This is a genomic window from Streptomyces sp. NPDC002779 (assembly GCF_042888685.1).
Taxonomy (GTDB): Bacteria; Actinomycetota; Actinomycetes; order Streptomycetales; family Streptomycetaceae; genus Streptomyces.
The window spans coordinates 138,136-193,945 of record NZ_JBIAQC010000005.1 but is presented as its reverse complement, the minus strand read 5'-3'; the positions used below and the strand labels follow the sequence as shown (position 1 = coordinate 193,945).

Annotated in this window: 53 protein-coding genes and 3 pseudogenes (2 of these 56 running past the window's edge); 33 read left to right on the top strand and 23 right to left on the bottom strand. The window is 72.3% G+C overall.

Annotated elements, in window-relative coordinates:
- The 4 genes from ACFYW5_RS16400 to ACFYW5_RS16385 all read left to right on the top strand — a co-directional run.
- A protein-coding gene (locus ACFYW5_RS16400; protein WP_389417661.1) for a class I SAM-dependent methyltransferase crosses the window boundary here: on the top strand, positions 1-319 show its 3' portion. The gene continues 281 nt to the left of window position 1, outside the view; 319 of the gene's 600 nt are visible here — the last part of the coding sequence; its start codon lies off the left edge, out of view; its stop codon occupies positions 317-319.
- Positions 320-488: 169 nt separating this feature from the next.
- Entirely contained in the window at positions 489-785 is a 297-nt protein-coding gene (locus ACFYW5_RS16395) for a hypothetical protein (protein WP_389417660.1), read from the top strand.
- Between the two features lie 137 nt (positions 786-922).
- On the top strand, positions 923-1,828 hold the full coding sequence (locus ACFYW5_RS16390; protein WP_389417659.1) for a hypothetical protein: 906 nt from the start codon (positions 923-925) through the stop codon (positions 1,826-1,828).
- Between the two features lie 313 nt (positions 1,829-2,141).
- The gene (locus tag ACFYW5_RS16385; RefSeq protein ID WP_389417975.1) at positions 2,142-3,527 is read left to right on the top strand and encodes a tannase/feruloyl esterase family alpha/beta hydrolase; all 1,386 of its coding nucleotides are present in this window, start codon (positions 2,142-2,144) and stop codon (positions 3,525-3,527) included.
- Between the two features lie 45 nt (positions 3,528-3,572).
- On the opposite strand, the gene ACFYW5_RS16380 is transcribed toward ACFYW5_RS16385, so the two are convergent.
- Complete coding sequence (locus tag ACFYW5_RS16380; protein WP_389417658.1) at positions 3,573-3,755, bottom strand: hypothetical protein; 183 nt, start codon at positions 3,753-3,755, stop codon at positions 3,573-3,575.
- A gap of 136 nt (positions 3,756-3,891) precedes the next feature.
- Here ACFYW5_RS16380 and ACFYW5_RS16375 point away from each other — a divergent pair, with 136 nt between their 5' ends.
- Together ACFYW5_RS16375 and ACFYW5_RS16370 are read left to right on the top strand one after the other, a co-directional pair.
- Positions 3,892-6,849, top strand: a complete 2,958-nt coding sequence (locus ACFYW5_RS16375; protein WP_389417657.1) for an SNF2-related protein — start codon at positions 3,892-3,894, stop codon at positions 6,847-6,849.
- Positions 6,846-8,114, top strand: coding sequence for an SWF or SNF family helicase (locus ACFYW5_RS16370; RefSeq protein ID WP_389417656.1), 1,269 nt, complete (start codon positions 6,846-6,848; stop codon positions 8,112-8,114). The genes ACFYW5_RS16375 and ACFYW5_RS16370 overlap by 4 nt, the downstream gene beginning before the upstream one ends.
- Positions 8,115-8,200: 86 nt before the next feature.
- On the opposite strand, the gene ACFYW5_RS16365 is transcribed toward ACFYW5_RS16370, so the two are convergent.
- Together ACFYW5_RS16365 and xylA are read right to left on the bottom strand one after the other, a co-directional pair.
- Positions 8,201-8,635 carry a hypothetical protein gene (locus ACFYW5_RS16365; RefSeq protein WP_389417655.1) on the bottom strand — a complete coding sequence of 145 codons (435 nt, stop codon included), beginning with the start codon at positions 8,633-8,635 and terminating at the stop codon, positions 8,201-8,203.
- Positions 8,636-8,844: 209 nt separating this feature from the next.
- Positions 8,845-10,011, bottom strand: a complete 1,167-nt coding sequence (gene xylA, locus ACFYW5_RS16360; RefSeq protein ID WP_389417654.1) for a xylose isomerase — start codon at positions 10,009-10,011, stop codon at positions 8,845-8,847.
- 183 nt (positions 10,012-10,194) lie between these two features.
- Here xylA and xylB point away from each other — a divergent pair, with 183 nt between their 5' ends.
- The 7 genes and pseudogenes from xylB (at position 10,195) to ACFYW5_RS16325 (ending at position 20,042) form a co-directional block, all read left to right on the top strand.
- Positions 10,195-11,640 (top strand): xylulokinase, encoded by a 1,446-nt coding sequence (xylB, locus tag ACFYW5_RS16355; RefSeq protein WP_389417653.1) that lies wholly within the window; start codon positions 10,195-10,197, stop codon positions 11,638-11,640.
- 33 nt (positions 11,641-11,673) lie between these two features.
- The gene (locus ACFYW5_RS16350; RefSeq protein ID WP_389417652.1) at positions 11,674-12,861 is read left to right on the top strand and encodes an ROK family protein; all 1,188 of its coding nucleotides are present in this window, start codon (positions 11,674-11,676) and stop codon (positions 12,859-12,861) included.
- Positions 12,862-13,034: 173 nt separating this feature from the next.
- On the top strand, positions 13,035-14,048 hold the full coding sequence (locus ACFYW5_RS16345; RefSeq protein WP_389417651.1) for an acetamidase/formamidase family protein: 1,014 nt from the start codon (positions 13,035-13,037) through the stop codon (positions 14,046-14,048).
- Positions 14,049-14,174: 126 nt separating this feature from the next.
- Positions 14,175-14,773: pseudogene (locus ACFYW5_RS16340) on the top strand (N-acetylmuramoyl-L-alanine amidase).
- A gap of 123 nt (positions 14,774-14,896) precedes the next feature.
- The gene (locus tag ACFYW5_RS16335; protein WP_389417650.1) at positions 14,897-16,201 is read left to right on the top strand and encodes a GAF domain-containing protein; all 1,305 of its coding nucleotides are present in this window, start codon (positions 14,897-14,899) and stop codon (positions 16,199-16,201) included.
- A gap of 280 nt (positions 16,202-16,481) precedes the next feature.
- Entirely contained in the window at positions 16,482-18,005 is a 1,524-nt protein-coding gene (gene adh / locus ACFYW5_RS16330; protein WP_389417649.1) for an aldehyde dehydrogenase, read from the top strand.
- Positions 18,006-18,137: 132 nt separating this feature from the next.
- Positions 18,138-20,042, top strand: coding sequence for a protein-arginine deiminase domain-containing protein (locus ACFYW5_RS16325; RefSeq protein WP_389417648.1), 1,905 nt, complete (start codon positions 18,138-18,140; stop codon positions 20,040-20,042).
- A 49-nt stretch (positions 20,043-20,091) separates the two neighbouring features.
- Here ACFYW5_RS16325 and ACFYW5_RS16320 read toward each other — a convergent pair whose 3' ends face one another.
- The 8 genes and pseudogenes from ACFYW5_RS16320 to ACFYW5_RS16285 all read right to left on the bottom strand — a co-directional run bounded on the left by ACFYW5_RS16320 (position 20,092) and on the right by ACFYW5_RS16285 (position 26,403).
- Positions 20,092-21,393 (bottom strand): phytase, encoded by a 1,302-nt coding sequence (locus tag ACFYW5_RS16320; RefSeq protein WP_389417647.1) that lies wholly within the window; start codon positions 21,391-21,393, stop codon positions 20,092-20,094.
- A 104-nt stretch (positions 21,394-21,497) separates the two neighbouring features.
- Positions 21,498-21,626 carry a hypothetical protein gene (locus ACFYW5_RS16315; RefSeq protein WP_389417646.1) on the bottom strand — a complete coding sequence of 43 codons (129 nt, stop codon included), beginning with the start codon at positions 21,624-21,626 and terminating at the stop codon, positions 21,498-21,500.
- Positions 21,627-21,681: 55 nt separating this feature from the next.
- Positions 21,682-22,250, bottom strand: a pseudogene (locus tag ACFYW5_RS16310) (dioxygenase).
- A gap of 5 nt (positions 22,251-22,255) precedes the next feature.
- Positions 22,256-22,399 (bottom strand): hypothetical protein, encoded by a 144-nt coding sequence (locus tag ACFYW5_RS16305; RefSeq protein ID WP_389417645.1) that lies wholly within the window; start codon positions 22,397-22,399, stop codon positions 22,256-22,258.
- A 23-nt stretch (positions 22,400-22,422) separates the two neighbouring features.
- Positions 22,423-22,857, bottom strand: a complete 435-nt coding sequence (locus ACFYW5_RS16300; RefSeq protein WP_389417644.1) for a VOC family protein — start codon at positions 22,855-22,857, stop codon at positions 22,423-22,425.
- A gap of 82 nt (positions 22,858-22,939) precedes the next feature.
- Complete coding sequence (locus ACFYW5_RS16295) at positions 22,940-23,836, bottom strand: ion transporter (protein WP_389417643.1); 897 nt, start codon at positions 23,834-23,836, stop codon at positions 22,940-22,942.
- A 404-nt stretch (positions 23,837-24,240) separates the two neighbouring features.
- Positions 24,241-25,815 (bottom strand): MFS transporter, encoded by a 1,575-nt coding sequence (locus ACFYW5_RS16290; RefSeq protein ID WP_389417642.1) that lies wholly within the window; start codon positions 25,813-25,815, stop codon positions 24,241-24,243.
- A 114-nt stretch (positions 25,816-25,929) separates the two neighbouring features.
- The gene (locus ACFYW5_RS16285; protein ID WP_389417641.1) at positions 25,930-26,403 is read right to left on the bottom strand and encodes a MarR family winged helix-turn-helix transcriptional regulator; all 474 of its coding nucleotides are present in this window, start codon (positions 26,401-26,403) and stop codon (positions 25,930-25,932) included.
- 116 nt (positions 26,404-26,519) lie between these two features.
- Between ACFYW5_RS16285 and ACFYW5_RS16280 the strand changes: the two are divergent.
- From ACFYW5_RS16280 to ACFYW5_RS16270, 3 genes and pseudogenes are all read left to right on the top strand, one after another.
- A pseudogene (locus tag ACFYW5_RS16280) lies at positions 26,520-26,996 on the top strand (NUDIX hydrolase); the annotation flags it as partial.
- A gap of 91 nt (positions 26,997-27,087) precedes the next feature.
- The gene (locus tag ACFYW5_RS16275; RefSeq protein WP_389417640.1) at positions 27,088-27,447 is read left to right on the top strand and encodes a DUF779 domain-containing protein; all 360 of its coding nucleotides are present in this window, start codon (positions 27,088-27,090) and stop codon (positions 27,445-27,447) included.
- Positions 27,448-27,521: 74 nt separating this feature from the next.
- Positions 27,522-28,757: a phosphodiester glycosidase family protein gene (locus ACFYW5_RS16270; protein ID WP_389417639.1), complete on the top strand. Its 1,236-nt coding sequence runs from the start codon at positions 27,522-27,524 to the stop codon at positions 28,755-28,757.
- A gap of 19 nt (positions 28,758-28,776) precedes the next feature.
- Here ACFYW5_RS16270 and ACFYW5_RS16265 read toward each other — a convergent pair whose 3' ends face one another.
- The 6 genes from ACFYW5_RS16265 to ACFYW5_RS16240 form a co-directional block, all read right to left on the bottom strand.
- The gene (locus ACFYW5_RS16265; protein WP_389417638.1) at positions 28,777-28,971 is read right to left on the bottom strand and encodes a hypothetical protein; all 195 of its coding nucleotides are present in this window, start codon (positions 28,969-28,971) and stop codon (positions 28,777-28,779) included.
- 110 nt (positions 28,972-29,081) lie between these two features.
- On the bottom strand, positions 29,082-29,945 hold the full coding sequence (locus ACFYW5_RS16260; RefSeq protein ID WP_389417637.1) for a phosphatidylinositol-specific phospholipase C/glycerophosphodiester phosphodiesterase family protein: 864 nt from the start codon (positions 29,943-29,945) through the stop codon (positions 29,082-29,084).
- Positions 29,946-30,124: 179 nt separating this feature from the next.
- Positions 30,125-31,207 (bottom strand): acyl-CoA dehydrogenase family protein, encoded by a 1,083-nt coding sequence (locus ACFYW5_RS16255; RefSeq protein ID WP_389417636.1) that lies wholly within the window; start codon positions 31,205-31,207, stop codon positions 30,125-30,127.
- Positions 31,204-32,376 carry an acyl-CoA dehydrogenase family protein gene (locus tag ACFYW5_RS16250; RefSeq protein ID WP_389417635.1) on the bottom strand — a complete coding sequence of 391 codons (1,173 nt, stop codon included), beginning with the start codon at positions 32,374-32,376 and terminating at the stop codon, positions 31,204-31,206. The genes ACFYW5_RS16255 and ACFYW5_RS16250 overlap by 4 nt, the downstream gene beginning before the upstream one ends.
- A complete protein-coding gene (locus ACFYW5_RS16245; protein ID WP_389417634.1) occupies positions 32,373-33,338 on the bottom strand; it encodes an NADPH:quinone oxidoreductase family protein in 966 nt (321 codons plus the stop codon). Before ACFYW5_RS16245 ends, ACFYW5_RS16250 begins: the two co-directional genes overlap by 4 nt.
- A gap of 86 nt (positions 33,339-33,424) precedes the next feature.
- The gene (locus tag ACFYW5_RS16240) at positions 33,425-33,997 is read right to left on the bottom strand and encodes a helix-turn-helix domain-containing protein (protein ID WP_389417633.1); all 573 of its coding nucleotides are present in this window, start codon (positions 33,995-33,997) and stop codon (positions 33,425-33,427) included.
- 82 nt (positions 33,998-34,079) lie between these two features.
- Here ACFYW5_RS16240 and ACFYW5_RS16235 point away from each other — a divergent pair, with 82 nt between their 5' ends.
- The 8 genes from ACFYW5_RS16235 (at position 34,080) to ACFYW5_RS16200 (ending at position 41,725) form a co-directional block, all read left to right on the top strand.
- The gene (locus tag ACFYW5_RS16235; RefSeq protein ID WP_389417974.1) at positions 34,080-35,003 is read left to right on the top strand and encodes an NAD(P)/FAD-dependent oxidoreductase; all 924 of its coding nucleotides are present in this window, start codon (positions 34,080-34,082) and stop codon (positions 35,001-35,003) included.
- A 71-nt stretch (positions 35,004-35,074) separates the two neighbouring features.
- On the top strand, positions 35,075-36,613 hold the full coding sequence (locus ACFYW5_RS16230; RefSeq protein WP_389417632.1) for an ATP-dependent DNA ligase: 1,539 nt from the start codon (positions 35,075-35,077) through the stop codon (positions 36,611-36,613).
- Positions 36,610-37,071, top strand: coding sequence for an NUDIX domain-containing protein (locus ACFYW5_RS16225; RefSeq protein ID WP_389417631.1), 462 nt, complete (start codon positions 36,610-36,612; stop codon positions 37,069-37,071). The genes ACFYW5_RS16230 and ACFYW5_RS16225 overlap by 4 nt, the downstream gene beginning before the upstream one ends.
- Before the next feature lie 69 nt (positions 37,072-37,140).
- Positions 37,141-38,535: an NADP-dependent succinic semialdehyde dehydrogenase gene (locus tag ACFYW5_RS16220; RefSeq protein ID WP_389417630.1), complete on the top strand. Its 1,395-nt coding sequence runs from the start codon at positions 37,141-37,143 to the stop codon at positions 38,533-38,535.
- A 25-nt stretch (positions 38,536-38,560) separates the two neighbouring features.
- A complete protein-coding gene (locus ACFYW5_RS16215) occupies positions 38,561-38,794 on the top strand; it encodes a DUF6213 family protein (RefSeq protein ID WP_389417629.1) in 234 nt (77 codons plus the stop codon).
- Positions 38,795-38,899: 105 nt separating this feature from the next.
- Positions 38,900-39,985 carry a type III polyketide synthase gene (locus ACFYW5_RS16210; protein ID WP_389417973.1) on the top strand — a complete coding sequence of 362 codons (1,086 nt, stop codon included), beginning with the start codon at positions 38,900-38,902 and terminating at the stop codon, positions 39,983-39,985.
- Positions 39,982-41,196 (top strand): cytochrome P450, encoded by a 1,215-nt coding sequence (locus tag ACFYW5_RS16205; RefSeq protein WP_389417628.1) that lies wholly within the window; start codon positions 39,982-39,984, stop codon positions 41,194-41,196. Before ACFYW5_RS16210 ends, ACFYW5_RS16205 begins: the two co-directional genes overlap by 4 nt.
- A gap of 7 nt (positions 41,197-41,203) precedes the next feature.
- Entirely contained in the window at positions 41,204-41,725 is a 522-nt protein-coding gene (locus ACFYW5_RS16200) for a cupin domain-containing protein (protein ID WP_389417627.1), read from the top strand.
- Between the two features lie 16 nt (positions 41,726-41,741).
- Here ACFYW5_RS16200 and ACFYW5_RS16195 read toward each other — a convergent pair whose 3' ends face one another.
- A complete protein-coding gene (locus tag ACFYW5_RS16195; protein ID WP_389417626.1) occupies positions 41,742-42,968 on the bottom strand; it encodes an acyl-CoA dehydrogenase family protein in 1,227 nt (408 codons plus the stop codon).
- A 172-nt stretch (positions 42,969-43,140) separates the two neighbouring features.
- Here ACFYW5_RS16195 and ACFYW5_RS16190 point away from each other — a divergent pair, with 172 nt between their 5' ends.
- A complete protein-coding gene (locus tag ACFYW5_RS16190; protein WP_389417625.1) occupies positions 43,141-43,785 on the top strand; it encodes a TetR family transcriptional regulator in 645 nt (214 codons plus the stop codon).
- Position 43,786: 1 nt separating this feature from the next.
- On the opposite strand, the gene def is transcribed toward ACFYW5_RS16190, so the two are convergent.
- On the bottom strand, positions 43,787-44,326 hold the full coding sequence (gene def, locus ACFYW5_RS16185; protein WP_389417624.1) for a peptide deformylase: 540 nt from the start codon (positions 44,324-44,326) through the stop codon (positions 43,787-43,789).
- An 83-nt stretch (positions 44,327-44,409) separates the two neighbouring features.
- On the opposite strand from def, the gene ACFYW5_RS16180 reads away from it, so the two are divergent.
- The 5 genes from ACFYW5_RS16180 (at position 44,410) to ACFYW5_RS16160 (ending at position 48,988) form a co-directional block, all read left to right on the top strand.
- On the top strand, positions 44,410-45,648 hold the full coding sequence (locus ACFYW5_RS16180; protein WP_389417623.1) for a MurT ligase domain-containing protein: 1,239 nt from the start codon (positions 44,410-44,412) through the stop codon (positions 45,646-45,648).
- 24 nt (positions 45,649-45,672) lie between these two features.
- On the top strand, positions 45,673-46,401 hold the full coding sequence (locus ACFYW5_RS16175; RefSeq protein ID WP_389417622.1) for a type 1 glutamine amidotransferase: 729 nt from the start codon (positions 45,673-45,675) through the stop codon (positions 46,399-46,401).
- A 213-nt stretch (positions 46,402-46,614) separates the two neighbouring features.
- Positions 46,615-47,640 (top strand): 6-phosphofructokinase, encoded by a 1,026-nt coding sequence (locus tag ACFYW5_RS16170; RefSeq protein WP_389417621.1) that lies wholly within the window; start codon positions 46,615-46,617, stop codon positions 47,638-47,640.
- Positions 47,641-47,745: 105 nt separating this feature from the next.
- Positions 47,746-48,696: a cytochrome c oxidase assembly protein gene (locus ACFYW5_RS16165; RefSeq protein ID WP_389417620.1), complete on the top strand. Its 951-nt coding sequence runs from the start codon at positions 47,746-47,748 to the stop codon at positions 48,694-48,696.
- Between the two features lie 121 nt (positions 48,697-48,817).
- Entirely contained in the window at positions 48,818-48,988 is a 171-nt protein-coding gene (locus ACFYW5_RS16160) for a hypothetical protein (RefSeq protein WP_389417619.1), read from the top strand.
- 3 nt (positions 48,989-48,991) lie between these two features.
- Here the strand turns inward: ACFYW5_RS16160 and ACFYW5_RS16155 are convergent, their stop codons facing one another.
- The 4 genes from ACFYW5_RS16155 to ACFYW5_RS16140 form a co-directional block, all read right to left on the bottom strand.
- The gene (locus ACFYW5_RS16155; RefSeq protein ID WP_389417618.1) at positions 48,992-50,197 is read right to left on the bottom strand and encodes a sensor histidine kinase; all 1,206 of its coding nucleotides are present in this window, start codon (positions 50,195-50,197) and stop codon (positions 48,992-48,994) included.
- Between the two features lie 157 nt (positions 50,198-50,354).
- The gene (locus ACFYW5_RS16150; protein WP_389417617.1) at positions 50,355-52,064 is read right to left on the bottom strand and encodes a cation acetate symporter; all 1,710 of its coding nucleotides are present in this window, start codon (positions 52,062-52,064) and stop codon (positions 50,355-50,357) included.
- 13 nt (positions 52,065-52,077) lie between these two features.
- Positions 52,078-52,443, bottom strand: coding sequence for a hypothetical protein (locus ACFYW5_RS16145; RefSeq protein ID WP_389417616.1), 366 nt, complete (start codon positions 52,441-52,443; stop codon positions 52,078-52,080).
- Positions 52,444-52,445: 2 nt separating this feature from the next.
- The gene (locus ACFYW5_RS16140; RefSeq protein ID WP_389417615.1) at positions 52,446-53,195 is read right to left on the bottom strand and encodes a LytR/AlgR family response regulator transcription factor; all 750 of its coding nucleotides are present in this window, start codon (positions 53,193-53,195) and stop codon (positions 52,446-52,448) included.
- A gap of 77 nt (positions 53,196-53,272) precedes the next feature.
- Between ACFYW5_RS16140 and ACFYW5_RS16135 the strand changes: the two genes are divergently transcribed.
- From ACFYW5_RS16135 to rocD, 3 genes are all read left to right on the top strand, one after another.
- Positions 53,273-53,776, top strand: a complete 504-nt coding sequence (locus tag ACFYW5_RS16135; protein WP_389417614.1) for an Lrp/AsnC family transcriptional regulator — start codon at positions 53,273-53,275, stop codon at positions 53,774-53,776.
- Between the two features lie 122 nt (positions 53,777-53,898).
- A complete protein-coding gene (gene ddaH, locus ACFYW5_RS16130) occupies positions 53,899-54,720 on the top strand; it encodes a dimethylargininase (protein ID WP_389417613.1) in 822 nt (273 codons plus the stop codon).
- A protein-coding gene (rocD, locus tag ACFYW5_RS16125) for an ornithine--oxo-acid transaminase (RefSeq protein ID WP_389417612.1) crosses the window boundary here: on the top strand, positions 54,717-55,810 show its 5' portion. It continues 130 nt past the right edge of the window; 1,094 of the gene's 1,224 nt are visible here — the first part of the coding sequence; the start codon lies at positions 54,717-54,719; its stop codon lies off the right edge, out of view. Before ddaH ends, rocD begins: the two co-directional genes overlap by 4 nt.

Genomic DNA, 55,810 nt, shown 5'->3' with positions numbered 1-55,810 from the left:
GCTCACCGACGTGTCCGCGCTCCCACTTCGCTCGGAGTCGCTCGACGCCGTGTTCGGGGCAGGGCTCATCGCGCATCTGCCCCATCCGGCGCGGAACCTGCGGGAGTTGGCCCGTGTGGTGCGCCCGGGCGGCACCCTGGCCCTGTTCCACCCGATCGGCAGGGCGGCCCTCGCGGCCCGTCAGGGGCGGCAGATCACCCCGGACGACCTGCGGGCGGAGGCCAACCTCCGGCCGCTGCTCGCCGGTTCCGGGTGGCGCATGACGTCGTACGTCGATGTGGACGCACGCTTCCTGGCACTCGCCGTACGGGAAGGCTGAGCGCTCAGCTGCTTCCAGGGCCCGGGCTGACGGCGTAGCGCGGCCCGGCGGGGTACCCGGTGCCCTTGGCCGCGCCGTCCCCCTTCTGCCGGCGGAACTTCAACCCTACGTTGAACAGCAGGAGAGGGACGATCAGCCAGGGCAACCCCGTAGGGGGAAGGTGGTCAGCATGTTCGGCAAGGTCCGGCAGTCCTGGGACAGAGTTCTGGACGCATGGCGCACGGAGTCCGCCGGCGATCACGAAGGGCGTACGCACAACCTGTTCGAAGCCGCCGCGGCCTACGTCTCGGCCTGCGCGGAGGACGACCAGGAGCGCATCGACGAGACCGCGGGATGGGTGTCGCCGGAGGCGCTGTCGTTCGGGGTGAACGAGCTGGCGTGCCGGGCCGTCATCGCCCTCGCGCGGGAACGCGACGAGTCCCCCCGGACCGTCGCGCGGGACCTCCTCGGCCTTCCGGCGGCCTGAACCGCGCCGCGATCTCAGGTCGATTTCACCCCGTCCAGGCGGAAAACTGCAGCTCCGGGTGGGTCGGCACGTCGTGACAAGGGCCTTCCGCTCGCATTAGGGTGCGCGCCGATGGACGAACCAATGGGGAGGCTGGGATGGCCGGGACGGACGAGGACGCCGTCGCCGCCGAGGACGACGCGCTCTATGTGCTGACGGCGGTGCTGCTGACGCCTGCGAAGTTCCCGAGCGTGCTGGGCGACGACTATCCGGAGGCGTGCGCGGCGCTCGGCCTCGCGCCCCTCGCCGACGGGTACGGGCTGGTGCTCGGCCAGGACGGCGACGGTGCCCGGTGGACGGTCGTCATCGACGACGTCTCGCTGGTCGCGGTCGCCATCGCGTCCTGGGACTGCGGCATGGAGTACGACCTGTCGCCCGACGAGCGCACGGTCGTCGCCGCCCTGCCCGGCTGGCCCCTGGCGGTCGCCGTCGCGGCCCCCAACGTGCCCGCGCCGCACGACCCCGACCCCGACGAAGCCGACGGTCCGCCCCTGGCACCGCCGGACACCTCCACCTGGGGCCCGGCACAGCGCCGGCTGGGCGCCGATGAGATCGCCCTCCAGTGGGCGCTGTGGCGCGAGCAGCTCGACGACACCGACTTCCCGGCTCCCGGGAGCGGCTCCGAGGCCGCCGAGGGCCAAGAGGCGGCCCAGGAGGCCGCTGAGGCCGCCTCGGAGGAGACCGCGGGCGAGTCCCCGAATGCGTCTTCGGGCGGCGGCGAGCCGAAGCCCAAGGGACACAGCGGCATCCGCCGGGTCCTCGCCGAGGCCCGCGCCTACGTGGACACCCCGCCGCCCCTCGGACGGGTCCGGTCCGCCTTCGCCTCGGGCGACGCCCGCACCCTGCGCGCCGACGGTCCCGGCTGGTCGCTCGTGGCCAGGACCGACGACATCGCCTTCGTGCTCCTGGACGACGAGCCCGGCGAAGTCCTGCCGGTGGGCCGCGGCCCGGAACTGCCGGGTCTGCTGGAGGCCCTCGACAAGCTGGCGGTACGCCCCAGCTGACGCCGTCGACCTCGGGCGCATGCCATCGCCGGCAGCGCCGGAGACAGGCGGCCCGTAGCCCAGGAGACACAGGAACAGGCGGCCCCGCGGCCAGGGAGACACGGGGATACCGGATCGCGGCGAGCACTGCGGCACGCGCGCATGCGCTACGGAATGACGCCCGCCGACATGACACCCGCCGGCACGTCGTCCGCACCCATGCGACGGCGCCGTTCCATGTGGCCCCAACCCATGGATGAGGGGACCGAAGAACCACACCATGGGGCAGCTCCGACGCCGCCCCTGGCGTCAACTCCCGTCCCTGGAGGTCGCCATGCGCCTGTCCCGAGGTGTTCCCGTCGTCGCCGTCACCCTGATCGCGGCCGCGCTCATCGGGCCGACGTCCGCCGGGGCGGCAACGGTCGGCGAGGACCATTGCGGCCGCCAGGAGCGGGTGCGGATCCCCGGCGCGGCCTTCCAGCAGAGCGCCTGTCTTCCGGACCTGACCACCACGGGCCTCGCCGGGACCGCGTACACCGACCTGGCGGACCAGGCGGGGCTGACGGCCGCCGGCACCCGGGTGCCGTCCGGGGTGCCGGGGATCCAGATCGACGGCTACTTCCCGGACTCCTCGCGCTTCAACGCCACGCACGGCTGGAAGCACGACGCGCAGTTCGTCCTCCGGCTGCCGGACCGCTGGAACGGCGGCCTGGTCGTCACGGGCGCGCCCGGCACGCGTCGGCAGTACGCCACGGACAAGGCGATCTCGGACCAGGTGCTTGCCCAGGGCTACGCGTACGCGGCGACCGACAAGGGCAACAACGGTTCCGACTTCTACCGCGACGGCACCCGGCCCGGTGACGCGGTGGCCGAGTGGAACACCCGGACCACGCAACTCACCCGCGCCGCCCGGAAGGCCGTGGCCCAGCGCTACGGGCATCTCCCGCGCCGCACGTTCATCACCGGCATCTCCAACGGCGGCTACCTCACCCGCTGGCAGCTGGAGAACCACCCCGAGCTGTACGACGGAGGCGTGGACTGGGAGGGGGCACTGTGGACCGCGGACGGCCCCAACCTGCTCACCTCGCTCCCCACCGCCGTGGCCCGCATGTCGGGTGCCGCACGGGACGAGGATCTGTACGCGGTGGGCTTCGCGCGCGGCTCCGAGTTCCTGTGGCCGTACCACGAGAGGGCCTACTGGGGTGTCACCCAGAAGATCTACCGGGCGGAGTTCGACCCAACGTACGCCCCGGGCTGCCCCGGCCCCTCCGCCGGCACGACCGCGGAACAGATCCTCGCGCCCTGCGCCGAGGACGCGACCTACGACTACGCCTCCCGTCCCGCCTCCGTCCATCGCGCGGTGGCCCGGGTGGCGCTGACCGGACGGATCGGCAGACCGCTGATCACGCTGCACGGCGATCTGGACGCGCTGCTGCCGAAGGCGGCCGACTCCGACGTGTACGCGCGCATGGTCGGCGCAGCCGGTCGGGGCTCGATGCACCGCTACTACACGATCGAGGGCGGCACGCACGTGGACGGGCTGTACGACACCTATCCGGACCGGCTGCGACCGATCCTGCCCTGCTACCGCTCGGCGTTCGACGCCCTGGTCTCCTGGGTGGACCGGGGAGACCAGCCGCCCGCGGACGGAACTGTCGACAGGCCCGCGAGCGGCGACGTGATCAACTCCTGCGCCCTGTCGGATCCGGCCGAGCGCTAGCCGGCGGGCCTGGCCGGCGGATCATGCCGGCCAGGCCCTCATGCCTCAGCGGCCGAGCTCCTTGCGGGAGGAGCGGCGCAACCTGCGCCGCTGTGAGGGGTCGAGTGCGAGGTACGCGGCGGCCGGGACGCCCAGAATGATCAGGAGCGCTGCCCACCAGGGCAGCCAGATGAGCAGAAAGATCCCGACCGCCGCACCTCCTGCGGCGATCTTGTGGTTCCTCGTCATGTGTGTCGCCTCCTCCGCGGCGCACTGCCGCTCTCTGCTCTGAAAACGGGCCCGCGCTTCCCGCGGTTCCGCACCACGACCCTGAGACGTCCCTGAGGTGCTCCCCCTACTGGTCCACCTCCTGACCCACCCTCCCATGGCAGTGACGCGGAACACAGCCCTGGCATGCCGGCTCCCGCCGACCGGTGCTGTACCCTCGGCGGCCGACCTGGTAGTCAAGTTTGAGGAACTCACCATCGCTGTCCAGACAGTCCCCCCGGCTCCTCCCTCCGAGATCTTCGAACTGGCCCACTGTTCCGCCGTGTTCGTCCCCGGCGATCCGGCACGCACCGGCAGGGTCGCCTTCTGGTGCCCCGACGGCGAAGCACTTCCCCGCACCGAAGCGGCGGCGGCCGAGGACCTGATGGTCGTCGTGCCCGGCGCCGACGGTGTCGAGCTCACCACCGTCCCCGCCGTGCTGCTGCCCCTGCGCGCGGCCCTGCCCGTCCTGATCCGCGCGCGTGCCACCGCGCAGGCCCACCGAGGACCCGCGTTCTGGGGCGCGGCGGCCGTCCTGGCGCTGCATCTCGCGGCGCGGGGACTGCTGTTGCCCGGTCTGTCGCCCGACGACCACGACGCCTGGCGCATCGGCCCGTTGAGCACCGCGGACCTGGATCACATCCGCCGGCTCGCAGCGGCGATGCCGCCCGAGGCGCACGCCGTACCGCTGACGACCACCGCGGCCCTGCGGCTGCCCGACCCCGAACGGCTGCTGCGCTCCTTCCTGGACGCCGTCGCGGACACCCTGCCCCGCACGCCCGCGGCCCCTCTCGTGACCGGCGGCCCCGCCTATGCCGCACCGGAACCCCAGCACCTGCCCGGGTACCGCGCGTGGGCGGCCGATGTGGCCGCGGGCCACGACGCCGGCGTACGCCTGTCCCTGCGCGTCGAGGTTCCAGGACTGGCCGCCCTGGCCGAGGAGGCCGCGGCGCCCGCCTTCCGTGCGGTGCTCCAGGTGCACGGCGTGAGCGATCCGGCGCTCGTCGCGGACGCCGCCCAGGTGTGGGCCGGAACCTCCGCCTTCGGCTCCCGCGCGCGCATGGACGCCCTGCTGGCCCTGCGCGGCGCGGCACGCGCGTGGCCGCCCCTCGCGCCCCTGCTCTCGGCCACCGTGCCGGACGCCGTGGAACTGGCCGACGAGGAGGTCACCGACCTGCTCTCCACCGGTGCCCGGTCCCTGGCCGCCGCGGGCGTCGAGGTGCACTGGCCCAAGGAGCTGGCCCATGAGCTCACCGCCCGCGCGGTGGTGGGACCGCCCGACGACGAGACGGGTGCCGCCAGGCTCCACTCCGACACGCCGTCCTTCCTGTCCGCCGACGCCCTGCTCGCCTTCGACTGGCGGTTCGCGCTGGGCGACCAGCGGCTCAGCCGCGCGGATCTGGACCGCCTGGCCGAGGCCAACCGGCCGCTCGTGCGGTTGCGCGACCAGTGGGTCCTGGTCGATCCCGAGGAGGTGCGCCGGGCGCGTGAGCAGCGGGACCGCAAGGTGACGCCCGTCGACGCCCTGAGCGCCGCTCTGACGGGCTCGACCGAGGTCGACGGTCGCCGGGTCGAGGTGCAGCCCACGGGGTGGCTGGCGGCCCTGCGCGAGCGGCTCGCCGACCCCGAGGGGCAGGAACCGGTCCCGCAGCCCGCCGCGCTCGCGGCCACCCTGCGCGACTACCAGCGGCGGGGCCTGAACTGGCTGGCCCGGACGACCTCCTCGGGCCTGGGCTGCTGCCTGGCCGACGACATGGGTCTCGGCAAGACCATCACGCTGATCGCGCTGCATCTGCACCGGCAGACGGATGACGCGTCGGCCGGTCCCACCCTGGTGGTGTGCCCGACCTCGCTGATGGGCAACTGGCAGCGCGAGATCGAGAAGTTCGCGCCCGGAACACCCGTGCGCCGCTTCCACGGGGCCCGGCGCGATCTCGACGCTCTCGCCGACGGCGAGTTCGTGCTCACCACGTACGGCACGATGCGCCTGGACACGCCCCGGCTCGCCGAGGTGCCCTGGGGCCTGGTCGTGGCCGACGAGGCCCAGCATGTGAAGAACCCCTACTCGGCCACTGCGCGGGCGCTGCGGTCCATCGGCGCACGCGCGCGCGTGGCGCTCACCGGAACCCCGGTCGAGAACAATCTGTCGGAGCTGTGGGCGATCCTCGACTGGACGACCCCGGGACTGCTCGGCCGGCTCGGCACGTTCCGCACCCGGTACGCGCAGTCCGTCGAGAGCGGTCAGGACCCGGCCGCCGCCGAGCGGCTCGCCCGGCTGGTCCGGCCGTTCCTGCTGCGCCGCCGCAAGTCGGACCCCGGGATCGCGCCGGAATTGCCGCCGAAGACCGAGACCGACCGCGCGGTGTCGCTCACCAAGGAGCAGGCGGGGCTGTACGAGGCGGTGGTACGCGAGACGCTCGTGGAGATCGCCGCGGCCGACAGCATGGCGCGGCGCGGGCTGATCGTGAAGCTGCTGACGGGCCTGAAGCAGATCTGCAACCACCCGGCGCAGTACCTCAAGGAGGAGCGGCCGGAAATCGCCGGGCGCTCCGGGAAGCTGGAGCTACTGGACGAGTTGCTCGACACGATCCTCTCCGAGGGGGCGGGCGTTCTGGTCTTCACCCAGTACGTGCGCATGGGGCGCCTCATCGAACAGCATCTGGCGGCCCGCGGGGTGCCCTCTCAGTTCCTGCACGGCGGGACGCCGATCACCGAGCGCGAGGAGCAGGTGCGCTGGTTCCAGGAGGGGGAAGTCCCGGTCTTCCTGCTGTCGTTGAAGGCGGCCGGCACGGGCCTGAACCTCACCCGGGCCGAGCACGTCGTGCACTACGACCGCTGGTGGAACCCGGCGGTGGAGGCGCAGGCCACCGACCGCGCGTACCGCATCGGTCAGACGCGGCCCGTGCAGGTGCACCGGCTGATCGCCGAGGGGACGATCGAGGACCGGATCGCGGAGATGCTGATCCGCAAGAAGGAGCTCGCCGACGCCGTGCTGGGCGCCGGTGAAGCGGCGTTGACGGAGCTCTCGGACGCGGAGCTGGCCGATCTGGTGGAACTGCGAGGGGGCGCACGATGAATCGCTACGACCGTGACGAGCACAAGCACACCGAGCGCACGTTCGCGGCGCTGCCGCCCGCGCAGGGGACGGGCTTCGCGCAGACGTGGTGGGGACGGGCCTGGCTGAAGGCGCTGGAGGACGCGGCGCTGGATTCCCAGCAGCTCAAGGCGGGCCGCAGGCTCGCCCGCGCGGGAAGCGTGGGCGCGGTGTCGGTGCGCCCGGGGCGCATCACGGCCGTCGTCCAGGACCGCGACCGCACACAGCACCGGGCGGACGTCCTGCTGGAGGAGCTGTCCGGCGAACAGTGGGACCGGTTCCTGGACATGACCGTCGAGCGGGCCGGGCATGTCGCGGCCCTGCTGGACCGCGACATGCCGCCGCACCTGGTCGAGGACGCGGCGGCCACCGGAGTCGACCTGCTGCCCGGAATGGGCGACCTGGAGCCCGAGTGCGACTGCGAAGCCTGGGACCACTGCGCGCACACAGCGGCCCTGTGCTACCAAATGGCCCGGCTGCTGGACCAGGATCCGTTCGTGCTGCTGCTGATGCGGGGACGGGGCGAGCGCGCCTTGCTGGACGACATCCAGGCCCGCAGCACCGCCCTCATCGAGGAGGCGCCGGAAGCGGACGGCGTGGACGCGGCGGAGGCGTTCGCGGCCGGGGACATCCTGCCACCGCTGCCGGAGCTGCCCCGGCTCCCCGAGCACCCGGGCGTACCGCCGTCCCTGGACACCGAGACACCGCCGCCGTCCGATCTCGACCCCGCCGCCCTGGAGTACCTCGCCGCCCGCGCCGCCGCGCAGGCGCACCTCCTGCTCGCCGACGCGCTGCGCGGAGCGGCGGAGCACACTGCCCTGACACCGGCGGCTCAGGACGCGGTCCGGCTCGCCGCCGGCACGTCCGTGCAGGCCGTACGGGAGCGCCTGGCCCGTGGTTCGGGGCGCTCCCGGGAGCAGTTGGAGCTGGCCGTACGGGCGTGGGAGTTCGGCGGGGCCGCCGCGCTGGACGTACTGGAGGACGAGTGGGCCGTGGAGGGTGAAACGCTCGTACGCGCGCGTGCGGCACTGGAGTCGGCCTGGGAGGAGGACGAACGGCCGTCGCTGCGGGCGAAGGGCAACCGGTGGACGGCCGCCGGTTCCGCCGGGCAGATCCGGCTGGGACGGGACGGCCGCTGGTGGCCGTACCGGAAGGAGCGGGGCCGCTGGGTGCCCGCGGGCGGCCCGTCCCAGGACCCGGCAACGGCGCTGGCCTCGACGGCGGCCGAGTCCGAAGCCGAGGAGTGACTACGTCGGGCTGCCGCGCGGCATCTGACCAGATGGCCTGCACGCGTGCGTGACGGTTCGCCTCCACCCCGCACACGGCCGTCGCCCTACGGCAGCTCGGCCTCGTCGAGCTCCGGCAGCAGCGACTCGATCGCACTGGGCAGGTCACTGGGAAGCCCGCTGGGCAACTCGCTGGGGAAGCCCGACGGCAGCTCGCTCGGCAGTCTGCTGGGCAGTTCCGTGGGAAGGCTGAAGGACGGCCTCGGTGACGGGCTCCGGGTGCTCTCCCCGGACGGCTTCTCCTCCGGCGAGTCGTCGCTCCCCGAGGCCAGCAGCACCACCAGGGCGACGGCCACGCCCGCCACGATCACCACGAGCAGGGCGAGCAGCGGACCGCGTCGCCTTCCTGGGCCTCCGCCGGGCGGCGGTTCGTCGTACGGAGGCCCGAAGCCGCCCGTGGGCGGTCCGGAGCCGTCGGAGGGCGGGCCGAAGCCACCGCCCGGCGAACCGGGCGGCTGGGGCGGTACGGGCGGGATGGCCATACCGCCCAGCGTCACCTCTCGGCGGTGATCACGCGAGCCCGTCGCGGAAGTTGGTACCGGCCCATGCGGTGGACGGGACGATTCCGGTGCATTCCCCGCCGCGACCGGCGCGCACCTCGCCATGACCGGTGCGCGCCTCGCCGCAATACGTGCCGTACCGGCGCCGCGCGCTCACCCGAAGGCAGCGCGCGGCACGCGCGCGTGCTCGTTCAGCCACGCGCTCCCAACAGGTGGTCCATCGCCAGCTGGTCGAGCTGCTCGAAGGCCATTCCGCGCGTGGCGGCCGCCTCCACGTCGAAGTCCTCGAACGCGCCGCGGTCGGCGAGCAGGGACTGCAGGCCGTCGGCCGCGGTGGGCTGCGCCAGCTCGTCCAGACGCGCGGCCCGCAGCGCCTCCTGGACCTCCGGGTCCGCGCGGAAGGCCGCCGCGCGCTCCTTGAGGATCAGGTAGTTGCGCATGCAGCCCGCGGCCGACGCCCACACGCCGTCCAGGTCCTCGGTCCGCGGCGGCTTGAAGTCGAAGTGGCGCGGCCCGGCGTAGCCGGCGCTCTCCAGCAGGTCGACGAGCCAGAAGGCGGCGCGCAGGTCACCGGCGCCGAACCGCAGATCCTGGTCGTACTTGATGCCGGACTGGCCGTTGAGGTCGATGTGGAAGAGCTTGCCCGCCCACAGGGCCTGCGCGATGCCGTGCGGGAAGTTCAGCCCGGCCATCTGCTCGTGGCCGACCTCGGGGTTGACGCCGTACAGCTCGGGGCGTTCCAGGCGCTCGATGAACGCCAGCGCGTGGCCGACGGTGGGCAGCAGGATGTCGCCGCGCGGCTCGTTCGGCTTGGGCTCGATCGCGAACTTCAGGTCGTAGCCCTGGGAGGTCACGTACTCGCCGAGGAGGTCGAAGGCCTCCTTCATCCGGTCCAGGGCCACGCGTACGTCCTTGGCGGCGCCGGACTCGGCGCCCTCCCGGCCGCCCCAGGCGACGTAGGTCTTCGCGCCCAGCTCGACGGCCAGGTCGACGTTGCGGATCGTCTTGCGCAGGGCGTAACGGCGCACGTCGCGGTCGTTGGCGGTGAACGCGCCGTCCTTGAAGACGGGGTGCGTGAACAGGTTGGTCGTGGCCATCGGCACGGTCATGCCGGTGGCGTCCAGGGCCTGCCGGAAGCGCTTGATGTGCGCCTCCCGCTCGGTGTCCGAGGATCCGAAGGGGATCAGGTCGTCGTCGTGGAAGGTGACCCCGTGGGCACCGAGTTCGGCCAGGCGCTGCACCGTCTCGACCGGGTCGAGGGCGCGGCGCGTGGCGTCGCCGAAGGGGTCCCGTCCCTGCCAGCCGACGGTCCACAGGCCGAAGGTGAACCTGTCCTCGGGGGTGGGCTGGTAGTTCATGCCGCGGCTCCTTGCCTGCTGCGAGTTGCTTGCTGCCGACTATTTCGTCATGGCGATTTACAAATTAGTATGCCGAGGCATCCCTGGGAAGAGAACAGTTGTCCTCGGGGATGGTCACGCGCCGCACACAGGGCCCGGGCCGCAGCCGCCCACGGGACCCGAGCCGCACAGGAGGAGAGCCCGATGTCAGCAGCCGAAGGACCGCTCGTCGTCGGCGTGGACACGTCCACCCAGTCCACCAAGGCCCTCGTCGTCGACGCGGCCACCGGGCGGGTCGTCGCGAGCGGACAGGCCCCGCACACGGTGTCCGCCGGGGCGGGCCGCGAGTCCGACCCCCGCCAGTGGTGGGACGCCCTGTGCGAGGCCCTGCGCCAATGCGGCGACGCCGCGCACGAGGCCGCCGCGGTGTCGGTCGGCGGCCAGCAGCACGGCCTGGTCACCCTGGACGCCCAGGGTGAACCGGTGCGCCCGGCGATGCTCTGGAACGACGTCCGCTCGGCGCCGCAGGCGCGCCGGCTCATCGAGGAGCTGGGTGGCCCGAAAGCCTGGGCCGAGCGCACCGGCAGCGTGCCCGGCGCGTCCTTCACGGTGACGAAGTGGGCGTGGCTGGCCGAGCACGAGCCGGAGGCCGTCCGCGCGACGAAGGCGGTACGGCTCCCCCACGACTACCTCACCGAGCGCCTCACCGGGGAGGGCACCACCGACCGCGGCGACGCCTCCGGCACGGGCTGGTGGGCGGCCGGCACGGAGGCGTACGACGAGGAGACCCTCGCGCATGTGGGCCTCGACCCGGCGCTGCTCCCCCGCGTGGTCCGGCCCGGCGAGGTGGCGGGCACCGTGCGCACCCACCACGACCTGCCATTCTCCAAGGGCACCCTGGTCGCTCCCGGCACCGGTGACAACGCCGCCGCCGCACTCGGCCTCGGCCTGCGCCCCGGCGCCCCGGTGCTCAGTCTCGGCACGTCCGGCACGGTGTACGCCGTGTCCCGGCGCCGCCCGGCCGACCCCACCGGCACGGTCGCGGGCTTCGCCGACGCCCACGGCGACTGGCTGCCGCTGGCCTGCACCCTGAACTGCACCCTCGCCGTCGACCGGGTGGCCACGCTGCTCGGCCTGGACCGCGAGGCGGTGGAACCGGCCGGGGACGTGACGCTCCTGCCGTTCCTGGACGGCGAACGCACCCCGAACCTGCCGAACGCCTCGGGCCTGCTGTTCGGCCTGCGCCACGACACCACGGCGGGCCAGCTCCTCCAGGCCGCCTACGACGGCGCCGTCCACTCCTTGCTGGGCGCGCTGGACCTGGTCCTCGACGCCGACGCGGACCGCTCGGCCCCGCTGCTGCTGATCGGCGGCGGCGCGCGCGGCAGGGCCTGGCAGCAGACCGTGCGCCGATTGTCGGGGCGTCCCGTGCGGGTGCCCGAGGCCAAGGAACTGGTGGCGCTCGGCGCCGCCGCCCAGGCGGCCGGCCTGCTGACCGGCGAGGATCCGGCCGCGGTCGCCCGGCGCTGGAACACGGCCGCGGGTCCCGTGCTGGAGGCCGTGGAGCGGGACGAGGCGGCCCTGGCGAGGATCGCCGGGGTACTCTCCGACGCGGCCCCGCTGCTGGAGCGGGGCACCCAGGCCCAGTGACCGCACGCACACCGATCGAGGACTGACGGAGGCATGACCGCACCGCTTCCCGGACGGGCGCTGCCCGACACGCAGCAGGGCATGCGCCGCCGCAATCTGGCCCGGGTGATGCACACCGTCAGCGCGGAGGGGCCCCTGTCCCGTGCCGCCGTGGCCTCCCGGATCGGTCTGACGCGGGCGGCGGTGTCGACCCTCGTGGACGAGCTGATCCGCGCCGGGCTGATCGAGGAACTCGGCCCGGAGCGCCCCGGCCGGGTGGGCCGGCCCGGCTCGGCGCTCGCCGTCAGCGCACACGGCCCGGCCGGCATCGGCGCCGAGATCGGCGTCGACCACCTCGCGGTGTGCGCGGTCGACCTGCGCGGCGCGGTACGGGCCAGGGCGGTGCGGCACGGCGCGAACCGGGGGCGTTCCCCCGAACCGGTGATCCGGGAGCTGACCGAGCTGGTGCGGGCGGTCGTGGCGGAGACCGGGCGCGAAGGGCTGTGGCCGGCCGGGCTCTCGGTGGCGGTGCCCGGTCTGGTGGCCCGCGACGGTCGTACGGTCGTCCGGGCGCCGAACCTCGAATGGCACGACGTCGACCTCGGGGCGCTGCTGCCCGAGGAGTTCGCGCTCACCGTGGACAACGAGGCGAACTTCGGCGCGCTCGCCGAACTCTGGCTCGGCGAGGGCACTCCGCGGGACTTCCTGCACGTGTCCGCGGAGATCGGCATCGGTGCGGCCGTGGTCGTGGACGGGCAACTGCTGCGCGGGACACGCGGTTTCGCGGGCGAGCTGGGGCATGTTCCGGTCCGCCCGGAAGGACATCCGTGCCCGTGCGGGGGGCGCGGATGTCTGGAGCAGTACGCCGGTGAGGAGGCGGTGCTGCGGGCGGCGGGGCTGGAACCGGGCCAGGACCGCGTCGGACTGCTCGCGGGACGGGCTGCCGAGGGGGACAAGGACGTACGGGGCGCGCTGCACGACGCGGGCGAGGCGCTCGGCGTCGCGCTGACCGGGGCGGTCAACCTGCTGGATCCCGAGAGCGTGGTGCTCGGCGGCGCGCTGGCCGGGCTCGCGCCCTGGCTGCTGCCTTCGCTGGAGGCCGAGCTGGACGGGCGCACAGCGGGCGCGGCCTGTCCGGTGTCCGTGTCGCGGCTCGGGCCCGAGGGGCCGCTGCTGGGCGCCGCGCACTGGGTGGTGCGCGGGGTGCTGGACGATCCGGCCGCGGTGGGCGAACGAGCCTGACCCCAGGCCGACTTCACTCGGTCGAGTGAGCGAGTTGTCCACAGGGCGACCGCTGTCCACGGAAATGCACCGGGCCCTCCGGCCCGGCCCCTGCGCGCCGTACCGTGAACCACGCGAGGGCGCTCCCGGCCCCTCTCCCCCCGTGACCTGCGGCAGAACGGAGCTGTGCGGCGATGAGCGACCCCCGGATCCTGACCGTCCGACCCGAACCCCACGCATACGCCTGGACGTTCGGCGGCGCCCCACCCATCGCCCGCATCGCGCCGGGCACCGTGCTGGACCTGTTCACGGAGGACTGCTTCGGCGGGCGGGTGCGGTCGGAGAAGGACCTGGTCTCCGAGGTCTGCGAGTTCCCCTTCCTCAACCCGCAGACCGGCCCCTTCCACATCGAGGGCGCCGAGCCCGGCGACACCGTCGCCGTGCACTTCGTCTCCATCGAACCCGCCCGGGATTGGGCCGCCTCCACCACCGTCCCGTTGTTCGGCGCCCTCACCTCGACCCCCACCACGGCCACGCTTCAGCCGCCGCTGCCGGAGACCGTCTGGATCTGGCAGTTGGACAGAACCCGGCGTACTGCCCTATTCCGCGCGCACGACAGCGACTTCGAGGCCCAGCTGCCGATCGATCCGATGCACGGCACGGTGGGGGTGGCTCCGGCCAATCTGGAGGTCCGCTCGGCGCTGGTGCCGGACGCGCACGGCGGGAACATGGACACGCCCGAGATGCGGGCCGGCGTCACTTGCTATCTCGGGGTGAACGTCGAGGGAGCGCTGCTCAGCCTGGGCGACGGACACGCCCGCCAGGGCGAGGGTGAGACCTGCGGGGTCGCCGTCGAGTGCGCGATGAACACCGTGGTGATCGTCGAGCTGCTCAAGGGGATCGCCACCCCTTGGCCGCGCATCGAGTCGGACACGCACATCATCTCGACTGGATCGGCGCGTCCCTTGGAGGACGCGTTCCGGATATCCCAGCTCGACCTGGTGCGGTGGCTGGTGCGCGACTACGGCTTCAGCGAGTTGGACGCGTACCAGTTCGCAACCCAGGCCGTGGAGTCTCCGTTGGCCAATGTGTGCGACACCAACTACACGTGCGTGGCCAAGCTCCGCAAGGAGTGGCTGCCCCCGCGCGAGACCCACCGCGGACTCCACACGCGCCTGCGCGAGACCGCGTCCGCGCTCCGGCACTGACCCGGCACCCGCTTCCGCCCCCGCCCCGCTTCTCCCGACTCCCCCGCCCCCGACTCCCCCGAGCCCGCCCACCCGAGCCTGCCCACCCACTCGACCCGCCCACCCGATCGAGAGGCACGACCCCGTATGGACCGGGTACAACCACTGACCGACAGACGCACACTGCTCAAGGGCGCCGCCCTCACCGCCGTGACCTACGGGCTGCTCCCCGGGCCGCAGGCCGGCGCGCAGATTCCCGCCCCCGACCAGCCGACCGCCGAGTGGCGGCCGACGAGCACCGCCAACTTCACCGCTGCCCGCAGACCCCTGGACCACCGAGTCGACCTGGTCGTCGTCCATGTCACCCAGACCGACTACCTCGGCACCCTCGCCGTCTTCGGGAACCGGAAGAAGAAGGTGTCCGCGCACTACGTCGTCCGTTCCGCCGACGGACATGTGGCGCAGTGCGTCCGGGAGTCGGACATCGCCTGGCACGCGGGAACTGGGACTACAACGCCCGCAGCATCGGCATCGAACACGAGGGCTGGGTGGACCGGCCCGCCTACTTCACCGACGCCCTGTACGAGCGGTCGGCCGCACTGACCGCGGCGATCTGCGCCCGGCACGGCATCCCGAGGGACAGGAGGCACATCATCGGCCATCACGAGGTGCCCGGCACCGACCACACCGATCCCGGACCGCACTGGGACTGGAAGCGTTACATCGGACTTGTCATGGCGGCCTGACCGACGCTCTCGTCATGGCGGCCTGACCGACGCTCTCGTCGAGGCGGCCTGACCGACGCTTCCGGCCAGTCGTTCGGGTGACGCCGGTCGAAAAGGTTGTCCGCACGCGTACGCGGAGTGACGATGTCCCCAGCCGCATCGCCGTCCGTGGAGGCCGAGTTGATCGATCCGTGGGTGGCCCTGGAGCCGGGGACCGACCCTGCCGAGCGCGCCCGGATGCTGCGCCGCGCACATGAGACGTTCACCGCGGCGGGCACCGTGCCGAAGCCGGTGCGTGCCGTGGTGGCCGACTCGTGGCGGCGTTCCGCGAGAGCGGGCGTCGGGCCGGACGGCACGGCACGCGTGGAACTCGCCGACGGTGCCCTCGGCGCCTACCGGGCGGAGCATCCGCTGGCCCGGGTGATGCCGCTGATCCGTGAGTTGATGGGTACCTTCGCGGCAGACGGCGAGCATCTGCTCGCGGTGTGCGACGCGCACGGCAGGCTGCTGTGGGTCGAGGGGCATGCCACGACCCGGCGGCAGGCGGGCCGGATGAACTTCGTCCCCGGTGCCCGCTGGTCGGAGACGGCGGTCGGGACGAACGCTCCGGGCACCGCGGTCGCCGTCGACCGGCCGGTGCAGGTGTTCGCGGCGGAGCACTTCATCCGGCGGGTGCAGCCCTGGACGTGCGCGGCGGCGCCGGTGCACGATCCGCGCACCGGGCGGGTGCTCGGGGCGGTGGACATCACCGGCGGGGACGGGCTGGCCCATCCGCACAGCCTGGGCTTCGTGCAGGCGGTAGCGCGGGCGGCCGAGTCCCAGCTGGCGCTGCTCACCCCGCCGGGCCCGGCCGAGGACGCGCACGAGTTGTCCGCGCTCGGCCGGGACGAGGCCCTGCTGCTCGCCGACGGCCGCAAGGTCAGGCTCAGCCGCCGGCACAGCGAGATCCTGGTGCTGCTCGCCCGGCATCCGGAGGGGCTGACCGGCGACGAGCTGTTGTGCGCGCTGTACGAGGACGAGTCGGTGACGCCCGTGACGCTGCGGGCCGAACTCGCCCGGCTGCGGCGGCTGCTCGGCCCGGGTCTGCTGGCCTCCCGGCCGTACCGGCTCACCGTGCCGGTCGAGTCGGACCTCGGCGTCGTGGAGCGGCGGCTGGCGGCGGGGGCGGTCAGTGCGGCGGCGACGGCGTACACCGGTCCGCTGCTGCCCGCCTCGCAGGCGCCGGCGGTGGCCCGCATCAGGCGCCGGCTCGCCGACGGACTGCGGACGGCGTTGATCGCCCGCCGGGACCCGGACCTGCTGGCGGACTGGGCGCACGCGCCCTGGGGCGAGGACGACCTCGACGTGTGGCGTGCCCTGGCCGCCGTACGCCCGACCGCGACGGTCCATTCCCGGCTCGCCGCCCTGGAGTCGGAGCTGGCGGCGCCCCCGGGCAGGATGCCGCGCTGATGCGGGAACCACCGCGCACGGCCCTGGCCCCTCGGCTGATGCGAGGACCACCCCACACGCCCCCGGCCCTCGGCTGATGCGAGGACCACCCCACACGCCCCCGGCCCTCGGCTGATGCGAGGACCACCCCACACGCCCCCGGCCCCGCGGCCCATACGAGGACCCCCCGCGCCCCCCGCGCCGCCCCGGCCCGCGCAACGTCCATGCAACCTCCCGCTGCCTAGCCTCGCGCCGAGAGCTGCCCAACGGCGGGCAGCGCTGTGCAGGGAGGCAGGCCGGCATGACCCGTTACGCGGCACCCGGGACCGAGGGCGCGATCGTCTCCTACCAGGCGCGCTACGACCACTTCATCGGCGGCGAGTACGTGCCGCCGGCTCGGGGGCAGTACTTCGAGAACCCCTCCCCGGTGAACGGGCAGCCGTTCACCGAGATCGCGCGCGGCACCGCGGACGACGTGGAGCGCGCCCTGGACGCGGCGCACGCGGCAGCCCCGGCCTGGGGCCGTACGTCGGTGACCGAACGGTCCGGCATCCTGCTGAAGATCGCCGACCGGATGGAGGCGAACCTGGAGCGGCTGGCGGTCGCCGAGAGCTGGGAGAACGGCAAGCCGGTGCGCGAGACGCTGGCGGCCGACATCCCCCTCGCCATCGACCACTTCCGCTACTTCGCCGGGGCAATCCGCGCCCAGGAGGGCTCGCTCGGCGAGATCGACGACGACACGGTGGCGTACCACTTCCACGAGCCGCTCGGGGTCGTCGCGCAGATCATCCCGTGGAACTTCCCGATCCTGATGGCGACCTGGAAGCTGGCCCCGGCGCTGGCGGCGGGCAACGCGGTCGTGCTCAAGCCGGCCGAGCAGACCCCGGCCTCCATCCACTACTGGCTGAGCCTGATCGCCGATCTGCTGCCGCCGGGCGTCGTCAATGTGGTCAACGGCTTCGGCGTGGAGGCGGGCAAGCCGCTGGCGTCCAGCCCGCGGGTGGCGAAGGTGGCGTTCACCGGTGAGACCACGACGGGCCGGCTGATCATGCAGTACGCCTCGGAGAACATCACCCCGGTCACCCTCGAACTCGGCGGCAAGTCCCCGAACATCTTCTTCGAGGACGTCTGGCGGGCCGACGACGACTTCCGCGACAAGGCCCTCGAGGGCTTCACGATGTTCGCGCTCAACCAGGGCGAGGTGTGCACCTGTCCGTCGCGGGCGCTCGTCCAGCGCGGCCACTACGGCGAGTTCATGGAGGCGGCGGTCGCCCGCACCGAGCTGATCAGGACCGGCCATCCGCTCGACACCGACACGATGATCGGCGCCCAGGCCTCCAACGACCAGTTGGAGAAGATCCTCTCCTACCTCGACATCGGCCGGCAGGAGGGCGCCCGGGTCCTCACCGGCGGCGAGCGCGTCGAGCACGACGGCGAACTCAAGGACGGCTACTACGTCCAGCCGACGATCTTCGAGGGCAACAACCGGATGCGGATCTTCCAGGAGGAGATCTTCGGCCCCGTCGTCTCGGTGACGTCCTTCGACGACTTCGACGACGCCATCAAGATCGCCAACGACACCTTGTACGGCCTCGGCGCCGGCGTGTGGACCCGCGACGCCAACACGGCGTACCGCGCGGGCCGCGCGATCCAGGCGGGCCGCGTCTGGACCAACTGCTACCACGCCTACCCGGCCCACGCGGCCTTCGGCGGCTACAAGGGCTCGGGCATCGGCCGCGAGACGCACAAGATGATGCTGGAGCACTACCAGCAGACGAAGAACCTCCTGTGTTCCTACAGCCCGAAGAAGCTGGGGTTCTTCTAGAGTCCGAGCGGCACAGTTTTCCCTCAACCCGTCAGCAGACGAGAAGAATTCGCACGGCTCAGCCAACGCACGGCGTCCGTTCCGCCTCATCCCCTTCAGCGGGGAGAACCGCACGGGACGAAAGGACGCGATGTGCGTACGAAGAACGCTGTACGGGCGCTGCTGGCCCTCACCGCGACGGGAGCGGTGCTGACGCCCCCCGCGGCGTACGCGGAGGAGCCGCTGCGGGTGGACCTGAGGGCGGATACCGACCGTGACGGACGGGTCGACCTCACCGGTGGCACGGACACCGCCGGTGAGGACACCTGGTCCGCGGGGCGAGGGGCGGTCTTCCTGCCCAACATCGACGACGACAGCAAGCGGTGCCCGACCACCGGTCCGGGCGGCCGGCCGCTCTCCGACGCCAAGCTGGCCGCCTGCAACGACGCCTCCGACAAGAAGGTCAACGGCCGTGCCGACGCCGCCGACCTCGCCCGGGTGCGCTCGGTGCCGATGCGCGGTCTGCCGTCCGACGCCAAGGGCAGCGTCAAGGTCACCGTGGGAGCGGCGCAGACCAGAGTCTTCCTCCTGCGCAACGGCGCCTGGGAACTTGTCACTTCGTCGACCCGGCTGACCCGGGCCGAGCTGCGCTCCGGCGTCGAGTTCGGGGTCGAGGGCAAGGACGTGATCCGGGACAGCGCGAAGTGGGACGGACGCGTCGCGATCCGGCTGAAGGTCACCTCCGCGTCCGGCACCGCCTCGGACACCGTCACCCTGCGCGCCGCCCCGCTGCTCACCCACCATGCCCGCCAGAACACCCAGCAGCTGATGGTCACCAAGGTCCGCGGCAACGACCCCTGGGCCAAGCGCCAGCGCGCGTTCGTGACGAAGCTGGACAAGGAGGCCCGGCGGGCGGGTGTCACCAAGCCGCTGGTGACCTTCGAGAAGTACGGCGACATCTGGGCCCAGGACTTCGTCGAGCCGGCCTACCTCAACATGACCGGCCCGGACGGACGGCAGCGGACGATGCGCGTGATGCTGCGCTCCGCCCAGGACCGCGAGGCGGGCCGCGAGCTCTACGAGAAGCTGCGCGGCCCGAACGTCGGTGTCGTACAGGCCAAGGGCCAGGACATGCAGGGGTGGGAGACCCTGAACTCCTACGGCAACCTGGAGACCATCCCGCCCTACGCGCTGGGCGGCCGCTCGTTCCCGGCCGGGCGGATCATCATGGGTGAGCGCAAGGACGGCAGTGGCATCCGCCCCTCGAAGGAGATACGCACGCTGCTGAAGTCCCAGGGGCTGCAGGATCCGCTCCTGCTGGACACCTCGTGGCTGCATGTGGGGCACGTGGACGAGTTCGTGCAGTTCCTGCCCGCCGACACGCCGCGCGGCTGGCGGATCGGTGTCGCCGACCCGGAGGGCGGACTGCAACTCCTGCGCGACGCGCAGCGCGACGGCCACGGCGCGAAGAAGATGTTCTCCGTTCCCGGCTTCGACGAACTGCTGCCCCCCGCGGAGACCATCGACGAGGCCCTCGCCTCGCGGCACCTCGTGTCCGACAACGAGATGGCGGCCGGGAAGATCGCGGCCAACCTGGAGATCCTCAAGCGGGAGACGGGCGTCACCGACGAGGAGATCGTGCGCGTGCCGGCCCTCTACACCCGGGGCATCGTCGGGGACAGCGCCGAGACGCGCGTCCCGCTGCTCCGGCGCCTCGGCGGCGGCACCCCGGAGGCCGCGCGGAAGTACGGCCAGCAGAAGCTCGCCGCGGACACGGCTGCCGCCGCACCGGCTCCCACCGTCATGACCAGCGCGTACGTCCCGGGTGCCGTCAACGGCATCCTGCTCTCCCGCGACCGCTACCTCGCCCCGCGCCAGTGGGGTCCCGTCGTCGGGGGCAAGGACATCTTCACCGAGGCCGTCACGGCCGCGTACACCCGCGCGGGCCTGAAGGTCTCGTACGTCGACGACTGGTACACGTACCACCTCGGCATGGGTGAGATCCACTGCGGCACCAACACCCTGCGCGACGCGTCCGGCCTGTGGTGGAAGCCGTAGCCGGGGGCCGCGTACGAGGGGCGCCCGGGATCCCCGGGCGCCCCGTGCGTCAGTCGTCCAGGGCCGTCAGGACGTCCGCGAGGTCGACGAACTTGAAGCCCGTGGCGGCGCGGTCGTCGCCCTGCGGGGTCTCGTCGCCGTCCTGGACGACGAGGAGGCCGTTGGGGTAGCGGCGGCCGAGCGGGGCGTTGAGGGCCGCCGCTCCGTCGCACTCCTCGGATCCGTCGAGGGTCGCGGAGGCGGCCGTCACCCGGAAGCCGCCCTCGTACTCGTTGTGGTCCGCCAACTCGCGGTCGTACGCGGCGAAGGTGCTGTCGCCCTGGCTGGAGGCGAGGAGATAGCCGTCGCCGTCGGCCTCGGGCAGCAGGGTCAGGCCCTCGACGTCGGCGGACAGGCGGGTGCCGCCGTAGCCGGGGTCGGCGCCCGAGGCGCACTCCTCGGTGGCCTCGTCGTAGGTCCCGGGGACGCCGTACTCGCGGACCTTGTCGATCAGCCGGGGCGTGCCGGTGAGGTCGGCGCGCAGCCGCCAGATGCCGACGTCCTCCTGGCCTGCGTAGAGGACACCGTTCGCGGGGTCGACCACCATGCCCTCCACCTGGGGCAGTTCACCGGGTTCCAGGCAGGGGGTCCAGGACGTGCCGTCGGGCAGGGTGAAGGACGAGGGCAGGCCGATGGTCCGCAGCTTGCGGTAGCCGACCGTCCCGGAGCGGGTGGGGAGCAGTTCCAGGAGGGCGACGCTGGTGGTCTCGCGGCGGCTGACCAGGGCGTACGAGCGGCCCGACGCGCGGTCGGTCCAGGTGGCGAGGCCGTACGCGGTGCGCTGGTCGTTGATCTCCTCCTGGTCGGCGGAGAAGACGGGCGCCGCGGCGGGGTCGGTGACGTCGGTGAGCGGGCCGCCGGCGCGGTCGCGGTCGATGCGGTAGAAGCGGAGCCGGTCGTTGCCGCGGTCGCTGGTGACGGCGAGGTCGGCGCGGCCGGTGGACAGCTTCAGGCCCTGCACCAGGTCGACGTTGTTGAAGCGCCCGGGGGCGTCCTCGGGCGTCGGACCGGCCGGCGCGGGCAGGGACTGGATCTCGCGAGCGTCGAGGTCGTAGACCCGAAGGCCGCCCTCCTTGGCCGTGGCGACGACCAGGCTGCGGCCCGGCTCCGCGGCGTTGCGCCAGATCGCCGGGTCGTCCGCGTCGGAGTTGCCGCCCGCCTCGTCGTCGTAGAGCGGCGCGGTCTCGGCCCGGGGGGTGAGCGCGGGCAGACCGGACGACGCCCCTGCCTGGGCGGGCAGGGTCACGGCGAGTGCCACCAGGGTGGCGGTCATCAGGAAGACGTACGGTCGGCGGGTACGGGGCTCGGGCACGCGAACGCTCCTTCGGCTCATGATCGGATGCGGCTCGCAGCCTTCCCGGCGCGTGTGACGGGTGGGGGCAGGTCACTTGCCGGGACATGGCCGTGGCATGAACACTACATACCCGGCTCGCGGCGGACGGTGACCGGGAAGTCCACCTGGCGGAAAGGGTTCGGCAGGCCGTACTCGGCGGCCCGTCCCGGATCGTCCACGCGGGCGAACGTGCGGATCAGGCTCACCTTCACGCCGAACACCGCGTCGGAGTCAAGTAGGGCGAGTCGTCGGCGAACAGATAGGTCGTCAGGGTGCGGAACCCCGGCGCCGACACCTGCAGATGGATGTGCGCAGATGGATGTGCGCGGCCCGGTTCGCGTGGCGGCCGGTCGCCCGCAGCAGGGCGCCCACCGGGCCGTCGGACGGGATCGGGTAATGGCGCGGAACGACCGTGCGGAACCGGAACCCGCCGTCGCCGTCGGCGTGAACAGGCCGCGCAGATTGCGCTCCGGCACCTCGCCGGGCCGCTGGACGTCGTAGAACCCGTCCGCGTCGGCCTGCCACACGTCCACCCGCGCCCCGGCCACCGGTGCCCCGGAGGTGTCCGTGAACCGGCCGGTGACCAGGCAGGGCTCGCCGCCCTCGCCGATCGCGTCCCCGAGTTCCCGCTCGGGCGAGTCCACCAGGTGGAAGGGGCCCTCCACGGTCGCCTCGGTGCACTGCCCGTCGGCCGGGTTGTCCAACGACTCCACCAGCATCGACACCCCGAGCACGTCCGAGAGCAGGATGAACTCCTGCCGGGTGGCGTCGCACCGCTGTCCGGTCTCAGTGAGGAAGCGGATGCCCTCGGCCCACTCCTCGCCGGTCAGGCCCACGTCCTTCACGATGGCGTGGCGTGCCGGACCAGGGACGTGAGGATCTCGCGCAGGCGGGCGTCCGGGGCGCCGGCGAAGGAGGCGGCGACGATCTCCGCGGACCGTTCCGTCTCGAAGGTCCCGGTCGGGTCGCGGGGTTGTTCGGTCATCTGCCGCCTCCTTCACAGCACGGTCAGTTCACGGTCGCGCCGGGCACCTCTTCGGTCACGCCGTTCAGCTCGGAGGCCGGGTCGGAGCCGTAGGGCCGGGTGAAGGCCTCCAGGCCGTGTCCGGAGGGATCGAGGAAGTACACGCCCCGGCCGCCGTCGTTGCGGTTGATCCGGCCCGGGTGCCTGCCGTGCGGATCGGCCTGGATGGGCACGCGCCCGGCGACGAGCCGGGCGAGGATCTCGTCGAACTTCGCCTCCGAGACGAGGAAGGCGTAGTGCTGGATGGGAATGTCCGCACCGGCGGTCATGAAGTCCAGCGTGACGCCGTTGGCGGTGACGACGGGGAGGAACGGCCCGCCGGGTGCGCCGACTTCGAGGCCGAGGATGTCGGCGAGGAAACGGGCGGACTTCTCCCGGTCGCGGGAGAGAACGATGGTGTGGTTGAACTCGACTGCCAAGGGAATGCCTCCACGGGCATCTCCGCGGAACCTCCATGCCTCACCCAGCCGGTGACCGGCACGCGATGCCGCAATGATCACCCTAGGCACAGGGCCGGCGACGCGTCGAGCGGTTTTGCGCCGGAAGGCTCGCCTCCAGCTCGTCGAGGGCTCTGCGCGCCGCGGCGATCCGGTTGAGCAGTTCCCGGTCGGCGGACGGGGCGGCGGACGGGGTGTCGTCCCGCTGTTCCCGCTCCATCTCCCGCGCCTCCTCCAGCGAGCTGATCACCACCCCGATCAGGACGTTGACCAGCACGAACGAGGCTATGAGCACGTACGACGCGTAGTAGACGATGCTCCAGCGCGTCGCCTCCAGGCCGGAGTGGACCGCCTCGCCGAGGCCGTCCAGGGTCATCAGCAGGAAGAGGGTGAGCACGGCCCGGCCGATCGAGCCGTACTGCTCGGGGTCGTGGTGGCCGAAGAGGATCCAGCCGACCATGGCGTAGACGTACAGCAGCAGGGCGCCCACGAGCAGGAAGCTGACCGTGCCGGGCAGGCTGCGGCCCACCGCGACCATGACGATGCGCAGTTGGGGCAGGAAGCGGGCGGTGCGCAGGACGCGGGCCAGCCGCAGCAACCGCAGGACCGTGGCGTTCTCGCGAACGAACGGCAGCAAGGCGCAGCCCACGAGGGCCAGGTCGAACAGGTTCCACGGGTCACGGAAGAAGTCGCGGGGGCGGTCGGCGTGGGCGCAGGCGCGCAGCACGATCTCGGCGGTGAAGGCGGCCAGACACACGTACTCGGCGGTCCGCAGCCCCTGGGACCAGTCCGCCGCGAGGCCGCGGTAGGTCTCCACGCCCAGCAGGGCGGCGTTGGCGAGGACCAGGACGAGGACGGTGAACGCGAACCAGCGGGCCTCCGTGATGGTCCGGGCCCACCGGGCGAGTGCTCGGCGGGAGGGCCATGACGCGTTCTCCGGAAGAAGCGGGTGCTCGGTCATCGTGCTGTATCTGCTCCGGCGCGGAGAATGCTATTCCGGGCTCAGATGTGCGAACGGGCGGGATGGCGCGCCGGGGCGGGGGGCGAGGGGGCGCGGAATAGCGCGCCGGGGCCGGATGGGCGGACGGACGCGGAGTGCCGTGCCAGGACCGGATGGGCGGACGGGCGGACGGGCACGGCATGCCCCGCCAGGGCGGTACGTGCGAACGCGCGCAGAATGCCCCGCCAGGGCGGGACGGGCGAGCGCGCCCCGATTGCCCCGCCACGCTGGACGGGTGAACGCGCTCCAATCGCCCCGTCACGCCCGGACGGGCGAACGCATGCAGAATGCCCCCCGCTTGGGCCGCCACGCCGGGACGGGCGAACGGGCACGGCTCCGCCGGGGACCGTGCCCGTCCCCTCACTTCACTTCGCCGGGCGCCGCAGACCGGCCGCCGCCACGGCCGCGCCCACCAGACACAACGCACCGGTCAGCACCCCGGCCGCGTGGACGCCGTTCAGGAACGCCTCCCCGCTGCCCTCCACGACCGCTGCCCGCAGGCCCGCAGGCATGTCGGCGGAGACCGGTGCGATGCCCATCGCCACCGCGTCCTCGGCCTCCTGGAGCCGGTCGGCGAGGGCGGACGGGACGCCCGCCCCGGTCAGTTCGCCGGTGAGCGTGGCGCCCACCTTGGCGCTGATCACGGAGACCAGCACGGACGTGCCGAGGGCGCCGCCGATCTGGAGGGTGGTGGCCTGGAGGCCGCCCGCCACCCCGCCGTCCTGGACGGGGGCGTTGCCGACGATGGCGTCCGAGGACGCGGACAGCACCATGCCGACACCGAGCCCGAGCGCCACGAACGGCGGCCACATCGTGGCGTAGGAGGAGTCGGTCTGCCAGGTGAGCATGCCGAAGCAGGCGGCGGCCTGGAGCACCATGCCGAGCGGCATCGTCAAGTGGGCGCCCAGGCGCTGGGTGAGAACCGCGCCCAGCGGGGAGGCGACCAGCGAGGCCAGGCTCAGCGGGAGGGTGCGCACACCCGCCTCGACGGGGGTGAAGCCGCGGACGTTCTGGAGGTAGAGCATCACGAAGAAGATCACGCCGAGCATGACGAAGAAGTTGAGCGCGGTGATGATCGCGCCGACGGTCAGGGACCGGTTGCGGAACAGCCGCATGGGCAGCAGCGGGTGCTCCACCCGGGTCTCGTGCCGGCCGAACAGGACCAGGACGAGCACGCCCGCCCCGACGGCCGCCCAGGTGCCGGCCGAGGTCCAGCCCCAGCTCTCGCCCTTGACCACGCCGAAGACCACACAGAGCAGTCCGGCCGCGAGCAGCAGGACGCCGGGGATGTCGAAGCGCTGGTGCCCGGTGGAGTTCTTGCTCTGCGGGAGCACGAACATGCTGAACAGCAGGGCGGCGACCCCGATGGGGGCGTTGATGTAGAAGACGGACTCCCAGCTGACGTGTTCCACGAGGAGACCGCCGACGATGGGGCCGAGGGCTGTCGAGACGGCGGAGACCATGGCCCAGATGCCGACGGCCATGCCGAACCTCCGCGGCGGGAAGACCGCCCGCAGCAGGCCGAGCGTGTTGGGCATCAGCAGTCCGCCGAAGACGCCCTGGAGCGCCCGGAAGACGATGACCCCGGTGATGGACCCGGAGAGCCCGATGGCGACCGAGGCGAGGGTGAACCCGGCGACGCCGACGAGGTAGTAGGTGCGCCGCCCGAAGCGGTCACCGAGCTTGCCGCCGAGGATGAGGGTGGCGGCGAGGGCGAGCAGGTAGGCGTTGGTCACCCACTGGAGCTGGGCGGTGTCGGCGTCGAACGCCTCGCCGATCGCGGGGTTGGCGATGGCGACGACGGAACCGTCGAGTTGCACCATGAACAGGCCGAACGCGACGGCGCACAGCGTCAGCCAGGGGTTGGCGCGACGGCCCGCGACCGCTGCGGCCGTGCCGGACGCGGGCAGGGTGGAGTGATCCACGGAGGTGGACGGCATGGAGGAGCCTTCTCTTCGAAAAGGGGGTGCGGAGAAAGAGGGAAAAAGGGGAAGGGAGGCCCACGGAGGGGGTGAACCGACGGCGTCACGCCCCTCCCGGGGCGCGCCGGCCGCTCAGCGGACGGCGGAGTGGAGCCGGTTCGTCAGGGAGTTGAGGGCGCCCAGGGCGGAGCCCAGCGCGTCCTTCTCACCCTCGGTGAGGGACATCAGCGCCTGGCGGAGATACGTGGCCTCCAGCTCGCGCACCTCGGCGAGCCGCTGCCGGGACGTGGCCGTGAGATGGAGGTGGGCGACCCGCTTGTCGGTGCCGTCCGGCCGGCGCTCCAGGAGCCCGCGCTCGGTCAGCTGGGAGACGAGGGTGCTGACATTGTTCGGCTTCATCAGCAGCGCCTCGGCCACCTCGCGCACGGTGGCGCCCTCGCGCTGCGCGACGAACCGCAGCAGCGCGAGCTGCCCCTCGGGCGGCTTGGGGTGCGGATACTCCGCGGCGACCCGGCGGTCCAGGGCACGGTGCAGCGCGGGCACGCGGTCCGCGAGCACGGCGGCTACGCGGTCGAGGTCCCGGCCGGGGGCGCTGGAGGGGGTCACCCTCCGACTATAGGTATGACAGCATAGGTATGTCAAAATACCTACCTGAGAAGATCTGCCTACAAGCCCTCCCCTCAAGACCCCCTTCTACGAGAGCCCGGAGCCCGATGACACCCCCGGACCGCGTCTCCTCCCGCCCCCGTACCCCCCGTCCGCCCGCCCCCCAGACGGCCCTGGGCGTCGGCGCGATCCTGCACGGCCCCCGGGGCCTGCTCCTGGGACGCCACCGGCACGGCACCCGGGAGCTGCCCGGGGGCATGGTGGAGCCCGGCGAGTCGCTGCGGGAGACGGTCGTGCGCGAGCTGGCCGAGGAGACCGGCCTGACGGCCCGCCCGGCGGACGTACGCCTCCTCGGCACCCTGCTGGACCGGGTCGACGGGGTGGTACGGCTCACCGTCGCCGCCGAGGTCACCGCCTGGCAGGGGGAACCGGCCGACCAGCCGGGCGAGAAGGTCGGCGACTGGCGCTGGTACGCCCTGGACCGGCTGCCGCAGGAGCTGTTCGTGTGCAGCGCCCAGGCGTTGACCGCCTGGCGTCCCGATCTGCCGATCGACCACACCCCGGCCCACTTCACGCCGTACGCGCTCCCCTAGCCGAGAGGGCCCGGCGGTCCTGCAACCCTCTCGCAACCTCCCCCGTGGTCTCCTGGTCCGTCCGGATCCGGTTCCCCTGGGGATGGTTGGCATGTACGAGGAGATCCCGCGCGTCGAACTCACGCCCGCGGCCGCCGAACTGCTGCGCAGGCTGCACGCGGCGCACGGCCCGCTGATGTTCCACCAGTCCGGCGGCTGCTGCGACGGCAGTGCCCCCATGTGCTACCCGAAGGGCGAGTTCCGTACCGGCGGCTCGGACGTGCTGCTCGCGGAGCTGTACGTGGAGGGCGTCGAGGAGCCGGTCGGGTTCTGGATGTCCCGCAGCCAGTACGAGGCGTGGAGCCACACCCGGCTGATCGTCGACGTGGTCGAGGGCCGGGGCAGCGGCTTCTCGCTGGAGGCACCCGAGGGAGTGCGTTTCCTCATCCGTTCTCGCGTCGTCGGCGCTTAGCCGTCCCGCCGTCCGCCTCCGTCTGATGCACTTCCCCGAGACCTGGGACAGTTGACGAGCCCTCAGGGGGAAGCGTGACCCAACCTCAGAAGCGGTTAGCAGCAGGCAGAACAGCGCTGGCCTTTCTCACCGCACTCGGTGCGCTGGCCGGTACCGCCCTGGTGGGGGCGGCACCGGCCGGCGCAGTTGCCGACGGCACCCGGCTCGCCCCGGGTGTCGTCTACGAGCACTTCGACATCGAGGGCGCCCGGGGCACCGCGCACGGCCATCTGCTGCGCGTGGACCTGACCGACCCGCGCGTCTCGCTGGACCTGCTGTACCCGGGGAAGGTGGCAGCGCGGGAGCCCGTGTCCCGGCTGGCCGACACCCAGGGCGCCGTCGCCGGGGTCAACGGCGACTTCTTCAACATCACCGAGACCCAGCACCCGGGCGTCGAGGCGACCGGCGCGAGCGTGGGACCGGCCGTGGCGAGCGGCCGTACGCTCAAGGCGGCCGTGCCGAACGGTCAGCGCTTCGGGCCCGCGCTGCCGCCCGGCACCTCCACCGAGGACGTCGTCGGCATGGGCGTGGACCGCCGGGTCCGCCTCGACGGCATGGCGCTGCACGGCTCGATCCGCACGGTGACCGGACAGATGGGGCTCGGCGGGCTCAACCAGTACGCGCTGCCGGTGAATTCCGTCGGGGCGTTCACCTCCGCGTGGGGCTCCGCCTCCCGGGTGCGCGCGACCTGCGGCACCGACACCGAGCGGGCGGCGCCGTGCAGCGGGGACACCCACGAGGTGACGCTCCGGGGCGGCCGGGTGGTGTCGACGGCCGACGTACCGGGCGGCGGCCCCATCGAGCCGGGGACCACCGTGCTGGTGGGCCGGGAGGCCGGGGCACAGGAGCTGCGGAAGTTCGTCACGGGTCAGCCGGTGGCGGTACGGCACCGGCTGGTGTCGGCCGACTCGCGGATCCCGTACCGGTTCGCGGTCGGCGGGTACCCGGTCCTCGTCGGCGGACAGCCCCTGCCGGGTCTGGACGACACCACCTCGGCGGTGCGCAGCGCCGTGGGCATCGGGGGTGGCGGGAGGCAGGTGCTGCTGTTCTCACTGGACGGCGGACCGGCGTACCGCGGCCTGACCATCGCCGAAATCGCCGACACCCTGGGCGAGTTGGGTGCGGCCGACGCCTTCAGCCTGGACGGCGGCGGGTCCTCGACCCTGGTCGCCCGGGACCCGGGGGCCTCGGCGGTCACGGTCCGCAACCATCCCTCGGGCGGCGCGGAACGCCCCGTCCCGAACGGCATCGGGGTCTTCGTCACCCCCTGAATCGTCACCCCCTGAATCCTCACGGCCGCAGACCGCTGACGATGCCGGCGGTGGCCGTGAGGCCGCTCTCGATGGTGGGCGCGATGCTCGTGCCGGCCATGTAGAAGCCGAGCAGCACGCACACCAGGGCGTGAGAGACCTTCAGCCCGCCGCTGCGCAGGAAGATCACCGCAAGGATCAGGAGCAGCAGCACCACAGAGATGGAAATCGCCATCGTCAACCTCCTCCGCCACGCCGTCACGTCCGGTTCACGGCGTTCGGCCGTAAGTGTGGCGTAGCGGAGGGTTCGTCCGGGCGGCTGACCTGTCCGCCGAACGTGTGGTGTCACGCCCGGTCGTTCGCCTCCAGGAAGGCGCGCAGGCCCGCGAGGTCGTCGGTGTTGAGGTGATCGACGTCGGCGGCGACGAGTTCGGTCCACAGCGCGTCGCGCTCGGGGCCCGGCAGGTCCGGGGTGGCCCAGAACCGCACTCGCCGGCCGCGGGAGTGCGCTGCCTGCGTGATCGTGGTCAGCTTCTGCCGCTCGGCGTCGGGGAAGGCGCCGACGCCCCGCCAGGTGAAGTGGTTGGTCCAGTTGTCGCTGATCAGCGGGATGAAGGAGGCGGGGGCCGCGCTGCCGAGGTCGGCGAGCCGGCCGTCGTAGAAGGCGCGGCGCACGGTCTGCGCCTCCATCGGGACGCGGGCGGCGCGGTTTCCGGAGATCACGGCGGTGACGGGTCCGGGCAAGACGCGGCCGCGGGCGTAGGTGGTGAACAGGTGCTTGTAACGCCTGAGGTGCCGGTCGAGTTCGAGGTACGTCGAGGAGCCCTCGGTCTTGATGTCGATGAGCAGTTGGAGCGGCCTGCGGTAACCGCGGTACACGGAGCCGTGGTTGGCCTTGACGCGGGCGGCGAGCGGGTCCAGGTAGAGGGACTCCAGGGTGCGCGCGGGGTCCAGGTCCTCGGGGTCGTGGGCGACCAGGAGCTGGTCGCCGACCAGGAAGATGTCGGCCTCCAGGCTGCCGAAGCGGTGGTCGAGGGCGTCGAGGAGCGGGCGCGGGTGCTCGTAGTCGTTGTGGGCGTGGGCGCGCCACAACGGGCGCGGGCGGTGCTTGCGTTCGGTCGCGAACGCAGCTCCGACGGGCTGGGCGGCGACGGCCGCGAGTGCGGCGCCGACGGTGGTGAGGGCTCTGCGACGGGTGATGAGCGCCATGGTCTGCCTCCCTGTGGCCGATCCGGACCACAGGGAGTATGGAGCGGCCCGGGCCGCAAGGGACCTGTCCGTGCCAGGAGTTGGCCGGACTGCCGCCACCCGTTCACTCCTCCCGCGCGGGCGCACGGAAAAGCCCGCCCCAGGCAGGGCGGGCTTTGCCCGGTGAACTCCCGGCCGCGTCAGGGGGCCTGGAGGTCGACGAGTTCGGCCAGGGCCGCCCGGTGGGCGCCCGCCGTGCCGTAGGCGATGGAGTCCGCCTTGGCCCGCTTCAGATACAGATGGACCGGATGCTCCCAGGTCATCCCGATACCGGCGTGCAGTTGCAACGCCTCCTCGGCGGCATGGACGGCGACGGACGCCGCGTACGCCTGGGCGACGGCGACCGCCACATCGGCGTCCGTGCCGGCCGTCAGGGCTCCGGCGGCGTTGCGGGCGGCGGCCCGCAGGTTGACGACCTCCAGCCACAGCTGGGCGAGCCGGTGCTTGAGCGCCTGGAAGCCGCCGACGGGCCGGTTGAACTGCTTGCGCTCCTTCAGGTACCGGACCGTTTCGGTCAACGTCCAGTCCGCGAGCCCCAGTTGCTCGGAGGCGAGCAGCCCGGCACCGGCGCGCAGGGCCCGCCGTACGGCCGGCTCGGCGTCCCCCAGCCGACGCCCCGGCGCACCGGCCAGGGTCACCGTCGCCACGGGCCGGGTCAGGTCGAGGGACACCTGCGGGGTGACGGTCACGGCGGCGGCGTCCACGGCGTACAGCCCGCCGTCGTCCGCGGGCACGAGCAGCACATCGGCGACGGCCGCGTCCGCGATCCCGGTCAATTCCCCGTGCAGGGCGCCGTCTTCCAGCCGTACGGCCTTGTGGGCGGCGCCCGGAGCGAGGTGCAGGGCGACGGCGAGGGCGCCGATGCGGCGGCCGGCGGCGAGCTCGGCCAGCAGGTCGAAGGCGTCGCAGGCCAGCAGCGCCTCGGTGGCGACGACGGCACTGGTGAGGTAGGGCACGGGGGCGACCGCGCGGCCCAGCTCCTCCAGGACGACGGCGGCTTCGCGATGGCCGGCGCCCTGGCCGCCGTGCTCCTCGGGCACCAGCAGGCCCGCGAGGCCCATGCGGTCGGCCAGCGCCTTCCAGGCTTCCAGGTCGTGCGGGGCGTCGGACTCGGTGCGCGCGATGACCCCGGGCGCGTCGCAGTGGTCGGCGAGCAGGTCCCGGACGGCGGCGCGCAGCGCCTCTTCCTCCTCCGAGTACAGCAGATCGGGCTGTGCGCTCATCGGGCCAGGTCCTTCCATGCGACGTGCTTGTCGGTGCGCGGCTCGGCGGGCAGGCCGAGGACGCGCTCGGCGACGATGTTCAGCAGGACCTCGCTGGTCCCGCCCTCGATGCTGTTGCCCTTGGAGCGGAGGTAGCGGTAGCCGGCGTCGCGGCCGGTGAAGTCCACCTGGTCGGGGCGGCGCATGGTCCAGTCGTCGTACAACAGGCCCTCTTCGCCGCGGAGTTCGACCTCCAGGCCGCTGATCTCCTGGTTGAGGCGGGCGAAGCCGAGCTTCATCCCGGCGCCCTCGGGTCCCGGCTGGCCCGCGACGAGCTGCTGGCGCAGCCGCTCGCCGGTGAGCCGGGCGACCTCGGCGTCGACCCACAGCTTCAGCAGCCGCTGGTGCAGGTCGTGGGTGCGCAGTTCGGGGCGCTCGCGCCAGGTCCTGGCGACCGGGCCGATCATGCCGCCCTCGCGGGGCAGCCGCGAGCCGCCGATGGCGACGCGCTCGTTGTTCAGGGTGGTCTGCGCGACCCGCCAGCCGTCGCCGACCGCGCCGAGGCGGCGGGAGTCGGGGATGCGGACGCCGGTGAGGAACACCTCGTTGAACTCGGCCTCGCCGGTGATCTGGCGCAGCGGCCGCACCTCGACGCCGGGGTCGGTCATGTCGCAGAGGAAGTAGGTGATGCCCGCGTGCTTGGGCACGTCCGGGTCGGTGCGGGCGATGAGGATGGCCCAGCGGGCGACATGGGCGCTGGAGGTCCACACCTTCTGCCCGTTGACCACCCAGTCCTCGCCTTCCCGGACGGCCCGCGTGCCGAGCGCGGCCAGGTCGGATCCGGCGCCGGGCTCGCTGAAGAGCTGGCACCAGACCTCCTCGCCCGTCCACAGCGGACGCAGGTACTGCCGCTTCTGCTCCTCCGTGCCGTAGGCGAGGATCGTCGGGGCGGCCATGCCGAGGCCGATGCCGATGCGCCGGGGGTTGTTGTCGGGGGCACCCGCCGCCTCCAGCTCGGCGTCCACGACGGCCTGGAGGGAGCGCGGGGCGCCGAGGCCGCCGAGACCCTCGGGGTAGTGCACCCAGGCGAGGCCCGCGTCAAAGCGCGCCCTGAGGAAGTCCAGGCGCTCGGTGGTGGCGGGCGGATGCGCGGCCAGGAACTCCTGGGTCAGACGGCGGACGTCGGTCATGCCGCTCCCCCCGTCAGGACGGCGACGCGGCCGGTGGTGACGCCGTCGCCGACCCGCTGCACGGCGGCGGCGGCCTCGCCGAGCGGTACCCGCTCGCTGATCAGCGGCTTGATGGCGCCGCGCGCGGCCATCTCGGTGAGCTGCTCGTGGCAGTGCTGGACCAGCTTGGGGTTCTTGGTGTTGTACAGGCCCCAGTGCAGGCCGAGGATCGCGTAGTTCTTCACCAGCGCGTGGTTGAGCCCCGGGCTGGGGATGGTGCCGCTGGCGAAGCCGACGATCACGATCCGGCCCTCGAAGGCGACGACCTTGGTGGACTGGGTGTACGCCTCACCGCCGACGGGGTCGTAGATCACATCGGCGCCCCGGCCGCCGGTGGCCTCCTTCACCGCGGCCACGACGTCCTCGGCGCGCCGGTCGATCACCACGTCGCAGCCCAGGTCCCGGGCGACCGCGGCCTTCTCGGCGCCGCCGACGACACCGATGACGGTGGCGCCGGCGGCCTTGCCGAGCTGCACGGCCGCGCTGCCGACCCCTCCGGCGGCAGCGTGGACGAGCAGCGTCTCCCCCGCTTCGAGGCGGGCCCTGCGGTGCAGACCGAACCAGCCCGTCTGGTAGCCGATGTGCAGGGCGGCCGCCTCGGCGTCGTCCAGCGAGTCGGGCGCGGGCAGCAGCGCCGCGGCGTCGGCCACGGCGTACTCGGCGAAACCGCCGTACGGCAGCGCCGGGTTGGCGATGACGCGGCGGCCGTCCTCGGTCTCGCCGCAGATCTCCACGCCCGGGGTGAACGGCAGCGGCGGCCTGACCTGGTAGTGGCCCCGGCACATCAGCACGTCCGGGAAGTTGATGTTGGCGGCGCGTACCTTCAGCAGGACCTGGCCGTCGCCGGGGGTGGGCCGCTCGACGTTCGCGAGCCGCATCACCTCGCTCGGCTCGCCGTTCTCGTGCACTTGCCATGCCTGCATGCGGAGCCTCCACGGACTGCGTCGTCTGACCGGGGTCGGTTTGCATACTAAGCGGTCGCTTGCCGATCAGGGAACAGTCACGCCGGTCACGCCTGCCGGGGCTTGGCGCGCACGTGCATCCGCTCCCCCTGCGGTCCGAACAGACTCAGGAACTCCGCGGGCCCCTCCCCCGTCGACCCGAACCAGTGCGGCACCCGGGTGTCGAACTCGGCCGCCTCTCCCGCCGTGAGCACCACATCGTGCTCGCCGAGCACGACCCGCAGCCGCCCGGACAGCACGTACAGCCACTCGTAGCCCTCATGGGTACGCGGTTCGGGCTCCTCCTCGCGCTGCGGCACCAGCACCTTGAAGGCCTGGAGGCCGCCGGGCTGCCGGGTGAGCGGCCAGAAGGTGCGCCCATGGCGGATCAAGGGCTCGGCCCGTACCCGCGGATCCCCCACCGGTGGTGCCCCGACCAGCTCGTCCAGCGGCACCTGGTGGGCCTGCGCGATCGGCAGCAGCAGCTCCAGGCTGGGCTTGCGCAGCCCGGACTCCAGCCGCGACAGGGTGCTGACCGAGATGCCGGTCTTCTCGGCCAGCGCCGCCAAGGTCACCTCGCGGTCCTTGCGGAGCCGCCGCAGCCGGGGGCCCACCTCCGCCAGAACGTCCTCGGTAGTCATGAGGACAATTGCAGAATCGGCAAAGAAGTTTGTCAATCCCGCGCCTCGGAGCGACCGTGACGGCATGAGCGAGACACACGACATGACCGAGACCTACGAAGTGATCGTGATCGGCGGCGGAGCGGCCGGCCTCTCGGCCGCCCTGGTCCTGGGCCGCGCCCGGCGCCGCACCCTGGTCGTCGACGCGGGCGAGCCGCGCAACGCTCCCTCCGCCCATATGCAGGGCTATCTCTCCCGGGACGGCATGGCGCCGGCCGAGTTCCTGGCGATCGGGCGCGAGGAGATCGCCCGGTACGGGGTGGAGCTCGTCCGGGACCGTGCGGTGGATGTCGCCAAGGAGGAGGACTTCACCGTCGTCCTGGCCGGTGGACGCAGCGTCCGGGCCCGGCGGCTGGTGATGGCCACCGGCCTCAAGGACGAGCTGCCGGAGGTGCCGGGGCTCGCCGGGCGGTTCGGACGGGACGCGCTGCACTGCCCGTACTGCCACGGCTGGGAGGTGCGCGACCAGGCCTTCGGGGTGCTCGCGACGAGCCCGCTGAGCGTCCACCAGGCGCTGATGGTCTCCCAGTGGTCGAAGGACGTGACGCTCTTCCTGCACGAGGTCGACGAGAGCGAGCTGACCGGCGACGACCTGCGCAGGCTGGCCGCCGCCGGGGTCGAGACGGTGCCCGGCGCGGTCGCCGAGGTGCTGGTCGAGGACGACCGGCTCACCGGCGTGCGCCTCGCCGACGGCACGGCGCACGCCCACCAGGTGCTGTTCGTCGCGCCCCGCGCCGTCCCGCAGACCGACCTGTTGCAGCGGCTGGGCGCGGAGCTGACTCAGACCCCGTTCGGCGCCTACCCCGTGGTCGACCCGACGGGCCTGACCAGCGTGCCCGGGGTGTGGGCCGCCGGGAACGCGATGGGCTTCGGCGAGCAGGTCGTGAACGCCGCGGCCGGCGGCTACCGGGCGGGGGCCACCATCAACGGAGACCTGTTGATGGCCGACCTGGACGCCCGGCGCTGAGGCGTGTCGTGCCCCTGCGGGGCGGCGCCGTCCGGGTGTGAGGCGGCCGGGGCCGGGGCACCATGGGCTGCATGCTGCTGACCCGGCTGGCCCAGGTGTCCCAGGATGTCGCCGCGACCTCGGCCCGGTCCCGGAAGGTCGCCCTGCTGGCGGAGCTGTTCCGGGACGCCGAGGCCGCGGACGTGCCGATCGTCATCCCGTATCTGGCGGGACGCCTGCCGCAGGGGCGGCTCGGCGTCGGCTGGAAGGTGCTCGGCCGCCCGGTCGCCCCCGCCGCCGAACCGACCCTCACGGTGGCCGGGGTCGACGCCCTGCTCACCGAGCTGGGCAAGGTGTCGGGCGCCGGTTCACAGGCCGAACGGGCTCGCCTGGTGGGCGAGTTGATGGGCGCGGCGACGGCGGACGAACAGCGGTTCCTGCTCGGTCTCCTCACCGGCGAGGTCCGCCAGGGCGCCCTGGACGCGGTCGCCGTGGAAGGGCTGGCGCAGGCGGTCCAGGCGCCCGCGGCGGACGTGCGGCGGGCGGTGATGCTGGCCGGCTCGCTCCAGACGGTGGCCGAGGCCCTGCTCGCCGACGGCCCCGCCGCGCTCGACCGCTTCCGGCTCACCGTGGGCCGCCCGGTCCTGCCGATGCTGGCGCACAGCGCCTCCTCGGTGTCCGAGGCGGTCGAGAAGCTCGGCACCTGCGCGGTGGAGGAGAAACTGGACGGCATCCGCGTCCAGCTCCACCGGGACGGCGATGCCGTACGGGTCTACACCCGCACCCTCGACGACATCACCGACCGGCTGCCCGAAGTGACCTCCGCGGCTCTGCAGTTGCGGGGCGAGCGGTTCATCCTCGACGGCGAGGTCATCGCCCTCGACGAGCAGGGGCGGCCCCGCTCCTTCCAGGAGACCGCGGGCCGGGTCGGCTCCCGGGTGGACGTGGCGACGGCGGCGCGCGCGGTCCCCGTCTCCCCCGTCTTCTTCGACGCGCTCTCCGTCGACGGCCACGACCTGCTCGACCTCCCCTTCGCCGACCGCCACGCGGAACTGGCCCGGCTCGTCCCCGAGCCGATGCGGGTCCGGCGCACCCTCGTCTCCGGACCCGAGGACGTGCGGCAGGCCGAGGACTTCCTCGCCGGGACCCTGGAGCGCGGCCACGAGGGCGTCGTCGTCAAGGCCCTGGACGCCGCCTACAGCGCGGGCCGGCGCGGCGCGTCCTGGCTGAAGGTCAAGCCGGTGCACACCCTCGACCTGGTCGTCCTGGCCGCCGAGTGGGGCCACGGCCGGCGCACCGGCAAGCTCTCCAACCTCCACCTCGGCGCCCGCACCGCCGACGGCTCCTTCGCCATGCTCGGCAAGACCTTCAAGGGCATGACCGACGCGATGCTCAGCTGGCAGACGGAGCGCCTGAAGGAGCTGGCGGTCGAGGAGAGCGGCTACGTGGTCACCGTACGCCCCGAACTCGTCGTCGAGATCGCCTACGACGGCCTGCAGCGGTCCACCCGCTACCCGGCCGGCGTCACCCTCCGGTTCGCGCGGGTGATCCGCTACCGGGAGGACAAGCGCCCCGAGGAGGCGGACACCGTGGAGACCCTGCTGGCGGCCCATCCCGAGGTGAGGCCGTGAAGTACAGCGCGGGCCTGCTGCTGTTCCGCCGGACCGCGGGGGGCGTGGAGGTGCTGCTCGGCCACATGGGCGGCCCGTTCTTCGCGCGCCGCGACGCGGGGGCGTGGGGCGTGCCCAAGGGCGAGTACGAACCGGAGTCGGAGACGGCCTGGGAGGCGGCCCGGCGGGAGTTCCAGGAGGAGCTCGGCCTGCCGCCGCCCGACGGTGACGCGGTGCCCCTCGGTGACGCCCGCCAGTCGAACGGCAAGCTGGTCACGGTGTGGGCGATCGAGGCCGACCTCGATCCGGACACCGTCACCCCGGGCACCTTCCGGATGGAGTGGCCCCCGAAGTCGGGCCTGACCGAGGAGTTCCCCGAGCTCGACCGGGTGGCGTGGTTCCCGCTGGTCCGCGCCCGGGAGGTGATCGTCAAGGCGCAGGGCGCGTTTCTTGACCGGCTGGCGGAGCACTCGGGCTGAGCCGCCGCGTTGCGGCCACCGGCGACGCGCGGGAAGGTCGAAGCACATCAGCTCCCCGGGAGGTCAGTCATGCCCATCGCAACGGTGAACCCGGCGAACGGCGAGACACTCAAGACGTACGAGGCCATGGGCGCGGAGGAGACCGAGCGCCGCCTCCAGCTCGCCGAGGCCACGTTCCGCACGTACCGGACGACCACGTTCGACGAGCGGGCACGGCTGCTGAACCGGGCCGCGGATCTCCTGGACGAGGACCAGCGGGACATCGCACGGGTGATGACCACCGAGATGGGCAAGCCGGTCAAGCAGGCCCGCGCCGAGGCCGCCAAGTGCGCCAAGGCGATGCGCTGGTACGCCGCACGCGCCGAGGCGCTCCTCGCCGACGAGGTACCCGACGACACCGACGTACGGGACTCCGGCGCCGCCCGGGTCCGGGTCCGCTACCGCCCGCTCGGCCCGGTGCTCGCGGTGATGCCGTGGAACTTCCCGCTGTGGCAGGTGATGCGCTTCGCCGCGCCCGCGCTCATGGCGGGCAACGTCGGCCTGCTCAAGCATGCCTCGAACGTGCCGCAGACCGCGCTGTACCTGGAGGACCTGTTCCACCGGGCGGGCTTTTCGGAGGGCACTTTCCAGACGCTGCTGATCGGCTCCGGCGCGGTCGAGGAGATCCTGCGCGACGAGCGCGTCAAGGCGGCCACCCTCACCGGGAGCGAGCCCGCGGGCCGGGCGGTCGCCTCGGTGTGCGGGGACATGGTGAAGAAGACGGTGCTGGAGCTGGGCGGCAGCGACCCGTATGTGGTCATGCCCTCGGCCGACCTCGACCGGGCCGCCGAGGTCGCGGTCACCGCGCGGGTGCAGAACAACGGGCAGTCGTGCATCGCCGCCAAGCGGTTCATCGTGCACACCGATGTCTACGACGCCTTCGCGGAGCGGTTCACGGCCGGCATGCGGGCGCTGAAGGTCGGCGACCCGATGGAGGAGGCCACCGAGGTCGGGCCGGTCGCGACCGAGCAGGGGCGGGCCGATCTGGAGGACCTGGTCGACGACGCGCGGCGGAGCGGGGCTCAGGTGCTGTGCGGCGGCCACCGGCTGCGGCGGCCCGAGCTGCCCGGCTGGTACTACCCGCCGACCGTCCTGGCCGGCATCACCCGCGAGATGCGCATCCACCGCGAGGAGGCCTTCGGTCCCGTCGCCACGCTGTACCGCGCGGGTGACATCGACGAGGCCGTGCTCATCGCCAACGACACGCCCTTCGGGCTGAGTTCGAACGTGTGGACGCGCGACGAGGCCGAGGCCGACCGGTTCGAACGGGACCTGGAGGCCGGCAGCGTGTACGTGAACGGGATGACGGCCTCCCACCCGGCGTTCCCGTTCGGCGGGGTCAAGCGGTCCGGGTACGGGCGTGAGCTGTCCGGGCACGGAATCCGCGAGTTCTGCAACATCACGACGGTTTGGCACGGGGCGTGACGCCTGCGCGGCTACCATCCCGTTTGTGAACCGCGAAGTGACTCTGCCTCTGATCGTCGACGACCGCGGGACCTTGCAGGTGGCTGCCGCCGATGTGAGCAAGTTGTTGCGAACCGTGGGTGGGCGGTGGCTGCATCTCGTCGAGGCCGGGGAGGATCTCGACGAGGACACCGTGGCCGCCCTGACCATCGAGCTGGCCAAGCTGGCGGATCGTATCGACGTGGCGTGCATCGCCCACAGCAGCGGCGGCGCGCCGTAGGGGGCATTGCTTCGTAGCCGGGTGCAGGTTCGTCGTGATCGCGCGTTTGGAGTAGCCCGACGCGAAGTCGCCGCGTCCTCGGGTGAAGGTGGACTGGACCACCCTCTGAGGCGAAAGCAGGCACGGTTCATGGCGACTTTGTGCAGACCCTCGGTGTCCGTTCCAGAGCACGTGATCACGATGGAGGAGACGCTGGAGCTGGCGCGCTCCCGCCACGCAGACCACCCTCAACTCCCGCTGGCACTCCGGCTGATCGAGAACACGGGCGTGAAGACCCGGCACATCGTGCAGCCCATCGAGGAGACGCTGAAGCATCCGGGCTTCGAGGAGCGCAACAAGATCTACGTGTCGGAGGCGAAGGCCCGGGTGCCCTCCGTCGTACAGCGGGCCCTCGACGACGCGGAGCTGCTCACCACCGACATCGACGTGATCATCTACGTCTCGTGCACGGGCTTCATGATGCCCTCGCTCACGGCCTGGCTGATCAACGAGATGGCCTTCGACGCCACCACCCGCCAGATACCCATAGCGCAGCTGGGCTGCGCGGCCGGCGGCGCGGCGATCAACCGGGCGCACGACTTCTGCACGGCCTACCCCAAGGCCAACGCGCTCATCGTGGCCTGCGAGTTCTGCTCGCTGTGCTACCAGCCCACCGACATCGGCGTCGGCTCCCTGCTCTCCAACGGCCTGTTCGGCGACGGAATCGCCGCGGCCGTGGTGCGCGGCCGGGGCGGCGAGGGCATCGAGCTGGAGCGCAACGGCTCGTACCTGATCCCCAAGACCGAAGAGTGGATCATGTACGACGTCCGCGCCACCGGCTTCCACTTCCTGCTGGACAAGCGGGTGCCGGCCACCATGGAGCCGCTCGCCCCGGCGCTCCAGGATCTCGCGGGGCTGCACGGCTGGGACGCCGCCGACCTGGACTTCTACATCGTCCACGCGGGCGGGCCCCGCATCCTCGACGACCTCAGCAAGTTCCTGCAGGTCGACCCGCACGCCTTCCGGTTCAGCCGGGCCACGCTCACCGAGTACGGCAACATCGCCAGCGCCGTCGTCCTGGACGCGCTGCGCCGGCTGTTCGACGAGGGCGGGGCCCAGGACCGGGCGCGCGGGCTGCTGGCCGGGTTCGGTCCCGGCATCACCGCCGAGATGGCACTCGGCCGCTGGCGCACGGACGAAGAGGCGGTATGACCGAAGAGACGCTCACCGAGATCCTCCCCCCGATCCGGCACTGGCCGGCGCTCGATCTGACCGGAGTCGACTTCGACCCGGTGCTGACCGAGCTGATGCGGGAGGGCCCCATCACCCGGATCCAGCTGCCCAACGGCGACGGCTGGGCCTGGCTGGTCACCCGGTACGAGGACGTACGCATGGTGACCAACGACCCCCGGTTCAGCCGCGAGGCCGTCATGGACCGGCCGGTCACCCGGCTCGCCCCGCACTTCATCCCGGCCCGCGGCGCGGTCGGTTTCCTGGACCCGCCCGACCACACCCGGCTGCGCCGCTCGGTGGCCGCCGCGTTCACGGCCAAGGGCGTGGAGCGCATCCGCGACATGTCCCGCCGGATGCTGGACGACCTGGTCGACGAACTGCTCCGGGCCGGGCCGCCGGCCGACCTCACCGCGACGGTCCTCTCCCCCTTCCCCATCGCGGTGATCTGCGAGCTGATGGGCGTACCGGCCGCGGACCGCCACATCATGCACACCTGGACCCAGCTGATCCTGTCCTCCGCGCACGGCGCGGACGTCAGCGAGAAGGCGAAGCACGAGATGGGCGCCTACTTCGCCGATCTCATCGGGCTCCGGGAGGGCAGTACCGCCGAGGACGTCACCTCCCTGCTCGGCGCCGCCGTGGGCCGGGGCGAGGTGACGCTGGAGGAGGCCGTGGGGCTCGCAGTGCTCCTCCAGATCGGCGGCGAGGCGGTCACCAACAACAGCGGGCAGATGTTCTACATCCTGCTGACCCGCCCCGACCTCGCCGAACGTCTGCGCGCGGAGCCGGAGATCCGGCCCCAGGCCATCGACGAGCTGCTGCGCTACATCCCGCACCGCAACGCGGTGGGCCTGTCGCGGATCGCGACGGAGGACGTGGGCATCAGGGGCGTACGGATCCGGGCCGGGGACGCGATCTATGTGTCGTACCTGGCCGCCAACCGTGATCCGGACGTCTTCCCGTTCCCCGAGACGATCGACTTCTCGCGCTCGCCGAACCCGCATGTGTCCTTCGGTTTCGGTCCGCACTACTGCCCCGGCGGCATGCTGGCCCGGATGGAGTCGCAGCTCCTGGTGGACGCGCTGCTGGACCGACTGCCGGGGCTGCAGCTGGCCGTGCCGCCGGAGAAGGTGCCGTTCCGCAAGGGCGCGTTGATCCGCGGGCCCGAGGCGCTGCCGGTGACGTGGTGAGCGGTCGATGACGGCGACGGAAGGGCTGCTGGTGCCGCCGGGCCAGGGCCGGGTCGTGCAGACTCCGGCCCAGCACGTGACCTTCAAGGTCACCGGCTCGCACTCGCGCATGGCGTCCACGTTCGAGGTGATCGTGCCACCCGGCTTCGACGTGGGCGCCCATGTGCACACCCGCAGCGAGGAGTTGTTCTACGTGCTCGAAGGCGAGCTGGACGTGCTCGCCTTCGAGCCGAGGATCCGGACCCCCGACAACTGGCAGCGCTGGGAGTCCGGTTCGGGCAACCGGGTGGTACGCGCGACACCGGGCACGGTGATCGTCGTACCGCCCGGCTGTCCGCACGCCTTCGCCAACCCGACGGACGAGCCCGCGAAGATGTTCTTCCAGGCGAGCCCGCCGCCGGACCATGAGCGGTACTTCGAGGAACTGCTGGAGATCCTGGGCAACGGGGGCCCGCCGGACCACACGGCGATCGAGGAGCTGCGCAAGCGGTACGACATCGAGCAGCTCACGCCGTTGAAGCACCGGTGAGCGTTCCCACCCGAAGCTACCGAATGGTCATCCCCGAGAGCGTCCGAGCAATCACCAAACGCTGGATCTCACTCGTGCCCTCGAAGATCGTGTAGATCGCCGCATCCCGGTGCATCCGCTCCACCGGGTACTCCCGGGTGTAGCCGTTGCCGCCGAGGATCTGGATCGCCTGGCCGGTGACCTTCTTGGCCGTCTCGCTGGCGAACAGCTTCGACATCGAGCCCTCGGCCGCGGTGAACGGCTTGCCGTTGACCGCCATCCAGGACGCCCGCCAGACCAGCAGCCGCGCCGCGTCGATCGACGTCCGCATGTCGGCGAGCTGGAAGGCGACGCCCTGGTTGTCGATGATCGGGCGGCCGAACTGCTCACGGGTGGTGGCGTAGTCCAGCGCCACCTCGTACGCGGCACGGGCGGTGCCCACCGCCATGGCGCCGACCGCCGGCCGCGAGGCCTCGAAGGTCGCCATCGCCGCGTTCTTCACCCGCTCGCCGCCGCTGCGGGCCCGCTCCCGGGCCCGGGCCAGGCGCTCGTCGAGCTTCTCCTTGCCGCCGAGCAGGCAGGAGCCGGGGACGCGGACGTTCTCCAGGACGACCTCGGCGGTGTGCGAGGCGCGGATGCCGTGCTTCTTGAACTTCTGGCCCTGGGACAGGCCCGGCGTGTTCGGCGGGACGATGAAGGAGGCGTGGCCCTTGGATCCGAGTTCGGGGTCGACGACCGCGACGACGACATGGACGTTGGCGATGCCGCCGTTGGTCGCCCAGGTCTTGGTGCCGTTGAGCACCCACTCGTCCTTTGCCTCGTCGTAGACGGCCCGCGTACGCATGGAGGCGACGTCGGAGCCGGCGTCGGGCTCGGAGGAGCAGAAGGCCGCCACCTTGACATCGTTGGCGTCGCCGTACATCTGGGGGATCCAGGTGCCGATCTGCTCCTCGGTGCCGTTGGCGAGGACGCCCACGGCGGCCAGGCCGGTGCCGACGATGGACAGCGCGATGCCGGCGTCGCCCCAGAACAGCTCCTCCATCGCCATCGGGATGCCGAGGCCGGTGGCGTCGAAGTACTGCTGGGCGTAGAAGTCGAGCGAGTAGATTCCGACCTTGGCGGCCTCCTGGATGACCGGCCAGGGAGTCTCCTCACGCTCGTCCCATTCGGCGGCCGCGGGGCGGATGACATCGGCGGCGAAACCGTGCAGCCAGTCCCGGACCTCCTTCTGTTCGTCGTTGAGCTCCATGGTGAACTCGGCCATGTCCCCTCCAGCGGCAGCGCACGTGCATGTTACTTGCGGTAACCGCAGTCTGTTACCGGCGGGTAGGAAAAGTCAACTCCTGATGACCGGTCGGCAGCCCGTTCGATGTCAGGAACGTGTTGAGTGTTAGTTTGCGCAAGCGTCACCGAAAAAGCACGGGTGGGGAGAGCACATGGACACCACACAGCGGACCGAGCAGCAGCGGTCCGCGGACCGCCGTCGGCGCGAGCTGCTGGAGGCCGCCGACCGGGTGGTGCTGCGCGACGGTCCACAGGCCTCGATGAACGCCATCGCCGCCGAGGCGGGCATCACCAAGCCGATCCTCTACCGTCACTTCGGCGACAAGGGCGGACTCTACGCGGCCTTGGCCAAGCGGCACACCGACGCGCTGCTGGACTCGCTGCGGGCCGCGCTGGACGCTCCCGCGGAGCGACGGCAGCGGGTGGAGGCCACGCTGGAGACCTACTTGGCCGCCATCGAGGCACGGCCCCAGGTGTACCGCTTCCTGATGCACCCCGCCGAGGGCGGGCACACCGGGGACCAGGGGTTCGACGTCGGCAAGCACTCGGCTCCGCTGCTGCGGAGGATGGGTGAGGAGCTGGCGCAGGTCATCGAGGAGCGGCTGGACCTCGGGCCGGGCAGCCAGCAGCTGGCCCGCGTGTGGGGCCATGGGATCGTCGGGATGATGCATGCCGCGGGCGACTGGTGGCTGGGCGAACGGCCCTGTTCCCGGGCCGAGTTGGTGCGGAGTCTGGCGGATCTGCTGTGGGGCCGTCTCGCGGCGGCCGGCGACAAGGTGGGTGGCCCGGGTTTCTGAGTCAGCCGCTCCAGGAGGCTCGCGCCACCTGCCGCATCAGCCGCCGGTGCCGCCACCCCGTGACGCGGTCCGCGTACACCTTCCCCGCCACGTGGTCGCACTCGTGCTGCAGACACCTCGCGAAGAAGCCCGTCCCCTGCACCGTCACCGGCTCGCCCGTCACCGTGAACCCCTCCACCACCGTGTGGTCGTACCGTTCCGTCCCCGCTTCCAGACCGGGCAGGGACAGGCACCCCTCCGGCCCCCGCACCACCACACCGTCGGCCTCGACCAGACGCGGGTTCACCACATGCCCCAGATGCCGTACGTCCTCGTCGTCGGGACAGTCGTAGACGAACACCCGCAGCGGCACGCCGACTTGGTTCGCCGCGAGGCCGACCCCCTGCGCCGCGTACATCGTGGCGAACATGTCCTCGACGAGCCTCGCCAGTTCGGGGCCGAAGTCCGTGACCTCCTCGGCGGGGGTGTGCAGGAGCGGGTCGCCGAGCAGGGTGAGGGGCCGGACACGCCCGTGGGCGCCCGGAATCGAGCCGTGTCGCATGGGCGCAAGATTACGGCCGATTCGGGAGCGCGAGGGGATCTCGATAGGCTGACCACCTACGACGTTGGGAGGATCGAGGACTGATGGCAGGCAACTCGGACCCGCTCACTCCGCGGGCCAAGATCGCCGTTACCGCGGGCAAGGCGGTCGCGGCGGCATCGCGCGCAGCGGGGCGCGGCAGCGGTTCGGTGATCGGTGGCCGGGTGGCGCTCAAGCTCGACCCCGACCTCCTCGCACGGCTCGCGCAGAACCTGGACGTGGTCCTGGTGTCGGCGACCAATGGCAAGACCACCACCACCCGGCTGATCGCGGAGGCGCTGGGCGCCGCGGGCCCGGTGGTCTCCAACGCGCTCGGCGCCAACATGCCCGCCGGTATCACCTCCGCGCTGGCCGGTGGCTCGGAGGCCCGTTACGGCGTCATCGAGGTCGACGAGAAGTACCTCGCGGGCGTCGCCCGGGACACCGACCCCAAGTGCATCGCCCTGCTGAACCTCTCCCGCGACCAGCTCGACCGCGCCGCCGAGACCCGGATGCTCGCCGAGGCCTGGCGCGAGGGGCTCGCGGGGTCCAAGGCCGTGATCGTCGCCAACGCCGACGACCCGCTGGTGGTGTGGGCCGCGTCCTCCTCCCCCAATGTGATCTGGGTCGCCGCCGGGCAGATGTGGAAGGACGACGCCTGGTCCTGCCCGTCCTGCGGCGGTGTGATGCAGCGGCCGGGCGACGACTGGTTCTGCGGTGAGTGCGGTTTCCGCCGGCCGACGCCGAGCTGGGCGCTCTCCGGCGACCACGTCCTCGACCCGCACGGCTCCGCCTGGCCCATTCACCTCCAGCTGCCGGGCCGCGCCAACAAGGCCAACGCCGCCTCCTCGGCCGCCGTCGCCGCCGTGTTCGGGGTGCCGCCGCAGGTGGCCCTGGAGCGCATGTACCAGGTGCAGGCGGTCGCCGGACGCTACGACGTCGTCCAGTTCCAGGGCCGCGACCTGCGCCTGCTGCTCGCGAAGAACCCGGCCGGCTGGCTGGAGACGTTCTCCCTGATCGACCCGCCGCCCACCCCGGTGATCCTGTCGGTGAACGCGCGCGGCGCCGACGGCACCGACACCTCCTGGCTGTGGGACGTCGACTACACGCGTCTGACCGGGCACCCGATCTGCGTCATCGGGGACCGCAAGCTCGACCTCGCGGTGCGGCTGGAAGTGGCCAACCAGCACTTCCAGGTCTGCGAGAACCTCGACCAGGCCGTGCAGCAGTGTCCGCCGGGACGGATCGAGGTCATCGCCAACTACACCGCGTTCCAGGACCTGCGCCGCCGCGTCGGCAACTGACGTATCCGTAAGGACAGTGACCTCATGAGCGACAACCAACTGCGGGTCGTCTGGATCTATCCGGACCTGCTGAGCACCTACGGCGACCAGGGCAACGTCCTGGTCGTGGAGCGCCGGGCCCGGCAGCGCGGCCTGGACGTGGCCCGCCTCGACGTGCGCAGCGACCAGCCGATCCCGACCTCCGGGGACATCTATCTGATCGGCGGCGGCGAGGACCGGCCGCAGCGGCTCGCGGCCGAGCGGCTGCGCCGGGACGGCGGTCTGCACCGGGCCGTGGGCAACGGCGCGATCGTCTTCTCGGTCTGCGCCGGCTACCAGATCCTCGGCCACGAGTTCATCAACGACCTCGGCCAGCGCGAGCCCGGTCTCGGTCTGCTGGACGTGGTGTCGGTGCGCGGCGAGGGCCAGCGGTGCGTCGGCGACGTGCTCGGCGACATCGACCCGCGCCTCGGCCTGCCCCCGCTGACCGGCTTCGAGAACCACCAGGGCGTCACCCATCTCGGCCCCACGGCCCGCCCCCTCGCCCAGGTCCGCTTCGGCAAGGGCAACGGCACGGGCGACGGCACGGAGGGCGCTTACAACGACACGGTCTTCGGTACGTACATGCACGGCCCCGTGCTGGCCCGGAACCCGCTCATCGCCGATCTGCTGCTGAAGCTGGCGCTGGACGTCAACGCCCTGCCGCCGACCGACGACCGCTGGTACGAGGCGCTGCGCACCGAGCGCATCGCGGCCGCGCAGCAGCCGGCCTGAACCCGTGCTCCAGAGGTACTGAAGCGGCCTTCCAGCGCGCCCTGCCACCGTGCTCACCGGGCCCGCCTGACGGCACGTCCGCTCACATGTGCGGGCACGTCCAGCAGGCGGACGCCCGGTACGGTGTCACCCCCTCACGCCGGTAGGGTGGCCGGGATCCAGCCGGACAGCGTGGTCCGGTCCCCGGCCCACGTTGAGAAGGTATTTCGGGCTATGCGCATTGGTGTCCTCACGTCCGGCGGCGACTGCCCCGGCCTGAACGCCGTCATCCGGTCCGTCGTGCACCGTGCCGTCGTCGACCACGGCGACGAGGTCATCGGTTTCCGGGACGGCTGGAAAGGCCTCCTGGAGTGCGACTACCTCAAGCTCGACCTGGACGCGGTGGGCGGCATCCTCGCCCGCGGCGGCACCATCCTCGGGTCCTCCCGGGTCCAGCCCTCGCATCTGCGGGACGGCGTGGCGCGGGCCAAGGGCCATGTCGAGGAACTCGGGCTCGACGCGATCATCCCGATCGGCGGTGAGGGCACGCTGAAGGCGGCCCGGCTGCTGTCGGACGGCGGGCTGCCCATCGTGGGCGTGCCCAAGACCATCGACAACGACATCGCCGTCACCGACGTCACCTTCGGCTTCGACACCGCGGTAGGTGTCGCGACCGAGGCGCTCGACCGGCTGAAGACGACCGCCGAGTCGCACCAGCGGGTGCTGGTCGTGGAGGTCATGGGCCGGCACACCGGCTGGATCGCCCTGCACTCCGGCATGGCGGCCGGCGCGCACGCCGTCGTCGTCCCGGAACGCCCCTTCGACATCGAGGAGCTGACCCGCAAGGTCGGCGCGCGGTTCGAGGCGGGCAAGCGGTTCGCGATCGTGGTCGCCGCCGAGGGCGCCAAGCCGGCGCCGGGCTCCATGGAGTTCGACGAGGGCGGCAAGGACATCTACGGCCACGAGCGCTTCGCGGGCATCGCCCGGCAGCTCTCCATCGAGCTGGAGCACCGGCTCGGCAAGGAGGCCCGGCCGGTGATCCTCGGGCATGTGCAGCGCGGCGGCACGCCCACCGCGTACGACCGGGTCCTGGCGACCCGGTTCGGGTGGCACGCGGTGGAGGCCGTGCACCGCGGCGAGTTCGGGATGATGACCGCGCTGCGCGGCACCGAGATCGTGATGGTGTCGCTGGCCGAGGCCGTCGAGACGCTGAAGACGGTGCCGGAGAACCGGTACACCGAGGCGGAGTGCGTCCTGTAGTCGAGCCGTGAACGGAACGGCCCCCGGTCACGAGCGTGACCGGGGGCCGTTCTAATGTGGGGGCCGGACAGACTTGCACAACCCCCACGAAACAGGAGCCGGCGGATGGATCACAGCGGGCACGGCACGATGGTGGATCTGCCGCCGTTCACGCTGGGGCGGGGACTCCAGTGGTCGCCGGACGCCTTCTTCCTCGTCGCGTGTCTGGCCGGGCTCGCCCTGTACGGGTGGGGGGTCGTGCGGCTGCGGCGGCGCGGGGACGCCTGGCCGGTGACCCGCACGGTGTCGTACGTCGCCGGGGTGCTGACCATCGCGCTGGTGATGTGCACCAAGCTCAACGACTACGGCATGGTCATGTTCAGCGTGCACATGGTCCAGCACATGGTGATCAGCATGCTGTCGCCGATCCTGATCCTGCTCGGCGCCCCGGTCACCCTGGCGCTGCGCGCGCTGCCGGTCGCGGGCCGGGGCCGCACGGGGCCGCGCGAGCTGCTGCTGGCGCTGCTGCACAGCCGCTACATGCGGATCGTCACGCACCCCGCCTTCACCATTCCGCTGTTCATCGCGAGCCTGTACGCGCTGTACTTCACCCCGCTCTTCGACTTCCTGATGGGCTCCAAGGTCGGGCACATCGGGATGATGGTGCACTTCCTCGCCGTGGGTGTGGTGTTCTTCTGGCCGATCATCGGCGTCGACCCGGGGCCGCACCGGCCCGGCTATCTGATGCGGATGCTGGAGCTGTTCGCGGGCATGCCGTTCCACGCGTTCTTCGGGATCGCGCTGATGATGGCGTCGGCCCCGATGGTCGGCACGTTCGAGAACCCGCCCGCCTCGCTCGGCATCGACGCGCTCTCCGACCAGAACGCCGCCGGCGGTATCGCCTGGGCGTTCAGCGAGATCCCGTCCGTGCTGGTGCTGATCGCGCTGCTGTTCCAGTGGTACCGCTCCGAGCAGCGTCAGGCCCGGCGCACGGACCGCGCGGCCGACCGGGACGGGGACAAGGAGCTGGAGGCGTACAACGCCTACCTCGCCTCCCTCAACGCCCGAGGGAACTGAGACGTACGTTCGAATCCGGGGCGTGCGGCCCCGGAAATCGGGCACATGTTTCCTCCGGGGCACCGTCCGGCGGCAGAACGGGGCACCATGGTGGGGGACGAACCATGAGGAGGGTGCTGCGATGCCCGGTTCTACGGACGGCTCTACGCGGACGATGGGGGTGCTCACCGTCGGCGGACTCGTCGTGGTGACGGCCTACACGGTGGCGCTCGGCAGCAACGGCTGGCTGTGGTTCGGCTGGATCGTGCTCGGGCTGATCACCCTCGGCATGGTGGTCACCCGCCCCTCGTGAGGCTCAGGCGCCGGTCAGCCGGCCCGCTGAGTGCACGCCCGGCTGGTACTTGGGCAGCCGGGCGGTGACCTTCATCCCCGCTCCCACGGCGGTCTCGATGACGAGTCCGTAGTCGTCCCCGTAGACCTGCCGGAGCCGGTCGTCGACGTTGGACAGGCCGATCCCGCCGGACGGGCTGACCTCCCCGGCGAGGATGCGGCGCAGCAGGACGGGGTCCATGCCCACGCCGTCGTCCTCGATGACGACCAGGGCCTCCGCCCCCGCGTCCTGGGCGGTGATGCTGATCCGGCACTTGTCGGTCCTGCCCTCCAGACCGTGCTTGACGGCGTTCTCGACCAGCGGCTGGAGGCAGAGGAAGGGCAGCGCGACCGGGAGGACCTCCGGGGCGATCTGGAGGGTCACGGAGAGGCGGGCGCCGAAACGGGCCCGCACCAGCGCCAGGTAGTGGTCGATGGCGTGGAGTTCGTCGGCGAGGGTGGTGAAGTCGCCGTGCCTGCGGAACGAGTAGCGGGTGAAGTCGGCGAACTCCAGGAGCAGTTCGCGGGCGCGCTCGGGGTCGGTGCGGACGAAGCTGGCGATCACCGCGAGCGAGTTGAAGATGAAGTGCGGGGAGATCTGGGCCCGCAGCGCCCTGATCTCGGCCTCGATCAGGCGGGTCCGGGACTGGTCGAGGTCGGCCAGCTCCAGCTGGACGGAGACCCAGCGCGCGACCTCCCCGGCCGCGCGGACCAGGACCGCGGACTCGCGGGGCGCGCAGGCGACCAGGGCGCCGTGGACGCGGTCGTCGACGGTGAGGGGGGTGACGACCGCCCAGCGCAGGGGGCAGTCGGGGGTGTCGCAGGTCAGCGGGAACGCCTCGCCGCGGCCGGACTCCAGCGGTCCCGCGAGCCGTTCCATGATCTCGGCGCGGTGGTGCGCGCCGACGCCGTCCCAGGCCAGCACGCCTTTCCGGTCGGTCAGGCACAGGGCGTCCGTGCCGAGCAGGGAGCGCAGCCTGCGGGCCGACTTGCGGGCGGTCTCCTCGGTCAGTCCGGCCCGCAGCGGAGGCGCGGCGAGGGAGGCGGTGTGCAGGGTCTCGAAGGTGGCGTGCTCGACCGGCGTACCGAGCCCGCCCTGGTTCTCGGGCCGCGCGGTACGGCGGCCCAGCCAGAACCCCGCCGCCAGCAACGGCAGGATCGCCACGCACAGCCCGGCGATGAATCCGCTCATGCTCACACCGTTCATGCCTTCACCTCCGCGCGGCGCTCCGCGGGGAGAGCCGGGACAGGCCGTCGGCCGGTTGCGGCGGCGTCGTGGCTGATCGCGCCCACGCGGCGGAGCCGCACCTGACACGGCCCCGCGCCCCTCCGGGGCACTGCCACACCGCTCATGTCTTCACCTCCGCCAGCTCCTCCGGCAGGTGGAAGCGGGCCAGGATGGATGCCGTGCCGGGTGGGACCCGGCTCGGGGTGGCCAGGGAGACCAGGGTCATCGTGAGGAAGCCCAGCGGCACCGACCAGAGGGCCGGCCAGGCCAGCAGGGCGTGCAGGGCGCCGGTGCCGGGCAGCCCGGCCATGGTCGCGGCGACGGCGAGCAGGGCGGAGCCGCCGCCCACCAGCATCCCGGCGGCCGCCCCCGGCGGGGTGAGCCGGCGCCACCAGATGCCGAGCACCAGCAGCGGGCAGAAGGAGGACGCGGACACCGCGAAGGCGAGGCCCACGGCGTCGGCCACCGGCAGCCCGCCGACCAGGGCGCTCGCCGCGAGCGGTACCGCCATCGCGAGGAGCGTGCCGAGCCTGAAGTGCCGTACGCCGCGCGAGGGGAGGACGTCCTGGGTGAGGACGCCCGCGACGGCCATGGTCAGTCCCGAGGCGGTCGACAGGAACGCGGCGAAGGCGCCCCCGGCGACCAGCGCGCCGAGCAGGTCGCCGCCCAGGCCCCCGATCATCCGCTCCGGCAGCAGCAGCACGGCGGCGTCCGCGTCGCCGGTGAGGGTCAGTTCGGGGGCGTAGAGCCGGCCGAGGGCGCCGTAGACCGGGGGCAGCAGGTAGAAGGCGCCGATCAGGCCGAGGACGGCGACGGTGGTGCGGCGGGCGGCGACGCCGTGCGGACTGGTGTAGAAGCGGACGACGACGTGCGGCAGGCCCATGGTGCCGAGGAAGGTGGCGAGGATCAGCCCGTACGTCGCGTACAGCGGGCGTTCGCCGCGGCTCTCGGCCTGGGAGGGCGACAGGCCCCCGTCGCCGTCGCGTTCGGCCTCCGGGACGGCGGCGCCCGCGGCGAACGTCATCCGGGTACCGGCCTCGATGCGGTGGGTGCCGACGGGGAGTTCGAGCCGCTGGTCCTCGTGCGGGCGGCCGTCGACGGTGCCGCTCACGGTGACGGTCAGCGGACGCTCCAGGCGCAGCTCCAGGCTGTCGTCGACGCGGACGGTGCGCTGCTCGCGGAAGGCGGCGGGTTCGTCGAAGGCGTGGTGCGGGGCGCCGTCGCGCTGCCAGGCGAGGACCAGGAACAGCACGGGCACCAGCAGGGCGGTGAGCTTCAGCCAGTACTGGAAGGCCTGCACGAAGGTGATGCTGCGCATGCCGCCCGCGGCGACGATGGCCACCACCACGACCGCCACGATCACCCCGCCGAGCCAGTCGGGCGCGCCGGTGAGCACGGTCAGCGTCAGCCCGGCGCCCTGCAGCTGGGGCAGCAGATAGAGCCAGCCGACCCCCACCACGAAGGCCCCGGCCAGCCGCCGTACCGCCGAGGAGCCGAGCCGGGCCTCGGCGAAGTCGGGGAGCGTGTAGGCGCCGGAGCGGCGCAGCGGGGCGGCGACGAAGAGCAGCAGGACCAGATAGCCGGCGGTGTAGCCGACCGGGTACCAGAGCATGTCGGGGCCCTGGACCAGGACCAGGCCCGCGATGCCGAGGAAGGACGCGGCGGAGAGGTACTCGCCGCTGATGGCGGCCGCGTTCAGGCGGGGGCCGACGGTGCGGGAGGCGACGTAGAAGTCGGAGGTGGTGCGGGAGATGCGCAGGCCGAAGGCGCCGACGAAGACGGTCGCCAGGACGACGAGCGCGACGGCGGGGACGGCGTAGTTCTCGTTCACGGTCCGTCGGCCCTCAGCGGTCCTGGTCCTCGACGAGGCGGACGAGGTCCCGCTCGTTGCGTTCGGCGCGCCGTACGTACCAGCGGGCCAGCAGCACGAGCGGGGCGTACAGGCCGAAGCCGAGGACCGTCCATTCCAGGCGGTCGGAGTCCGGGACGGTGGCGAACAGCAGCGGCAGCGGGCCGATGAGCAGGGCGAGGACGGCGACCACGGCGAGGGCGGCGCGCAGCTGGGAGCGCATCAGGGAGCGGACGTAGGTGTGGCCGAGGGTGGTCTGCTCGTCGATCTCGGTGCGCGGGCGGTAGTAGCCGGACGCGGGGGTGCGGCGGGGCGGGCCGGTGACGACGACGCGGCGCTCGGCGGGGTCCTGGCCGGGCACCGTCAGGTCCTCCTCATCAGCAGGTCCCGCAGCTCGCGCGCGTGCCGCCTGCTGACCTGGAGCTCCTCGGTGCCGACCAGGACGCTCACCGAGCCCGCGTCCAGGCGGAGTTCGCCGATGTGGCGCAGGGCGACCAGATGGCGGCGGTGGATGCGGACGAAGCCGCGGGAGCGCCAGCGCTCCTCCAGGGTGGACAGCGGGATACGGACGAGATGGCTGCCCTTGTCGGTGTGCAGCCGGGCGTAGTCGCCCTGGGCCTCGGCATGGGTGATGTCATCGACGGAGACGAACCGGGTCACGCCGCCGAGTTCGACGGGTATGTGGTCGGGGTCGGGCTCGTGGACGGGTATGCGGGGGCCGGTACCGATGAGTTCGGCGGCCCGGCGGACCGCCTCGGCGAGCCGCTCCTTGCGGACCGGTTTGAGGACGTAGTCGACGGCCTTGAGGTCGAAGGCCTGGACGGCGAAGTCCTCGTGCGCGGTGACGAACACGACCAGCGGCGGCTTGGCGAACCCGGTGAGCAGCCGGGCCAGGTCGAGTCCGTCGAGGCCGGGCATGTTGATGTCGAGGAACACCACGTCGATCGCCTCGGGCCCGCCCGGCCCCGATTCCAGGGCGCGGTTGATCCGGCGCAGCGCCACGGTGGCGTCCCCCGCGCCCTCCGCGCTGCCGATCCGGGGATCGGCGTTGAGGAGGAACAGCAGTTCCTCCAGCGAAGGGCTTTCGTCGTCGACAGCCAGGGCGCGCAGCATGAACGTGGAGTGTAGGAGCAATTCGTACGCCTGCACACGGGCCGAGGTCGGACATTCCCGCTGGATAGGGTGCGGCCATGAACAGCAGGCCCACGCCCTTCGACGAGCTCGACCGGAAGATCCTCACCGCCCTGATGGCGAATGCCAGGTGCAGTTTCGCCGAGATCGGCGCGGAGGTCGGGCTGTCCTCCACTGCGGTCAAGCGGCGGGTGGACCGGCTGCGGGAGTCCGGGGTGATCACCGGGTTCACGGCCACGGTGAAGCCGTCGGCGCTGGGCTGGCGCACGGAGGCGTACGTCGAGGTGTACTGCGAGGGCGCGGCCCCGCCGCGGCGGCTGGCGGAGGTGGTCCGCAACCATCCGGAGATCACCGCGGCGATGACGGTGACCGGCGGCGCGGACGCGCTGCTGCACGTGCGGGCGCGGGACGTGGAGCACTTCGAGGAGGTGCTGGAGCGGATCCGCGTCGAGCCGTTCATCCGCAAGACGATCAGCGTGATGGTGCTGTCCCACCTCCTCCCGGACAGCCCGGAGGCGGGCGCCAGTCACCCGGCACCCGAAGGCGCAGCAGTCGTGCGCTGAGCGGCGAAAATACGCAGCATTCCTGCGTGAACACGCAGCTCTTGTTCCTTGTCGGGCGTCTCCGTCACTTCCTACCGTGGTGTCAACCCCATCCACACCGCAGGAAGCGGAGGAACCCCTCTGTGCCCGAAAGCCGTGTGCAGCGCCGACGGCGCTTTCTCGTCTGCGAACCCAGACACTTCGCCGTCCAGTACGCGATCAATCCCTGGATGCAACCCGACACCCGGGTCGACGTCGATCTGGCCCAGGAGCAGTGGCAGTCGCTGATCCGCGCCTACCGCTCCCACGGCCACACCGTCGAGTCGGTGGAGCCCGTCCCCGGCCTGCCCGACATGGTCTTCGCCGCCAACTGCGCGGTCACCGTCGACGGCCGGGTCTTCGGCTCCCTCTTCCACGCCCCCGAGCGCCGCCCCGAGTCCACCCACTACGACACCTGGTTCAAGGCGTCCGGATTCGACGTCTACCGCCCGGAGTCGGTGTGCGAGGGCGAGGGCGACCTGGTCCCCACGGGCCGGTACGTGCTGGCCGGCACCGGCTTCCGCACGACCCGCGAGGCCCATCGCGAGGTGCAGGAGTTCTTCGGCGTCCCGGTGATCGGGCTGACGCTGGTGGACCCGTACTTCTACCACCTCGACACCGCGCTCTTCGTGCTCGACGACGGCCGTGAGGAGAACATCGCCTACTACCCGGAGGCGTTCTCGCCGGGCAGCCGCGAGGTGCTGCGGCGCCTGTACCCGGACGCCGTCCTGGCGACCCGCGAGGACGCGATGGCCTTCGGCCTGAACTCCGTCTCCGACGGCCTGCACGTCTTCATCGCCCCGGGCGCGACCGCCCTCGCCGACCAGCTCGCCCTGCGCGGCTACGTCCCCGTCCCCGTCGACCTGTCCGAGCTGCTCAAGGCCGGCGGCGGCATCAAGTGCTGCACCCAGGAGATCCGCTCATGACCGCACCCGCGCGCACCCGTTCCTCCGCCGACCTGATCCGTGCCGAGGAGCCCGTCCTCGCGCACAACTACCACCCGCTGCCGGTCGTCGTCGCGCGCGCCGAGGGCACCTGGGTGGAGGACGTCGAGGGCCGCCGGTACCTCGACATGCTGGCCGGTTACTCGGCGCTCAACTTCGGCCACCGCCACCCCGGCCTGATCGAGGCCGCCCACCGCCAGCTGGACCGGCTCACGCTGACCTCGCGCGCCTTCCACAACGACCGGCTCGCCGAGTTCGCCGAACGCCTCGCCGCGCTGACCGGTCTGGACATGGTGCTGCCCATGAACACCGGCGCCGAGGCGGTCGAGAGCGCCGTCAAGGTGGCCCGCAAGTGGGCGTACGAGGTCAAGGGCGTCCCGGCCGACCGGGCCACGATCGTGGTCGCGGCGGACAACTTCCACGGCCGTACGACGACGATCGTCAGCTTCTCCACCGACGAGACCGCCCGCGCCGGCTTCGGGCCCTTCACCCCGGGTTTCCGGATCGTGCCGTACAACGACCTGGCCGCGCTGGAGGAGGCCGTCGACGACACCACGGCGGCGGTGCTCATCGAGCCCATCCAGGGTGAGGCGGGCGTGCTCATCCCGGACGACGGCTATCTGGCCGGGGTGCGGGAGCTGACCCGGCGCAAGGGCTGTCTGTTCGTCGCGGACGAGATCCAGTCGGGCCTCGGCCGCACCGGCCGCACCCTCGCCGTCGAGCACGAGGCGGTCGTCCCCGACATGCTGCTCCTCGGCAAGGCGCTCGGCGGCGGCATCGTCCCGGTGTCCGCGGTGGTGGCCCGGCGGGAGGTGCTCGGGGTGCTGCGGCCCGGCGAGCACGGCTCGACGTTCGGCGGCAACCCGCTGGCCGCCGCGGTCGGCACCGCGGTGGTGGAACTGCTGGAGACGGGTGAATTCCAGCGCCGGGCGGCCGAGCTGGGCGTGGTCCTGCGGGGCGGTCTGCGGGAGCTGGTCGGCAAGGGTGTCGTCGGCTTCCGCACGCGCGGCCTGTGGGCGGGCGTGGACGTCGACCCGGCCGTGGGCAGCGGGCGGGAGATCGGTGAGCGGCT

Coding starts and splice junctions, on each gene's coding strand:
- ACFYW5_RS16380 (WP_389417658.1), bottom strand. CDS start 3,755: ATGACGAGGAACCACAAGATCGCCGCAGGAGGTGCGGCGGTCGGGATC.
- ACFYW5_RS16290 (WP_389417642.1), bottom strand. CDS start 25,815: ATGCCGTCCACCTCCGTGGATCACTCCACCCTGCCCGCGTCCGGCACG.
- ACFYW5_RS16180 (WP_389417623.1), top strand. CDS start 44,410: ATGGCAGGCAACTCGGACCCGCTCACTCCGCGGGCCAAGATCGCCGTT.
- xylA (WP_389417654.1), bottom strand. CDS start 10,011: ATGAACTACCAGCCCACCCCCGAGGACAGGTTCACCTTCGGCCTGTGG.
- ACFYW5_RS16165 (WP_389417620.1), top strand. CDS start 47,746: ATGGATCACAGCGGGCACGGCACGATGGTGGATCTGCCGCCGTTCACG.
- ACFYW5_RS16135 (WP_389417614.1), top strand. CDS start 53,273: ATGAACAGCAGGCCCACGCCCTTCGACGAGCTCGACCGGAAGATCCTC.
- ACFYW5_RS16205 (WP_389417628.1), top strand. CDS start 39,982: ATGACCGAAGAGACGCTCACCGAGATCCTCCCCCCGATCCGGCACTGG.
- ACFYW5_RS16335 (WP_389417650.1), top strand. CDS start 14,897: ATGTCCCCAGCCGCATCGCCGTCCGTGGAGGCCGAGTTGATCGATCCG.
- ACFYW5_RS16390 (WP_389417659.1), top strand. CDS start 923: ATGGCCGGGACGGACGAGGACGCCGTCGCCGCCGAGGACGACGCGCTC.
- ACFYW5_RS16395 (WP_389417660.1), top strand. CDS start 489: ATGTTCGGCAAGGTCCGGCAGTCCTGGGACAGAGTTCTGGACGCATGG.
- ACFYW5_RS16275 (WP_389417640.1), top strand. CDS start 27,088: ATGTACGAGGAGATCCCGCGCGTCGAACTCACGCCCGCGGCCGCCGAA.
- ACFYW5_RS16160 (WP_389417619.1), top strand. CDS start 48,818: ATGCCCGGTTCTACGGACGGCTCTACGCGGACGATGGGGGTGCTCACC.
- ACFYW5_RS16245 (WP_389417634.1), bottom strand. CDS start 33,338: ATGCAGGCATGGCAAGTGCACGAGAACGGCGAGCCGAGCGAGGTGATG.
- ACFYW5_RS16195 (WP_389417626.1), bottom strand. CDS start 42,968: ATGGCCGAGTTCACCATGGAGCTCAACGACGAACAGAAGGAGGTCCGG.
- ACFYW5_RS16375 (WP_389417657.1), top strand. CDS start 3,892: ATGGCAGTGACGCGGAACACAGCCCTGGCATGCCGGCTCCCGCCGACC.
- ACFYW5_RS16305 (WP_389417645.1), bottom strand. CDS start 22,399: ATGACCGAACAACCCCGCGACCCGACCGGGACCTTCGAGACGGAACGG.
- def (WP_389417624.1), bottom strand. CDS start 44,326: ATGCGACACGGCTCGATTCCGGGCGCCCACGGGCGTGTCCGGCCCCTC.
- ACFYW5_RS16370 (WP_389417656.1), top strand. CDS start 6,846: ATGAATCGCTACGACCGTGACGAGCACAAGCACACCGAGCGCACGTTC.
- ACFYW5_RS16250 (WP_389417635.1), bottom strand. CDS start 32,376: ATGACCGACGTCCGCCGTCTGACCCAGGAGTTCCTGGCCGCGCATCCG.
- ACFYW5_RS16235 (WP_389417974.1), top strand. CDS start 34,080: ATGACCGAGACCTACGAAGTGATCGTGATCGGCGGCGGAGCGGCCGGC.
- ACFYW5_RS16155 (WP_389417618.1), bottom strand. CDS start 50,197: ATGAGCGGATTCATCGCCGGGCTGTGCGTGGCGATCCTGCCGTTGCTG.
- ACFYW5_RS16265 (WP_389417638.1), bottom strand. CDS start 28,971: ATGGCGATTTCCATCTCTGTGGTGCTGCTGCTCCTGATCCTTGCGGTG.
- adh (WP_389417649.1), top strand. CDS start 16,482: ATGACCCGTTACGCGGCACCCGGGACCGAGGGCGCGATCGTCTCCTAC.
- ACFYW5_RS16140 (WP_389417615.1), bottom strand. CDS start 53,195: ATGCTGCGCGCCCTGGCTGTCGACGACGAAAGCCCTTCGCTGGAGGAA.
- xylB (WP_389417653.1), top strand. CDS start 10,195: ATGTCAGCAGCCGAAGGACCGCTCGTCGTCGGCGTGGACACGTCCACC.
- ACFYW5_RS16190 (WP_389417625.1), top strand. CDS start 43,141: ATGGACACCACACAGCGGACCGAGCAGCAGCGGTCCGCGGACCGCCGT.
- ACFYW5_RS16260 (WP_389417637.1), bottom strand. CDS start 29,945: ATGGCGCTCATCACCCGTCGCAGAGCCCTCACCACCGTCGGCGCCGCA.
- ACFYW5_RS16350 (WP_389417652.1), top strand. CDS start 11,674: ATGACCGCACCGCTTCCCGGACGGGCGCTGCCCGACACGCAGCAGGGC.
- ACFYW5_RS16230 (WP_389417632.1), top strand. CDS start 35,075: ATGCTGCTGACCCGGCTGGCCCAGGTGTCCCAGGATGTCGCCGCGACC.
- ACFYW5_RS16170 (WP_389417621.1), top strand. CDS start 46,615: ATGCGCATTGGTGTCCTCACGTCCGGCGGCGACTGCCCCGGCCTGAAC.
- ACFYW5_RS16175 (WP_389417622.1), top strand. CDS start 45,673: ATGAGCGACAACCAACTGCGGGTCGTCTGGATCTATCCGGACCTGCTG.
- ACFYW5_RS16220 (WP_389417630.1), top strand. CDS start 37,141: ATGCCCATCGCAACGGTGAACCCGGCGAACGGCGAGACACTCAAGACG.
- ACFYW5_RS16240 (WP_389417633.1), bottom strand. CDS start 33,997: ATGACTACCGAGGACGTTCTGGCGGAGGTGGGCCCCCGGCTGCGGCGG.
- ACFYW5_RS16365 (WP_389417655.1), bottom strand. CDS start 8,635: ATGGCCATCCCGCCCGTACCGCCCCAGCCGCCCGGTTCGCCGGGCGGT.
- ACFYW5_RS16255 (WP_389417636.1), bottom strand. CDS start 31,207: ATGAGCGCACAGCCCGATCTGCTGTACTCGGAGGAGGAAGAGGCGCTG.
- ACFYW5_RS16295 (WP_389417643.1), bottom strand. CDS start 23,836: ATGACCGAGCACCCGCTTCTTCCGGAGAACGCGTCATGGCCCTCCCGC.
- ACFYW5_RS16345 (WP_389417651.1), top strand. CDS start 13,035: ATGAGCGACCCCCGGATCCTGACCGTCCGACCCGAACCCCACGCATAC.
- ACFYW5_RS16200 (WP_389417627.1), top strand. CDS start 41,204: ATGACGGCGACGGAAGGGCTGCTGGTGCCGCCGGGCCAGGGCCGGGTC.
- ACFYW5_RS16385 (WP_389417975.1), top strand. CDS start 2,142: ATGCGCCTGTCCCGAGGTGTTCCCGTCGTCGCCGTCACCCTGATCGCG.